The 46,135-nt window shown below is 64.3% G+C and carries 40 protein-coding genes; 26 read left to right on the plus strand and 14 right to left on the minus strand.

Going from position 1 to position 46,135, the window contains the following annotated elements:
* Positions 1 to 150: 150 nt before the first annotated feature.
* The gene (locus NKG99_RS28575) at positions 151 to 1,338 is read right to left on the minus strand and encodes a Gfo/Idh/MocA family protein (protein WP_352872458.1); all 1,188 of its coding nucleotides are present in this window, start codon (positions 1,336 to 1,338) and stop codon (positions 151 to 153) included.
* A gap of 107 nt (positions 1,339 to 1,445) precedes the next feature.
* Here NKG99_RS28575 and NKG99_RS28580 point away from each other — a divergent pair, with 107 nt between their 5' ends.
* From NKG99_RS28580 to NKG99_RS28610, 7 genes are all read left to right on the plus strand, one after another.
* Positions 1,446 to 2,333, plus strand: a complete 888-nt coding sequence (locus NKG99_RS28580) for a MurR/RpiR family transcriptional regulator (protein ID WP_352872460.1) — start codon at positions 1,446 to 1,448, stop codon at positions 2,331 to 2,333.
* 78 nt (positions 2,334 to 2,411) lie between these two features.
* On the plus strand, positions 2,412 to 3,194 hold the full coding sequence (locus NKG99_RS28585) for an SDR family oxidoreductase (RefSeq protein ID WP_352872461.1): 783 nt from the start codon (positions 2,412 to 2,414) through the stop codon (positions 3,192 to 3,194).
* A complete protein-coding gene (locus tag NKG99_RS28590) occupies positions 3,191 to 4,720 on the plus strand; it encodes a mannitol dehydrogenase family protein (RefSeq protein ID WP_352872462.1) in 1,530 nt (509 codons plus the stop codon). The genes NKG99_RS28585 and NKG99_RS28590 overlap by 4 nt, the downstream gene beginning before the upstream one ends.
* A 38-nt stretch (positions 4,721 to 4,758) precedes the next feature.
* On the plus strand, positions 4,759 to 5,673 hold the full coding sequence (locus tag NKG99_RS28595; RefSeq protein ID WP_352872464.1) for a sugar phosphate isomerase/epimerase family protein: 915 nt from the start codon (positions 4,759 to 4,761) through the stop codon (positions 5,671 to 5,673).
* A 130-nt stretch (positions 5,674 to 5,803) separates the two neighbouring features.
* The gene (locus NKG99_RS28600; protein WP_352872466.1) at positions 5,804 to 6,838 is read left to right on the plus strand and encodes an ABC transporter substrate-binding protein; all 1,035 of its coding nucleotides are present in this window, start codon (positions 5,804 to 5,806) and stop codon (positions 6,836 to 6,838) included.
* Positions 6,839 to 7,075: 237 nt separating this feature from the next.
* Positions 7,076 to 8,632, plus strand: a complete 1,557-nt coding sequence (locus NKG99_RS28605) for a sugar ABC transporter ATP-binding protein (RefSeq protein WP_352872468.1) — start codon at positions 7,076 to 7,078, stop codon at positions 8,630 to 8,632.
* Entirely contained in the window at positions 8,629 to 9,606 is a 978-nt protein-coding gene (locus NKG99_RS28610; RefSeq protein ID WP_352872469.1) for an ABC transporter permease, read from the plus strand. Before NKG99_RS28605 ends, NKG99_RS28610 begins: the two co-directional genes overlap by 4 nt.
* On the opposite strand, the gene NKG99_RS28615 is transcribed toward NKG99_RS28610, so the two are convergent.
* Complete coding sequence (locus NKG99_RS28615; RefSeq protein ID WP_352872470.1) at positions 9,581 to 9,838, minus strand: hypothetical protein; 258 nt, start codon at positions 9,836 to 9,838, stop codon at positions 9,581 to 9,583. The two genes, NKG99_RS28610 and NKG99_RS28615, sit on opposite strands and share 26 nt — an antisense overlap.
* Between NKG99_RS28615 and NKG99_RS28620 the strand changes: the two genes are divergently transcribed.
* Positions 9,720 to 10,589, plus strand: a complete 870-nt coding sequence (locus NKG99_RS28620) for an ABC transporter permease (RefSeq protein ID WP_352872517.1) — start codon at positions 9,720 to 9,722, stop codon at positions 10,587 to 10,589. The two genes, NKG99_RS28615 and NKG99_RS28620, sit on opposite strands and share 119 nt — an antisense overlap.
* A gap of 156 nt (positions 10,590 to 10,745) precedes the next feature.
* Here NKG99_RS28620 and NKG99_RS28625 read toward each other — a convergent pair whose 3' ends face one another.
* Positions 10,746 to 11,834 carry a transporter substrate-binding domain-containing protein gene (locus NKG99_RS28625; protein WP_352872472.1) on the minus strand — a complete coding sequence of 363 codons (1,089 nt, stop codon included), beginning with the start codon at positions 11,832 to 11,834 and terminating at the stop codon, positions 10,746 to 10,748.
* Here NKG99_RS28625 and NKG99_RS28630 point away from each other — a divergent pair.
* The 3 genes from NKG99_RS28630 (at position 11,833) to NKG99_RS28640 (ending at position 13,442) form a co-directional block, all read left to right on the plus strand.
* Entirely contained in the window at positions 11,833 to 12,294 is a 462-nt protein-coding gene (locus NKG99_RS28630; RefSeq protein WP_352872474.1) for a hypothetical protein, read from the plus strand. The genes NKG99_RS28625 and NKG99_RS28630 overlap by 2 nt on opposite strands.
* A 293-nt stretch (positions 12,295 to 12,587) precedes the next feature.
* Complete coding sequence (locus NKG99_RS28635; protein ID WP_352872476.1) at positions 12,588 to 12,977, plus strand: hypothetical protein; 390 nt, start codon at positions 12,588 to 12,590, stop codon at positions 12,975 to 12,977.
* A gap of 30 nt (positions 12,978 to 13,007) precedes the next feature.
* Positions 13,008 to 13,442 carry a hypothetical protein gene (locus NKG99_RS28640; protein WP_352872478.1) on the plus strand — a complete coding sequence of 145 codons (435 nt, stop codon included), beginning with the start codon at positions 13,008 to 13,010 and terminating at the stop codon, positions 13,440 to 13,442.
* Positions 13,443 to 13,569: 127 nt separating this feature from the next.
* Here the strand turns inward: NKG99_RS28640 and NKG99_RS28645 are convergent, their stop codons facing one another.
* Positions 13,570 to 15,075 carry a helicase HerA domain-containing protein gene (locus NKG99_RS28645; RefSeq protein WP_352872480.1) on the minus strand — a complete coding sequence of 502 codons (1,506 nt, stop codon included), beginning with the start codon at positions 15,073 to 15,075 and terminating at the stop codon, positions 13,570 to 13,572.
* 403 nt (positions 15,076 to 15,478) lie between these two features.
* Here NKG99_RS28645 and NKG99_RS28650 point away from each other — a divergent pair, with 403 nt between their 5' ends.
* Positions 15,479 to 15,784 carry a hypothetical protein gene (locus NKG99_RS28650; protein WP_023761099.1) on the plus strand — a complete coding sequence of 102 codons (306 nt, stop codon included), beginning with the start codon at positions 15,479 to 15,481 and terminating at the stop codon, positions 15,782 to 15,784.
* A 76-nt stretch (positions 15,785 to 15,860) separates the two neighbouring features.
* On the opposite strand, the gene NKG99_RS28655 is transcribed toward NKG99_RS28650, so the two are convergent.
* Positions 15,861 to 16,607, minus strand: coding sequence for a GntR family transcriptional regulator (locus NKG99_RS28655; RefSeq protein ID WP_352872481.1), 747 nt, complete (start codon positions 16,605 to 16,607; stop codon positions 15,861 to 15,863).
* A 101-nt stretch (positions 16,608 to 16,708) separates the two neighbouring features.
* On the opposite strand from NKG99_RS28655, the gene NKG99_RS28660 reads away from it, so the two are divergent.
* Entirely contained in the window at positions 16,709 to 17,287 is a 579-nt protein-coding gene (locus NKG99_RS28660) for an autotransporter (RefSeq protein WP_352872483.1), read from the plus strand.
* 62 nt (positions 17,288 to 17,349) lie between these two features.
* Here NKG99_RS28660 and NKG99_RS28665 read toward each other — a convergent pair whose 3' ends face one another.
* The 3 genes from NKG99_RS28665 to NKG99_RS28675 all read right to left on the minus strand — a co-directional run bounded on the left by NKG99_RS28665 (position 17,350) and on the right by NKG99_RS28675 (position 20,232).
* A complete protein-coding gene (locus NKG99_RS28665) occupies positions 17,350 to 18,198 on the minus strand; it encodes an aldo/keto reductase (protein WP_352872484.1) in 849 nt (282 codons plus the stop codon).
* A 144-nt stretch (positions 18,199 to 18,342) separates the two neighbouring features.
* The gene (locus tag NKG99_RS28670) at positions 18,343 to 18,975 is read right to left on the minus strand and encodes a Vgb family protein (protein ID WP_352872486.1); all 633 of its coding nucleotides are present in this window, start codon (positions 18,973 to 18,975) and stop codon (positions 18,343 to 18,345) included.
* Positions 18,976 to 19,011: 36 nt separating this feature from the next.
* Positions 19,012 to 20,232: a helix-turn-helix domain-containing protein gene (locus tag NKG99_RS28675; RefSeq protein ID WP_352872488.1), complete on the minus strand. Its 1,221-nt coding sequence runs from the start codon at positions 20,230 to 20,232 to the stop codon at positions 19,012 to 19,014.
* Between the two features lie 379 nt (positions 20,233 to 20,611).
* On the opposite strand from NKG99_RS28675, the gene NKG99_RS28680 reads away from it, so the two are divergent.
* The 3 genes from NKG99_RS28680 (at position 20,612) to NKG99_RS28690 (ending at position 22,360) form a co-directional block, all read left to right on the plus strand.
* A complete protein-coding gene (locus NKG99_RS28680; protein ID WP_352872490.1) occupies positions 20,612 to 21,361 on the plus strand; it encodes a DUF899 domain-containing protein in 750 nt (249 codons plus the stop codon).
* 227 nt (positions 21,362 to 21,588) lie between these two features.
* Positions 21,589 to 21,849 carry a hypothetical protein gene (locus NKG99_RS28685; RefSeq protein ID WP_352872492.1) on the plus strand — a complete coding sequence of 87 codons (261 nt, stop codon included), beginning with the start codon at positions 21,589 to 21,591 and terminating at the stop codon, positions 21,847 to 21,849.
* 238 nt (positions 21,850 to 22,087) lie between these two features.
* Positions 22,088 to 22,360, plus strand: coding sequence for a hypothetical protein (locus tag NKG99_RS28690; protein ID WP_352872494.1), 273 nt, complete (start codon positions 22,088 to 22,090; stop codon positions 22,358 to 22,360).
* A 99-nt stretch (positions 22,361 to 22,459) separates the two neighbouring features.
* Here the strand turns inward: NKG99_RS28690 and NKG99_RS28695 are convergent, their stop codons facing one another.
* Together NKG99_RS28695 and NKG99_RS28700 are read right to left on the minus strand one after the other, a co-directional pair.
* Positions 22,460 to 23,458: a bestrophin family protein gene (locus NKG99_RS28695; RefSeq protein WP_352872496.1), complete on the minus strand. Its 999-nt coding sequence runs from the start codon at positions 23,456 to 23,458 to the stop codon at positions 22,460 to 22,462.
* Positions 23,459 to 23,517: 59 nt separating this feature from the next.
* Positions 23,518 to 24,138 (minus strand): TetR/AcrR family transcriptional regulator, encoded by a 621-nt coding sequence (locus tag NKG99_RS28700; protein WP_352872498.1) that lies wholly within the window; start codon positions 24,136 to 24,138, stop codon positions 23,518 to 23,520.
* Between the two features lie 382 nt (positions 24,139 to 24,520).
* Here NKG99_RS28700 and NKG99_RS28705 point away from each other — a divergent pair, with 382 nt between their 5' ends.
* From NKG99_RS28705 to NKG99_RS28715, 3 genes are read left to right on the plus strand one after another with little or no spacing between them, the layout of a single operon-like run.
* Positions 24,521 to 25,000 carry a (2Fe-2S)-binding protein gene (locus NKG99_RS28705; RefSeq protein ID WP_023760152.1) on the plus strand — a complete coding sequence of 160 codons (480 nt, stop codon included), beginning with the start codon at positions 24,521 to 24,523 and terminating at the stop codon, positions 24,998 to 25,000.
* Positions 24,997 to 25,980 carry an FAD binding domain-containing protein gene (locus NKG99_RS28710; RefSeq protein ID WP_352872500.1) on the plus strand — a complete coding sequence of 328 codons (984 nt, stop codon included), beginning with the start codon at positions 24,997 to 24,999 and terminating at the stop codon, positions 25,978 to 25,980. Before NKG99_RS28705 ends, NKG99_RS28710 begins: the two co-directional genes overlap by 4 nt.
* Positions 25,977 to 28,274 carry a xanthine dehydrogenase family protein molybdopterin-binding subunit gene (locus tag NKG99_RS28715; RefSeq protein WP_352872502.1) on the plus strand — a complete coding sequence of 766 codons (2,298 nt, stop codon included), beginning with the start codon at positions 25,977 to 25,979 and terminating at the stop codon, positions 28,272 to 28,274. Before NKG99_RS28710 ends, NKG99_RS28715 begins: the two co-directional genes overlap by 4 nt.
* A gap of 55 nt (positions 28,275 to 28,329) precedes the next feature.
* Here NKG99_RS28715 and NKG99_RS28720 read toward each other — a convergent pair whose 3' ends face one another.
* On the minus strand, positions 28,330 to 29,340 hold the full coding sequence (locus NKG99_RS28720) for a zinc-dependent alcohol dehydrogenase family protein (RefSeq protein WP_352872504.1): 1,011 nt from the start codon (positions 29,338 to 29,340) through the stop codon (positions 28,330 to 28,332).
* Positions 29,341 to 29,437: 97 nt separating this feature from the next.
* Between NKG99_RS28720 and NKG99_RS28725 the strand changes: the two genes are divergently transcribed.
* Positions 29,438 to 30,367 (plus strand): LysR family transcriptional regulator, encoded by a 930-nt coding sequence (locus NKG99_RS28725; protein ID WP_352872506.1) that lies wholly within the window; start codon positions 29,438 to 29,440, stop codon positions 30,365 to 30,367.
* A 97-nt stretch (positions 30,368 to 30,464) separates the two neighbouring features.
* Here the strand turns inward: NKG99_RS28725 and NKG99_RS28730 are convergent, their stop codons facing one another.
* Positions 30,465 to 31,517 (minus strand): helix-turn-helix transcriptional regulator, encoded by a 1,053-nt coding sequence (locus tag NKG99_RS28730; RefSeq protein ID WP_352872507.1) that lies wholly within the window; start codon positions 31,515 to 31,517, stop codon positions 30,465 to 30,467.
* Positions 31,518 to 31,818: 301 nt separating this feature from the next.
* Between NKG99_RS28730 and NKG99_RS28735 the strand changes: the two genes are divergently transcribed.
* Together NKG99_RS28735 and NKG99_RS28740 are read left to right on the plus strand one after the other, a co-directional pair.
* The gene (locus tag NKG99_RS28735; RefSeq protein WP_352872508.1) at positions 31,819 to 32,766 is read left to right on the plus strand and encodes an AraC family transcriptional regulator; all 948 of its coding nucleotides are present in this window, start codon (positions 31,819 to 31,821) and stop codon (positions 32,764 to 32,766) included.
* A gap of 217 nt (positions 32,767 to 32,983) precedes the next feature.
* Positions 32,984 to 37,600 carry an autotransporter outer membrane beta-barrel domain-containing protein gene (locus NKG99_RS28740; protein ID WP_352872509.1) on the plus strand — a complete coding sequence of 1,539 codons (4,617 nt, stop codon included), beginning with the start codon at positions 32,984 to 32,986 and terminating at the stop codon, positions 37,598 to 37,600.
* A 100-nt stretch (positions 37,601 to 37,700) separates the two neighbouring features.
* Here the strand turns inward: NKG99_RS28740 and NKG99_RS28745 are convergent, their stop codons facing one another.
* Positions 37,701 to 38,582 carry an EamA family transporter gene (locus NKG99_RS28745; RefSeq protein WP_352872510.1) on the minus strand — a complete coding sequence of 294 codons (882 nt, stop codon included), beginning with the start codon at positions 38,580 to 38,582 and terminating at the stop codon, positions 37,701 to 37,703.
* Between the two features lie 568 nt (positions 38,583 to 39,150).
* On the opposite strand from NKG99_RS28745, the gene NKG99_RS28750 reads away from it, so the two are divergent.
* Genes NKG99_RS28750 through NKG99_RS28765 form a run of 4 tightly spaced genes read left to right on the plus strand, consistent with a single transcriptional unit; the run spans position 39,151 to position 44,255 of the window.
* Complete coding sequence (locus NKG99_RS28750) at positions 39,151 to 40,320, plus strand: acyltransferase family protein (protein WP_352872511.1); 1,170 nt, start codon at positions 39,151 to 39,153, stop codon at positions 40,318 to 40,320.
* On the plus strand, positions 40,317 to 41,423 hold the full coding sequence (locus NKG99_RS28755; RefSeq protein ID WP_352872513.1) for a glycosyltransferase family 2 protein: 1,107 nt from the start codon (positions 40,317 to 40,319) through the stop codon (positions 41,421 to 41,423). Before NKG99_RS28750 ends, NKG99_RS28755 begins: the two co-directional genes overlap by 4 nt.
* Before the next feature lie 3 nt (positions 41,424 to 41,426).
* The gene (locus tag NKG99_RS28760; protein WP_352872514.1) at positions 41,427 to 42,461 is read left to right on the plus strand and encodes a glycosyltransferase family 2 protein; all 1,035 of its coding nucleotides are present in this window, start codon (positions 41,427 to 41,429) and stop codon (positions 42,459 to 42,461) included.
* Positions 42,462 to 42,470: 9 nt separating this feature from the next.
* Positions 42,471 to 44,255: an ABC transporter ATP-binding protein gene (locus NKG99_RS28765; RefSeq protein ID WP_352872515.1), complete on the plus strand. Its 1,785-nt coding sequence runs from the start codon at positions 42,471 to 42,473 to the stop codon at positions 44,253 to 44,255.
* 116 nt (positions 44,256 to 44,371) lie between these two features.
* Here the strand turns inward: NKG99_RS28765 and NKG99_RS28770 are convergent, their stop codons facing one another.
* Positions 44,372 to 45,865, minus strand: coding sequence for a coiled-coil domain-containing protein (locus tag NKG99_RS28770; RefSeq protein WP_352872516.1), 1,494 nt, complete (start codon positions 45,863 to 45,865; stop codon positions 44,372 to 44,374).
* Positions 45,866 to 46,135: the final 270 nt, after the last annotated feature.

Below are 46,135 nucleotides of genomic sequence, written 5' to 3' on the forward strand. Positions count from 1 at the left end.
CAGCATCGAACTGCTCGTCAAACCCGATAGCCTGCCCCGGCTACAACCCATCCAACCCGTCGAATCCTCTGTGCACAGGTACTAGGGTAAGCTTGGCCATTCGGGTGGCGGCGCGGCCTCGTTTCGTCGAGCGCGATGCCGGTGACAAGGCTATCCCGCAAACCTTGCCGCCGTCCACGCGCCGGCCGCCGCGTTCGAATCCACCGCCGCCGCGACGAACTTCACGCCGCGGGCGCCGTCGACGACATCGGGCACCTGTGCCGCACGAGCTGCATCCACGACCGCGCCCGAGCGATGGGCGCGGATGATGTCGGCGGCGTCGCGGTAGAAATTGGCGAAGGCCTCGATATAGCCCTCCGGATGCGCTGCCGGCATGCGCGAGACACGCTGGCTTTCAGCGGTCGAGCCATGGCCGCCGCGCACCAGCGTGCGGGTTTCCTCGCCATAGCGGGAGAAGCGCAGTTCCTCCGGCCGCGCGCCCGACCATTCGAGCCCGGCTTTGTCGCCATAGACGCGCACCGAGAGATCATTGTAGTGGCCGGGTGATGTCTGGCTGGCGAGGATGGTGCCGCGCGCGCCGCCGGTCCAGCGCATCAGCACATGCGCGTTGTCGTCGAGCCGGCGTCCCGGCACGGCGGTGAAAAGATCGGCCGACACCGCCTCGGCCTCGCAGCCCGAGATGAAGCTCGCGAGGTTGAAGGCATGCACGCCGATATCGGCCAGCACAGCCGACTGCCCGGCGCGCGCCGGATCGGTGCGCCACTCCGCCTGTTTCTGGCCCTCGGCGTCAATCGCTTTGGTCAGCCAGTCCTGGATATACGAACCATGCACCGACACGATCCGCCCAAGCTCGCCCGCCGCCACCATTTCGCGCGCCTGCCGCACCATTGCGTAGCCGGTGTTGTTGAGGGTGACGACGAAGCGACGCTTTTTCGCCTTCGCGAGCGCCACCAGCGCTTCGGCGTCGGCCAGCGTCGTCGACAGCGGCTTGTCGCAGATCACGTCGATGCCTGCTTCGAGAAAAGCGGTCGCGATCGGCGCGTGCAAATGATTGGGCGTGACGATGACCACCGCCTCGATGCCATCCGGCCGCGCGGCTTCTGCCTTTGCCATGACGCGATAGTCGGCATAGCTGCGCTCCGGCGCGATGCCGATCTCGGCGGCCGAGGCGGCAGCGTTCTCCGGATCGGAGGACAGCGCGCCGGCCACCAGCGCGATCTGGTCGTCAAGGCGCATGGCCAGCCGATGCACGGCGCCGATGAAGGCACCACGGCCGCCACCCACCATGCCGACCCGCAAACGTTGGCGCGTCGATCCATCCGATGTTGCATAGACCATTTTCAAACTCCTCTCGGCAGGTGCAATCCCATGAAGCCGCTAGCACTTTCGAACACAATTTCCAATTTGCATATTGTAAAACGATCGTGCCGCGCTAGCCTGAAATCATGAGTGGGGCAGGCAAAAGATCCGGTCGATCCAGCGCCGACGAGGCGGCGACGCGCAAGCGCGGACGCTCGCTGGCCGCCCTCGGTTACATCCAGCCGCAGACCTATGAGGAACTGCGCGCGGTGCTGTCTTCAGGCACCGTGCATTTCCCCAAGCGGCTGCGCCAGGTCGCCATCTTCCTGTGGCAGCATCCGAGCGACGTCGCGCTCGGCACCATCGCGCAGGTGGCGGCGCAGGCTGGCGTCCAGCCGTCGACGCTGGTGCGGTTTGCCCAGATCTTCGGCTATGCCGGGTTTTCCGATTTCCAGGGTCTGTTCAAGGACCACGTCAAGGGATCGTGGCCGGAAGGGCGCGGCGAGCAACGGACCGAGGCCGAACCCAACCTGCATTTCCTGCACGGCATGGTCGGCGCCTCGCAGGCTTCGCTTGGCCGCATCGAGAGCGGCTTCGACGTCGAGAGTTTCGAGAAGATGGTGGCGCTGCTGGCGGCCGCCGACCTGATCTATGTCATCGGCTCCAAACGCGCCTTCCCCGTCACCACTTACCTGTCGCTGACGCTGTCGCAACAAGGCGTGCGCAACGTGCTGGTCGACAATGTCGGCTCCTCGGCACTCGACCAGCTCGGCTGCATCGGCAGGCAGGATGCCGTGTTGGCAGTCTCTTTCAGCCCCTACAATTCGATCACTCCCGACCTCGTCGCGGTGGCGCATGAGCGCAGGGCCCGCATCGTCACCATCACCGACAGCACCTTCAGCCCGCTGGTCCGGCTGTCGGACAGCTGGCTGGAAGTGGTGGAATCGGACTTCGGCGGCTTCCGCTCGCTGGCGGCGTCGCTAGCGGTCGGCATGGCGCTGGTCCATGGTGTCGTCGCGCGGCGCAGCAAATGAGATGCTGCTGGCACAATTGACTATCGGGAATTGACGTTCCATATTTCTAAAAATAGAAACTTTGTTCCGGGAGGAGGAATGGAGCTTCAACTCAACGGAAAGGTGGCGCTGGTCACCGGCTCGACGCAAGGCATCGGCCGCGCCATCGCCGAGACGCTGACGCGCTCCGGCGCGGCTGGCCTGCTGGTCACCGGGCGCGAGAAGACGCGTGGCGACGCCGTGGCGGCGGAGCTTTCGCAGCTCGGCACACCGACGATGTTCGTCGCCGCCGACCTCGCCGACCCCGCAACCCCTGCCCTTTTGGCGCAAGCCTGCGTCGACCGCTTCGGCCGCATCGACGCGCTGGTCAACGCCGCCGGCCTGACCGACCGCGCCTCCTTCCTCGATGCCGATCTCGACGACTGGGCCTCGCTGTTCGCGGTCAACGCACGCGCACCGTTCTTCCTCATGCAGGCGGCCATCGCCGATATGAAGAAGCGCGGCCAGGGCGGCGCGATCGTCAACATCCTGTCGATCAACGCCCATTGCGGCTCGCCGGAGCTTGCCGTCTATTCCGCCAGCAAGGGCGCGCTGGCGACGCTGACCAAGAACGCCGCCAATGCCCACCGTTTCGACCGCATCCGCGTCAACGGCATCAATGTCGGCTGGACCGACACGCCGGCAGAGCGCGTCATGCAGGCCGAGACGCTGGGCAATGGTCCCGGCTGGCTTGATGCCGCCAACGCCTCGCAGCCCTTCGGCCGTCTGTTTTCTACGAACGACATCGCCAACCTTGCCGGCTTCCTGCTTTCCGACGCAGCCGGGCCGATGACCGGAACGCTGATCGACCAGGAACAGTGGGTGATCGGGGCGAACAGGTGAACGCCCTCGAAACGCTCAGCCCGGCATTGCTGGAGAGGCTTCCCGCGGCTGTCCAGACACCGTCCTACGACCGTACAGTCCTCGCACCCGGCATGGCGCATCTCGGCGTCGGCGCCTTTCATCGCTGCCACCAGGCCGAGTACACCGACGACCTCTTGTCGATCCGGTTCGACCGCTGGGGCGTGGTCGGCATCAACATCCGCCCACCCGGCCTCGCCGACACGCTCGGCCGGCAAGGCGGCCTCTATACCAGGCTGATCCGCGACAACAGCCTCATCGAGGCACGTGTCATCGGCAGCATCGTTGGGGTGGTCGACAGCCAGGCCAGCGCCGCGCCGGCGCTACATGTGCTGTCCTCGCCCGACATCGATCTGGTAACGCTGACGGTGACCGAGAAAGGCTATTGCCACATCCCATCGAGCGGCGAACTCGATTCTCGCCATCCCGACATCGTCCATGACCTCGCCAACCCCGCAACGCCACGCAGCGTGCCCGGTCTATTGGCGCGGGCGCTGGAGCTGCGCAGGGCGACGCATGGGCGGCCGTTGACGCTGCTCTCCTGCGACAACATCCCGACCAACGGCATCATCCTGGCCAATGTGGTGCGGGCTTTTGCCGAGCAGCGCGGCAATGGCCTGGCCGAGTGGATCGAAGCCAACGCCGCTTTCCCCTCGGCCATGGTCGATCGCATCGCGCCGGCGGTGACGCAGGATGATGTCGACAGCGTCGAGCAGTGGTTCGGTTACCGCGATGCCGCCGTTGCCGTCGGCGAGCCGTTCCGGCAATGGGTGATCGAGCACAAATTCGCCGGCCGCGTGCCGCGCTGGGATCTCGTCGGGGCCAGCTTCGTCGACGACGTCACGCCGTTCGAGCATCTCAAGATGCGGGTGCTCAACGGCGCCCAGACGATGCTCGCCACGCTCGGCGTTCTGGCCGGCCTCGAACACACATCAGATGCCATCGCCGACCCCCTCCTGGCCGCCTTCGTGCGGCGCATGCTTGTCGAGGAAACGCTGCCGACGCTGCCGACGGTACCGGGCATCGAGCCGCTGGCCTATGTCGAGCAAAGCCTCGGCCGCTTGCGCAACACCGCGATCCGCCACCGCAACCACCAGATCGCCACGGACGGCTCGCAGAAGATCGTGCAGCGCCTGCTCAACCCGATCCGCGACCGCTTGAGCCAAGGCGAAAGCATCGGCCTGCTTTCGGTACCGGTCGCCGGCTGGATGGCCTACCTGATCCAGGCCTCGGCGCGGTTCGGCAGGCGTTGGCCGGTGTCGGACCCCTTTGCCGGCAAGGTCGCCGCGATCGCCGAGGCAACCGGCGACGATGCGCAGGCGCTGGCCTCCGGCATCCTTGCCATCGACACCATTTTCGACCCCGGCCTTGCCGCGAACGATATTTTCCGCAGGGCCGTCACATCAGCGCTTGGCGAACTGCTATCGGACGATCCGATGGCGGCCGTCAGGCACAGTCTTGAACAAGCTGACGCCTCACGGTTGAAGCGGCGCGCGCAATCGGCATAGTGGAAGTCGGTCGTGAATTCACAACCAGGGGAGGTAGCATGAAACTTGGAGTGCTCACCGCACCGTTCGCGGAGACGCCGCTTGGCGAGGTCGCCGGCTGGGCGAGCGCGGCCAGCTTCGAGGCGCTGGAAATCGCCTGCTGGCCGAAATCCTCCGGCGCCAGCCGCCGCTATGCCGGCACCAGCCATATCGACGCCGCCTCGACTTCCGCCGCACAGGCGAAAGAGATCGTCGCCTCGCTGGCGGAAAAGAATCTCGCCATCTCCGGCCTCGGCTACTACCCCAACCCGCTGCATCCCGATGCCGCCCACCGCAAAGCGGTCATCGCCCATCTGAAGAAGGTGATCGTGCTGGCAGCCAATATGGGCGTGCCTGTCGTCAACACCTTCTGCGGCGGCGATGCGTCGAAGACCGTCGACGTCAACTGGCAGGAGGCGCTAAAGGTCTGGCCTGAAATCGTCGCTTATGCGCGCGACCATGGCGTCAAGCTCGCCTTCGAGAACTGCCCGATGATCTTCAGCTATGACGAGTGGCCGGGCGGGCACAACATCGCCTATTCGCCGCAGGTCTGGCGCCGCATCCTCGAAACCTGGGGCGGCGATGTCGGCATGAATTTCGACCCGTCGCACCTGGTCTGGTTGATGATCGACCAGGCTCGTTTCATCAGGGAATTCGGCCCCTATATGCTGCATGTCCACGCCAAGGACCTGATGATTGATCATGATGGTTTGTACGAGCGCGGAATCCTGTCTTCCGGCATAGGCTGGCAGGTGCCGCGCATGCCGGGGCTGGGCGATGTCGACTGGAGCAGCTTCTTCTCCGGCCTCTACCGTGCCGGCTATGACGGCCCCATCATCATCGAGCACGAGGATCGGCGATTTGAAGGCAGCGACGATCAGGTCAAGCGGGGTTTCCTGCTCGCCCGCGACGTGCTGCGTCCCTTCGTCAAATGACGGCGGAAATACAGGTCGACAAAGACATGTAGAGAACAACGAGTTGAAGCGCAGCGCCTGAATTTCTGTCTAAGCGTTGCGCTTCAACGACTTGGAACTGAACTGAAAAACAATGTGGAGGAAGTCTGAAATGAAGAAAATACTGACCACGGTCCCACTGCTTGCGGGTGCTGCCTTGCTGGCCTCGGTGGGCGTCTCGTCCGCCGCTGGCAAATACACGATCGGCATCTCCAACACCGTGCAGGGCAATGGCTGGCGCGAGGAGATGGTCTGCGCCATGAAGGCACAGGCGCTGGCTTCCGGCGAGGTCGCCAAGCTCAACATCGCCCACCGCAACACGGATGCCGCCGGCCAGCTTGAAGACATCCGCAACCTGATCAGCGCCAAGGTCGACGCCATCGTCGTCAATCCCGCCGATCCGGCCGGCATCAAGGCGGGCCTCGAGGAAGCCACCAAGGCCGGCATCGTCGTCGTCGCGGTCGACCAGGCGGTCACCGAACCGTCGGCCTACATCATCTCCAATAATCAGGAACAGTACGCCTATCTCGGCGCCAAGTGGCTGTTCGGCCAGATGGGCGGCAAGGGCGACGTGTTCTACATGCGTGGCGCGGCCGGCGCTTCCGCCGACAGCGATCGTGACAAAGGCTTCAAGAAGGCGCTGGCCGAATTCCCCGACGTGAAGGTCGCGCAGGAAGTCTTCACCGGCTGGCAGCAGGATCAGGCCAAGCAGCAGATGCTGTCCTTCCTCGCCACCGGCACGCCGATCAACGGCGTGTGGACCTCCGGCATCGACAACGTCATCGTCGACGCGCTGGTCGAATCGCAGGCCCCGCTGGTGCCGGTGGTCGGCGCCGACAATGCCGGCTTCGTCGGCCAGCTGAGCTCGGTCAAGGACCTCGTCGGTGCGGCGGTGACCAATCCCGGCTCGATCGGCGGCGCCGGCGTGACGCTCGCCCTGCAGATCCTCGACGGCAAAAAGCCGGCACAGCAGACCGTGCTAGTCGAGCCGCAACTGTGGGAGAACGCCACCGAGGAAGGCAAGGCCAAGTTGAAGGCCGCCGCCGATCCATCGCTCAGCCCGGAATGGCCGGTCTCGATCTCGATCCCCGACTGGACGACGTATACCAAGGAACAGATCGTGGCGTGCAAGGGGCCGGGCGAGTAAGAACCGCGCTTCTGCCTTCTCCCCTTGTGGGAGAAGGTGGATCGGCGCGCAGCGCCGAGACGGATGTTCCAGCGGAGTGAGACGTCGGCATTCCCTGAAATACCCCTCATCCGACCTCGCTTCGCGAGGCCACCTTCTCCCACAAGGGGAGAAGGCAGAGCCTCTCAGCAGTACGCCGCGCGCAAGCCTGGCGTACTGCTGGATTAAACAGGCCACAGAAATCGAGACCCAAACCATTTGACCAGCAACTCCCTCCTCGACGCGTCAGGCGTCGCCAAGCATTACGGCGCCGTTGCAGCCCTTCGCAACGCGTCGCTCTCCGTGCTGCCGGGCGAAGTGCACGCGCTGATGGGCGCCAATGGCGCCGGCAAGTCGACGCTGGTGAAGATCCTGACCGGCGCCATATCAGCCAATGCCGGCCGCATCCTGATCCGTGGCGAGGCCCGCGACATACGCTCGCCCGCCGCCGCGCGCCGCGCCGGCCTTTTGCCCGTCTACCAGGAGCCGTCGCTGATCCCCGATCTCGACGTGCTGTCCAATCTGCGGCTGACCGGCACGCCGGTCGAACCGTTCCGCGCCTGGGTGCGCGAACTCGGCATTCCCGACCTCGATATCCGCGACACCGCGCGCGACATTCCGCTGGCCGTGCTGCGCGTGCTCGACCTGGCGCGCGCGCTGGCCGTCGAGCCCGATGTGCTGCTGCTCGACGAGATGACGGCCGCCCTGCCCGCCAACCTCGCCGAAAAGGTGCTGGAAGTGGTGCGCCGCCAGGGCGACAGCGGCCGCGCCGTGATCTTCATTTCCCACCGCTTCGTCGAGATCTCGGCACTCTGCGACCGCGCCACCGTGCTGCGTGACGGCGAGACCGTCGGCGTCGTCGATATCGTGCCCGGGGTCGAGGAAAAGATCGTCGAGCTGATGCTCGGCACCCGCATCGTCAAGACCCACGTCGCCGCCCGCAGCGCCGGCCAGAAAGCAGCCCCCGCCCCTGCCCGGCCGCGTCTGGCCGTGCGCAATCTGCGCGTCGGCACCAAGCTCAACGACGTCTCCTTCGATCTGGCCGACGGCGAGGTGGCCGGCGTCGTCGCGCTCGAAGGCCAGGGCCAGGACGAATTGTTCGCGGCGCTGGCCGGCTCGATCCGGCCATCGGGCGGCACGATAGAGGTCGATGGTAGCCCGGTGAAATTCTCGCACCCGATCGACGCCATCCGCGCCGGCATCGCCTATGTGCCGGGCGATCGTGCCGAGGCGCTCGCCATGCAGCGCTCGGTGCGCGAGAACATCGCGCTGCCCTTCAGCGCCGCGCCGCGCAACTGGGGGCCGATCAACATGCGCCGGGAGCGCGCGAAAGTGGTCAGCGCCATCGAGCGCCTGCAGATCGACACCCGCGCGCAAGGCGAGGTGCAGCGCCTGTCCGGCGGTAACCAGCAGAAAGTGACCATCGCCCGCTGGATCGCCGCGGACGCCCGCACCATCCTGTGCTTCGACCCGACGCGCGGCATCGATGTCGGCACCAAGCAGGAAATCTACAAATTGGTGCGTGAGCTTGCCGGCCACGGCAAGTCGGTGCTGTTCTACACATCCGAGCTGGAAGAGGTGCAGCGTGTCTGCGACCGCGTCATCGTCATCTTCGGTGGCCGCGTCGTCGACATTTTCCCTGTTGAGGAGGCCGACGAGCCGGCGCTGATGCGCGCCGCCTATGGCCTGCCACGTGGCGCCAAGGCCGATATCGGCATTCTGGCCGATCCCACGTCGAGCACTTCGGAGCCGACCGCGCCGGGGGCGGCGCCATGAGCCGCCACTTCTTGCGCCGCCGGGGCTGGGTCGCCGGCCTGTTCGCCCTCTTCGTCGCCCTGTTCATCATCACAAAGCTGATCCAGCCGGCCTATGGCAGTGGCGATTTCGGTTCGCTCGCACGGGCGGTTTTGCCTTACGCCTTTGCGGTGGCCGCACAGACCGTGGTCGTCATCGCCGGCGGCATCGACCTGTCGGTCGCCGCCATGATGGCGCTGACCAGCGTCACCGCCGCCTCGATGATGGCCGGCGCCTCGGAAGAATACGCGCTGTTCGTGGTGCCCTTCGTGCTCGCCATGGGCTTCGTGCTCGGCGCCGTCAACGGCATGCTGATCGTCGTCACCCGCGTGCCTGACATCGTCGTGACGCTCGCCACCCTGTTCGTGCTGCAGGGCGCTGCCCTACTGGTGCTCGACGCACCGGGCGGCGGTGCCGCCGAATGGCTGAAGGCGCTGATCTCGGGCACCGTGCCGATACCCGGCCTGCCCGACAGTATCGACGCCTGGCTGCCGAAGGCACTGCTGCTGCTGGTCGTCTGCCTCTGCATCATCTGGATCCCGATCAGGCGCTCACGCCTCGGCCTTTCCATCTACGCGATCGGCTCGAGCGAACTGGCGGCGTTCCGCAGTGGCGTGCCGGTCAAGCGCACCCGCATCATCGCCTATGCGCTGTCCGGCCTGTTCGCGGCCATGGGCGGGTTGGCACTGACCATGAGCACCGGCATCGGCGCGCCCATTCCCGGCCCCTATCTGCTGGCCAGCGTGGCGGCGGTGGTGCTGGGCGGCGTGGCGCTCGGCGGCGGCAAGGGCGGCCTGCTCGGCCCCATCGTCGCCGTCTTCGTGCTGCGGCTGGTGCGCACCGACCTGACGCTGCTTGCCATCGACCCCAACGTCACCGCCATCATCGAAGGCGCCATCATGGTCGCCGTGGTGATGTTCGGCGCGTTTATTACGATGCGGGAGCGGCAACAATGAGCACCACCGCGATCACTCCCCAATTCGTGCCACTGGGCCGCCGCGTAAAGCGCTTCATGGCCGACCGGCCGCTGATCCCGCTGATCATCCTGCTCGTCATCCTGGTGGTGATCCTGCAGATCCTGCGCCCCGGCATCGTCAACGAGCGCTGGATCGCCAACACGATCAAGTTCGCCATCCCCCTGGCGATCCTCGCCGGCTGCCAGACCATGACCATGCTGACCGGCGGCATCGACCTGTCGGTCGGCACGGTGGCGACGATGAGCGCCTTCATCATGGCGACGCAAGTGGTCAACCAGGACCCGGCGGTGGCCTTCCTGCTGGCGATGATGCCGGCGGTGCTGATCGGCCTCGTCAACGGCATCGGTGTCGGCGTCTTTCGCGTCCACCCGCTGATCATGACGCTGGGCACCAGCCTGATCGGCACCGGCTGCCTGCAGGTCTACCAGCGCACGGTGATCGCGTCGGGCGCCAAAATCCCCGACTTCCTCGCCTGGCTCGGCACCGGCCTGACATATGGCATCCCCAACGCGCTGCTGCTGTTCGTGCCGCTGGCGGCGCTGATCGTCTTCACGCTCGCCCGCACCGGCTTCGGCCGCCTGCTCTACGCCGTCGGCGACAATGAACGCGCAACGCGCCTGTCGGGCGTGCAATACTGGCAGGTGATCACCGCGCTCTACATCACCTCCAGCCTGCTCGCCGGCATCACCGGCCTGCTCTACATAGGCCTGATCAAGGCCCCATCGCTGTCGCTCGCCGAACCGCTGGTGCTGCCCTCGGTGGCGGCGGCCGTAATCGGCGGCACCTCGATCTTCGGCGGCCGCGGCGGCTACACCGGCACCATCATCGGCGCGCTGATCCTGACGGTGCTGACGACCCTGCTGACCATCCTGCAAATGCCGGAAGGGGCGAGGCGGATCCTGTTTGGGCTGATCGTGCTGTTCGTGACGGCGGCGTATTTGCGGATTGTGGAGGAGCGGTAGGCGCGGGCCTAGCGGCACCTACCGGCCAGTCGAGAATTGGAATTACGGTGACAGTGCACTTTTATGCACCCTGTCGCCCTATCGACTTGCCCGTTTCCCAGCCTTGTCAGAAGCGTCGGGGGCGGCCAAGCTTCACTGCCGATCGACACACCAGCATCATTTATCAGACCCAAAATACTTGGTCCGCAGATCATCGATCTCGCCCGTATCATGAGCGCCAAGCAATTCTATCGTTAGTGGGCGGGTCAGGAGGCTCTGTCGCGGAAGCGCGAAGCCGTACTTATCAGGCTCGAACAGTGGCCCGACCACCTTCACCGGTAGATCGGGATGGGTGTAGGCCTGGTATTCGAGAACGGGGGCATCGGCGATGATCGCAGCCACGTCGCCATTCACGAGACCTTCGACGGCACGATCGAGCCCAGCGTAGGTGAGGGTTTGAAGCCCCTGTTGCCGGGCAAAATCCTCCTCGACGGTGCCCGTCAGCACACCGACCGGCTTGTCGGTCAAATCGGCGAGGCCATTGATCTTGTTGGTGAGGGAAAGGGTGGTCATCACGCTCGTCACCGAAGAGGTGACATAGGCAAGGACAGCGATACCACAGACCAGCCATAGCCCCTGCCAGATACGGCCGGCCCAGCCGAACAGGTTCTTTCGCGAAGGCGACTTGCCGGATGTCGCGACCGACATCACCGTATAGAAGCTTTCGGCGAAGCCGTCGCGCCACCGCTTGGGAAAAGCCTCGTCAAACTGGCGATCGAAGAAGGTAAGCAGGACCGTGACAGTCAAAATGATCAAGGCGATCCAGGCATAGGCTGTCAGGAAGCCGGCATCGCCAAGACCCTCGATCAGGTTGCCGAAGCCCTTTCCCCGATCCGTGCTGGTCATGATCCGCATGCCGCCGTCGAACCATGGCTGGGTGAAGTCCAGTAGTTCGGCCCGGGATTGATTGATCGTCAAATTTGTGACCGCTACGTCGATCCTGCCGGAAGCAGCCGCCAGAACCAGATCGTGAATGGTGTCGAACTGGATGTAGCGATACTGGTGGCCGAGTTTAGCCGCGAGGCCTTCCCAGAGATCGACCGCCATGCCGGTGAACTGCCCCTTATCTTTCATGACGAAGGGAGGGTTGACGAAGAGGCCGACGTTCAAGGGCTCGGCAGGCTGTTGCGCCTGGGCTGCGACTTGCAGCCACAGCAACATCAGGAGCACAATGAGGGAGCCGGCTAGCCTGCACCAGGTCCGCATGGCGATCCTTTCCTTGTTGGCATCTCAACCCGGTCGAGGAAGGCAAGGGAGTATCGCCAGAAACCCGAAAGCCTGGCGCGTCCATGAGCGGCGACCGGCCCTCGCGCGGTGTTGCCAGGCAAGTGCAGGACGGTCCGATCGGCTGTTTTGCGGCATGCGGCGGCTCGGAAAATTACCTGTCGTGCCGGCGGCTTTTCTTTCGGATGCATGCAACGGCCTGGCCAGTAACGAAAACCGCCATTACAACACATCAGGACATTCTCTATCCAAAAATAAGTCATCAAGCGATACGCAATTTCAATTTGGCATGATTTTGAAACAACAATATGATATATTTGCAAAACGATATGGATTACGCAAAAAAAGTTATATTCATATATTGCAGGGCTTTTCCGTCAGTGTCATTTTAGTATCTGCTAAGACGCCGTCGCGAGCTCCAGACTATTTTCCATATTATTAAGCATTTGCAAAATTCAACCCGCGCTGTGGCGCTTTTTTCTTGCTACAGGCCGACTTCGGATGCAGCTTTTTTTGGCAACAGCATCCGCGTCCGCGGATTGCTGCATGCTTGGGCGGACGGGCGCTAAGCATAGAAAGGGAAATCGACATCCGCTGATGCGGCCTCCCGTGGGCTCGACCCTGCCCGCTCTTCTTTTGAGGCTGTGGACCATCTCCCATCCCAGGCTGCTCGTGGTCGTCGAGCTACGCGTTTGACGGACAATCCGCAGCGGCCAGCCAGTCGAGGAATGAACCATGAAATTCACAGTCTACGCGATCATCGCCACTGCCTTGGTGGCGGTCGCCGGATGCACCACCGACGACTACGATGGTTGTCGCGGAAACGGCTGCCTGGTCGATCGGCCTCAGCAAAAAAATCGGGAGATCGATGACCGGCCGCAATACGACAGGAACGGCAATCCGAACTTCGATACGCGTGGCCGCTACATCGGCTGCCATGGGCTGGGATGCGAGGTCGACGACCCTGATGACGGCGATCAAAGCATTGACGACAGGCCGCAGTACGATAAGCAAGGCAATCCGAATTTCGATACGCAGGGCAACTACCAGGGATGCCACGGCATCGGCTGCGAGGTCGATACGCCGGCCGATGACAGCTCATCGGACGATGACGATTCCAATTGATAGGCCACGCGGCCAACAAGGAGGCCGACTATGTCTGAATTCGACAGCCATCGACGTGCCAAGATCGTTGTGATCGGCCTCGCGGGGCTCGGAATGACGCTGACGTCCGCTTTCGCAGCGAATAGCGACTGCCACGGCGTAAAGGTCGATGTGACGAAGGCGCGCGAACAAGAGTTTGGCCCTCTCGTTGCATCGGCGATGACCAACAAGGTCAAGCCAGCCCAGGTGAAATTCCAAACGATTCTGGAAAGCGGGAAATGGAGCGCCGTTTATATTTCTACGCCCGTGGCCGATGACGGCATGATGTTCTTCCAGACAGTCAATGGAAAAAGGCAGTTTCGTGAAGTATGGGGCGGATATGCGGCTCCATCGGAAAAACCTGAATTGGTATCCTGGGCAAAGAAGCTCGGAGTGCCGCAAGATCTGGCAAAGTGTTTTGCCGAGACAGTTACGGAACGAAGGTGATGGTCGCCGGGTATTGCCGCGAATGATTTTCAGCACGTTCGTCGAACGGATACCGGTCAGCTGCCTGGAGCGGTGCATCGGTTCATGGAAATGCAGCTCCATCTTCTTGTTTTGATGGGCCGTCCCCTCACAGCGCCAGGCTCCCCTGCTCCACCTCCTCGGCATTCGGGTCGCCCGGCGCGGTTGCCCAGGCGAGTTCGACCAGCGTCACGATGCGCTTTCCGGTGCCGTCGAGCTGGCAGACGATGAGGCCTTGTTCCTCGATATAGGTCAACAGGCGCCGGGCGCGGCGCAGCGAGTGGGAGCCGTAGGCGCGGGCGATCGCGGAGTCGCTCGGGCACGGCCAGCCCTCCTTTGCCGCCCGCGCGATCATCATGAACACGCCCTGCATGTCGTCGGGCAGCAGCGAGGCGCGCACCGAGACGTCCTGCCAGGCCTCATCGCCTGCCGCCATGTCGGAGCCGAGACCGGCGCGGGCACGCGTCAGCATGCGGCGGAACTCCGGCAGGTCGGGCACGACCGAGGCGAGGCCTTCTATGCGGCAGCGGACCACGAACTCCTGATAGAGCACCCCGATCACGCGAAAACCCGCGTCGGGTTGCGCCAGGATGGCGCGCAGCACACGGTCCACGCGCTCCCGGCGCTCCGCCAGATCCTCGGCGCTGACTTGCGGCTCCACAGGCTCGGGGCGGATTTCCAGCGCAGCCGACTTCGCCGCCATCAACTGGTCGAGCAGGTCCGGCGACGCTGTGCGGCGCGGTGCGCGCGCCGTCTCCGGCGGCGGAGCGGCCAGGATGATGGCGCGTGCATCCTCGAGCGCCGCTTCCGGCATCGCCATCAGCCGCGGCGTGCCGTTGCGCGGGCTGGTGTCGGTCGGGCCGATGCGCAGCCCCAGCGGACGGCGCGACAGCGCCGGGCCGAGCGCCATGAACTGCCCGCGCTCCAGATCGCGAAAAGCCTCCGCCTGGCGCCGTTCCATGCCCAAGAGATCGGCGGCGCGGGCCATGTCGATATCGAGGAAGGTGCGGCCCATAAGGAAATTGGACGCCTCGGCGGCGACATTCTTGGCGAGCTTGGCGAGCCGCTGGGTGGCGATGATGCCGGCAAGACCGCGCTTGCGGCCACGGCACATCAAATTCGTCATGGCGCCGAGCGAGAGTTTGCGCGTTTCGTCCGACACCTCGCCGGCCACCGCCGGTGCGAACAGCTGCGCCTCGTCCACCACCACCAGCATCGGGTACCAGTGGTCACGGGCGACCTCGAACAGCCCGCCGAGGAAGGCGGCGGCGCGCCGCATCTGGTTCTCGGCATCGAGCCCTTCGAGATTGAGCACGGTGGAAACGCGATGGATGCGCGCCCGCTCGCCGGCCGCCTGCAGGCCGCGTTCGGTATGCTGCTCGGCATCGATCACCAGATGGCCGTAACGGTCGCCCAGCGAGACGAAGTCGCCTTCGGGGTCGATGATGGTCTGCTGCACCCAGGGCGCGCTCTGCTCCAGGAGCCGGCGCAAAAGATGCGATTTGCCGGAGCCGGAATTGCCTTGCACCAAAAGCCGGGTGGCCAGCAGTTCCTCGAGATCCAGGGTCGCCGGGGCGCCCGCGGTCGTGTGTCCCATCTCGATCGCAACGGTCATTTCGACTCAGGCGCTCCTTTCGCAGACGGGCTTACCAACTGGGTCACAGCCCGTCGAGCACGCAAGGCCGGCAGTTCCGCGTTGCGCACAGCTGTCCTGACTCGGGTCGGCCCCTGTGGATAGTAACCAGTCGTTCACCATGGGCCGGCGTTCCGATTGCAGACGCCCCGCATCCGCTTAGCCTGACCTTGCATCGCGTGCCCAACGTGGTGCGTCCCGACCCCAACGTGGCGACCGACGTCTTCAAGTTTTCTTTCGCGGTATATGTCGGTCGCCAATTTCGCCTGGTCCCATCCTGTTCTGACATCGTACGGACCCGCTCCATGGCGCAAACTTTGGGTTGACCCCTTCGGACCGCGAGGCGACACTCCACCCAACGCTACAGGTGCGAGGAGGAATTGCGATGGACGAGCCCGAACGGTGGCGCCACATGTCGACTGCGCCGAGGGATGGCAGCCGGATCCTGGTCACCGTGCGCCCATCCGAACAGGGGCCGGCCGAAGTCGATCTCGCCTATTGGTCGCGCGCCGACCAGTTCGCCTCGGAAGGCTGGCGCGCGTCGGACTCCTCGCCCGGGCGCGTCATCGAATACGCCGAACCGGAACTGAAATGCTGGATGCCGCTGCCGACCGCCAATCTCAGCCGCGCATCCATGCCGGCGCCCTGGGAAGGCGAAGACGCCCAGCAGCTGGACGGCTCGGGGATTTGAGCGGAGACGGCGGAAGGTAGCCAATCTCCGCCAAGTGGGACCAAGTGGGGAGATTGGCAGCTCGGCCTGCCGGCCTTCACGCAAAGTCTTGCAAATTGGTCTCCTGAAGCTTGGCTCCCGCGAGCAGGGCTTCGAGCACCTGCTTCTTGAGCGTGAGGCACTGCGAGCGGGCAAGTTTGACGATGCCGGTAACCTCGCGCGCCTCGCAGGCATGAACCAGGTCCTTTTGCTGGCCGATGATCAGCTGCGTGAGGTCGCGCGACCTGAAGCCGAGGTGGAGAACCCTCTCCGACTGGTCGAGTATCTGACCCAGCAGCTGCGCCAGGCGTGAATTTCCCGACAGCTCCGCCAAGGCCAGGCGAAAGGCCCGATCCGCCGCCAGGAATGCAACATGGCTGCGCAGCGTCTCCGGTTTCAGCACTTTCCTGGCAGCCTGCCTGACATCCTCGAGCCCCCGCTCGGTGAGGCCCGACGCGGCCACCCTGAACACTTCCGGCTCGATCAGACTGCGGACATCGAAGATCTCGGCGACATCGCGCAGCGTCAGCGGCGTGATGACATAGCCACGGCGCGGCTCGCTCCTGACCAGCCCTTCCTGCATCAGCCGGGTCAGAGCCGCGCGGATCGTCGCCTTCCGGATCTGGTACCGATCGCCAATCTGCTTTTCCGTCAGCGTTTCACCGGGGCGCAGCACGCAGGCGACGATGTCGCTCTTCACCTGCTCGTAGGCCTGCTCGCTACGCAACAGGTCTGCGGTCGACGGCGCCGCGCCCGCGGACAGGGCCGGTCTCGGCGATGCGGCTGTGAAATCGCGAGGCGTCATGCTTGTTCCGTTCTGGCGATTCGGTTGACGACGCCATCGACATTGATTAGCCTGAGCATCTCAGATCGATCACTTGATCATCTCAAAAGGGATAACTGGCAATGGCTATTCCCGTAGACTCGCCTCTCTACGCGGTTGTCGATGATATCGTCAACGCCGCCGGAAGTCCCGACCCCCTCGCACGAATAAGGGCGGCGTTGGGCGAGCACACGAACCGCCTTCACGCCTTGGGGGTGCTCGTCCATGAAGAAGAGGACGACGAGGTGCTGCTCCATGCAAGCCCGAATTTGACGATCTATCACATCACCCTGTCGCCCGGCCTGCGATACCCGCCGCACAACCACCTGATGGATGCGTTGATCGGCATCTACAAAGGTGGCGAAACCAACTTCATCTATCCCGATGCGACCAGCAAGCTCGATGCGCCGCAAAGGCAGGATTCCACCGCGCCCACCGTCGTGCACTTGTCCCCAAATACCGTGCATTCGGTCGCCAACACGGGCAACGTACGGTCGGGCGCGCTGCATGTCTATCTGGGCGATCTGCCGGCGACCCATCGACAGCTCTGGGACTTGCAAAGCAATCAAGCCGAACCCTTCGACAACGATCGCTATCTGGCCGGAGCCCAGTCCATCCAGCGGGATGGAGTGCCGGCTGGCGATTGGCGAAAGCCGGGATGAAGTCTGATCTCCTCCTTTGCGGGAGATTGGCAGCTCCACGGTCAGCGTCTCTAGCTTGCCCCTCAGAACAAAAAAGCGGCCGTGGCAGGGTTCGGCCCGGTGCGGCCGGTGGTTGAATCCATGCCCCGGATCGTCTGCAGATCCTGGGCATCCAGCTCGAAATCGAAGACATCGAAATTGGCGGCGATGCGATCCTGGCGGATCGATTTTGGAATGACGATCAGCCCCTCCTGAACATGCCAGCGGATGATCGTCTGGGCCACCGACTTGCCATGCTTCTTGGCGATGCCCGCGAGGGTCGGATCGCCGAGCAGCCGGCCGCTGCCCAGCGGGCTCCAGCTTTCGATGCGGATGTCGTGGGCGGCATGAAAATCCCTGAGGCCGCGCTGCTGGAACTGGGGATGCAGCTCGATCTGGTTGACGACAGGCGTCACGCCGGTTTCGCCGATGATCCGCTCCAGATGGTCCTGGTTGAAATTCGAAACGCCGATCGACTTGATGCGGCCGGCCTGCCTGAGCTCCACCAGCGTCTTCCAGGCCTCGACATACTTGTCCTGGCTGGGCACCGGCCAGTGGATCAGGAACAGGTCGATCTGATCGATGCCGAGCTTGTCCATCGTCTCGTCAAAGGCGCGCAGCGCCGCATCGCGCTGGTGCGCGCCGTTGCGCAGCTTGGACGTGATGAACAGCTCGCCGCGCGGCACGTCGGCGTCGCGGATCGCCTCTCCGACCCCCTCCTCGTTCCGGTAGCCTTCGGCGGTGTCGATCAGACGATAGCCGGCCTCGATCCCCCAACCCACCACTTGCGCCGTGATGTCCTGATCGACCTGCCACACGCCAAGGCCGAGTTGGGGAATGGCGGAGCCGTCGTTCAACGCAATCTTCTCAGGCATGGTGGGCTGTTCAGACATGGTGGGGATTCCTTGCAAGGATGGTCCAGGCGGTTCGCCCGGTGCACGCCTATCTAGGTTCGACAGGGGGCGACGGCCAGACGGCCGCAGATAAATTTGCCGCGAGCGATCCGCCGTCCTGATCCTTGGTCGGAAGATTCGGCCTCACCGCGGCCGGCGCACCGCCCGCACCACGCCGGCGGAGGTGCTGCCGCAGAAGAGGCGGTCGCCGCCATCGGATTCAAGCCCCGATACCCCTATGCCGGCCGGCATGTCGAGCTTTTCCAGAACCTTGCCTGACTGCGGGTCGACGCGGCGCAAATCGCTCTGGTCGGCTTCCCAGGTGGCGTGCCACAGCTCGCCGTCGACCCATGTCACCCCGGTGACGAAGCGGTTGGATTCGATGGTGCGCAGGATTGCTCCGGTCTCGGGGTCGATCTGGTGGATCTTGCGCTCGCGGTATTGCCCCACCCAAAGCGTCCCTTCGGCCCAGGTCAGCCCGGAGTCGCCGCCGCCGCCGGGTGCCGGAATGGTGGCCAGCACCTCCCCGGTATCCGGGTCGATCTTCTGTATCAGGTCGTTGGCAAGCTGGAAGAAATGCTGGCCGTCATAGGCGGTGCCGGCATGCGCGGCGACGTCGATCGAACGCAGCGCCCGCCCGCTTTCCGGATCGAAGGCATTCAGCTTCTCGCCCGAGGCAAACCAGACGTTGTTGCCGTCAAAGCTCACTCCATGCACCCTCTCCACCCCCGGAAAGGGTCCGTACTCGCGCAGGACTTCGGCCGCTGAATGTCTCATGTCTTGATCCTCACTGAGATGGTCCGATATGCCTTACTAACTACTCGGCAGCGGGGACGGGAGTAACAAGGTCGTCGTGAATCCGGCCACCGGCGGCGTCATCCAGCGGCGCGCCCGGCCGTGCCCGAAAAACTGCACCTTGCCGGCCTCGCCAAGCTGCTCCAGCGCCCGCTGCACGCTGCGCTGGCCGGTGCCAAGCGCCAGCGCCAGCGCCGAGCTCGCCCAGGATTCACCATCGGCGAGGAAGGCCAGCACCGCCGCGTGCCGCTCCTCGATCGGCCGCGCCAGCACCACCACCTCGCGCGCCTGGCTCGGCGCCAGCGCGAAGCCTTGACTGGTCGCGCCTATGTCCGCCAGCCCCCGCAACTCGGTGCGCAGCCGGCCAATCTCGACCCGCAGCCGCGCCCGATGCGATTCATCGGCGTGCCTGCCGCCGAAAGCTTCCGCGATCAGCCGCGCTCTCGATACATCACCAGGCCACGCTTCGGCGAGTGTGCGCGCCAGCGCAAACAGCACCGGGCGCGTTGCCAGCGAGACGGCTGCTTCCTGCTGGCGCACGACATGGCGGAAGCTATCGATCACCAGTGCCGGCGACGCCTGCAGCGCCTCGACGTCCTCGAGCAGCAAGGGGCGCTGCTCACCACCCGCGATCAGCCGCGCCGCCGGCGTGTCCAGAGCCAGGAATGCGTTTTCGACCTCCGCGATCAGGCCTGGAATGCCGGCCCGGCGGGCGGCATGGCGTGCCCACTCCAACGCCCTGCGCGCCGACCTCGTCTTGAGGCGCCGCATCGCGATGCCGGCGACGGCGAGCTCGTGCGCGGCCCTCGAGGCCGGCGGAAGCGGCATCGGATCGAGCCCGGCCAGCACGTCTTCGGCCTCGTCGAGACGGCCGATCAAAAGCAGGCGCCGCACCTTGAGGTGGCCGGCATGCGCGGCGTTCAGCCGGTCGCCATGCTTTTCCAGCGTCGCCCGCGCCGCATCCAAGGCCTTGGCGGGCCAGCCGAGGTCACGCGAGACCAGCGCGATCTCGGCCTCGGCGACGACGCATCTGGCGCGCGCCACCGCCTCTTTCGGGCCAAAGCCGCGCGCGGCCCGACGCAGCAGCGCCTTGGCGCGACCGAGATCGCCGAGTTGCGCCATCGAGATGCCACGCAGCGCCAGCGCCGGCGGATCTTCGCGCAAGGCGACACGATCCAGCGCGCCGAGCGGATCGCCCCCGGCCAGTGCCAGTGCCGCCGCGGTGATCAGCGAGTCCATTCAAATCCCGTCACATTTGTAACTCCCACCCCAGCGCTCAGCGCCCTAACTTAAGTCATGGCCGCCAACCAGCAAGCCGTATCGGCGCCGTGGCCGCCGTTGACGCCAATATCGGCATTCGCCAGCCTGAGAGCATCTCAGGTATCAATATTAAGCATCTCATAAGGGATAATTGACATGCCTGACTCCGACCACCACGCGACGAATGACACGGCCGGGCGCACCGAGCGGATGCGCCACCCCTGCTGCGGCGGGCCGCCCCTTTAAATCCCGTCACACTTGTAACTCCCACCCCCGCGCTTGACCGCCCTATTCTCGCTCACAGCAAACAATCACACGTCGCAACGGCGCGACAACAGACTGGCAAAGGAGACGACCAATGACCACGCACACCGCAATGAAGACCCCGCCGATCGTTTCAAGACAGGACTGGGAAGCCGCCCGCGAACAGATGCTGGTGAAGGAGAAGGCCACGCTGCGCGCCAAGGATGCATTGGCCGCCGAGCGCCGGCGGATGCCCTGGATGGAAGTCGACAAGGCCTATGTGTTCGAGGGGCCGAATGGCAAGGCCAGCCTGCTCGATCTGTTCGAAGGCCGCCGGCAGTTGATCGTCTACCGCGCCTTCTTCGAGCCCGGCGTGTTCGGCTGGCCCGAACATGCTTGCCGCGGTTGTTCGCTCGGCGCCGACCAGGTCGGCCACCTCGCCCATCTCAATGCCCGCAACACCACGCTTGCCTACGCCTCGCGCGCCCCGCAGGCCGACATTGCGCGGCTGAAGCAGCGGATGGGCTGGGAGATGCCCTGGTACACCATTACGGATAGCTTCGACAAAGACTTCGGTGTCGACGAATGGCACGGCCACAACGTCTTCATCCGCGACGGCGACCGCATCTTCCGCACCTACTTCATCAACAGCCGCGGTGACGAGGCGATGGGCACGGTATGGAGCTATCTCGACGCGACGCCGCTTGGCCGCCAGGAGATCTGGGAGGATTCGCCCGAAGGCTATCCGCAGACCCCGCTCTACTCATGGTGGAACTGGCACGACAACTACGATGCCGGGCCAGACAAGACATGGGAAGAAGTGTCGGCGGCCGGCGAAGCGGCGTTCCGCGACAAGGACCAGTAAGGCCTATCCAGCTTGGGTTCCTCGCCCCACGAAGTGGGGAGAGTTGGCTCGGCGAAGCCGGAGACGGAGAGGGGACTGCGCCCTACGAAAGCCCCCTCTCCGTCCGCTTCGCGGCCACCTCTCCCCCGCCTTGGCGGGAGGGCGAGGAACCCCAAGTCCTGGAAGGTCGCGCGCCCCCGCCACATGCGGCGCCCCGGCGCTGGCATGATAATTAAGGAAAACGGACCATGAGTGATATTCACACAGGTGCCAGGAGCACGATCCCTGAAGGCACCATGCACAGCATCGCCGACTGGCTGTGCCTCGCCGCGGCACCCATCTTCGCGCTGATGGCGCTGCTCTCCTGTCTTCAGGGTGCCGACGCGGCCATGCTGTGCATGGGCACGAGCGCCTCGCCGCTCACTGGAATGGCCGCGATGTATCTCCTGATGAGCGCCTTCCATCTGGCGCCCTGGTTGCGGGTGATTTCCGGCCGGCAGGTCCGATAGGCCCAGCGCGCCGCCCCGACGACGGGACGACAAGACAACCACTATCTATCAGCAGAAGCTAATTGACAGTCCAAGGGAAACGGCGCTCACTGGCTGGCACAGGTGGATCGCGGCATCAGGCGGGCGATATCGACCGCCGGCGTCATCTGAAGCAATTCCCGGGAAAGCGCGAAGCGGATTTCCCGGACAAGCGCATAGCGCTTTCCTGTGGGAATTGCGTAAAACCAGGGAGGACGCCATGCCAACCGTTATCGGCCATCACAACATCACGAAAGACAGCAAGCACTGGCTCAGTTCACCCAAGCGTAAGGAGCTTTTCGGCTCGCTTGGGATCACCAATATCCGCACGTTCGTCGATCCGCAGAACCCGAAACAAGTGGCCGTGATGATGGACGTTCCGGACCTGGATAAGATGGCCGCTTTGATGCAGAGCAAGGCGGCGGCCGACGCGATGGCCCATGATGGCGTGGTACCGGAGTCGCTGGTGATCCTGGTCGAAGCGAAGGGCTAGTCGTTCCAAAACCGACGCGCTTTTTGGGCGCCGGGTTTCAATGCAGGTGCCTGAGCTTGTCGGGGTTGCGCATCACATAGATTGCCGCAACGAAGCGCTTCAGGTCGCGATGTCATTGACCGGCAGCAAGGGCTTGGGAAGGTCGGCCTCCCCAAGCCCGCTGCGCAGTTCGATCTCGATGTCGCGGCATATCTGCGAGATCGGAACGTCGTTGGCATTGCCCTCGAAGGGATTGGCGCTGCTTTCGCCGACCTGGTCGAGCGACATATAGGCCCAGCCCAGGAGCGTGCTGAACGGGATCGTCAGCCAGATCGCGATCGGGCCGAGCATGCCTCCCAGTTTGCCCATGTCGGCAAAGACCGGAACCACCCCGAACGGCAACAGGGTGCAAAAGATCATGACGAACATGGAGCTGACGATGGCGTATTGCCTTGGATAGGGATTGTTCTTGATACGATCGCAGCGCGCCTGCTGATCATGGAAATCGCGGATCAGCTTGATAAGCTCGACATAGACCTGCGGAGGGATTTTTGCGTCCTTGAACAACGCATTGACCTGGACCGACTGCATTTCGAGCAGGGCTATCGCCGGCTGAGGCGACTTGAGCACGTCCTCGGCCTGTTCGGCCAGCAGCGGACGCAGTTCCTCGGCGACCGAACTCGCATCCTCATGGATGCGATAGCGCCGCCGGTATTCGACATTGGCGGCCCGCGCCATGGATTCCCACGGCATCGGCCGCCGCAGGGCGAACCTCAATGCCGTCATCCAGGCGATATGGCGGTAGATGAGTTGCCTTGCCGTCGGCGCATCGATGAAGTCCCTGCAGAAATTGGACCACAACCGGCTGCTCGCCGTGATTTGCGTAAAGGCCTGCAGCGCGTCACTGCTGCGGGTGAACACTTGTGAATTCTTGAACCCGGCAACGAGCGACACGGTGGTGCCGAGCACGAGCACCACCGACCATGGCACCGAGAAGCCGGCCATCCCCGGTAGACGGTAAGCAGCAACAGCCAGCCCGCTCACCACCGCCATGTAGATGACGCTGCGCCGCGACCAGAGCGCGAAATCGATCACCTTGTAGGAACGGCCTACATACATCGGATGCCCCCTCAAATCATGGACAGGTCTGGTTGTCGGCGGCCGTAAGCCGGCCGCCCTCACCGTGCCTTTACAGCCCCGAACCGCAACCCGTCCATCAAGAGCTTGACCAGCCGGCGCGAACGGTCGCGCCATTCCGGTGTGTCCGGCGCCGAGTAGATCCCCGATAGTGCGTGCAGCACATCGGACGCGTCGACGTCGCCGCGGATGGTTCCGTCGGCCACCGCGGCTTCGACCAGCTGCCGCAGGGCCTGCGACACCCGGCCGGACGTGTCGGAGAACAGCGTCGAATTGGTGTTGAGCAGGATGCGAAGGCTGGTCGCCAGGCCGCGCTTGGTGGCGATGTAATCGACGAAGCGCTGCATCCACTGTTCCAGCGCGACATCGGACGGGTGTTTTTCGGCGAGCTCACCGGCGGCCGCGCACAGCGCCTCCACCTCGCGCCGGTAAACCACTTCGACCAGATGCTCGCGTGTCGGAAAATGCCGGTAGAGCGTGCCGATGCCGACCCCGGCCTGACGCGCGATCTCTTCCAGCGAGGCATCGATACCGCGCTCCGCAAAGACGGATGCCGCCACCTCGATCAGCCGGTCGCGGTTGCGCTGCGCATCGACGCGCAGCGGCTTTGCCTCTGCGGCCTGGGCCTTCTGTTCAGCAATGGCGGACGGCTCGGTGACCAATTTTTTCTCCACAGCATGTCAGGGGCCTTGAACCCGGTCGGGTCAACCCCCACGTAATAAACGGAGGCGCCTCCGATTTAGTGGAGTACCTTTATCATATAATCAGGGGAACGGATATGTCACGTCTTTCGAAGCTGCAAGGTCACTGGAGACTGGCGAAGGCCGCGAAGAGCGTTATCTCCCCCCTCGAGGGGGAGATAACGCCGAAGGCGACAGAGGGGGTCGCCTCACATAGAGCGCTAACCTTCATTCGCCGCAGGAGGTTGCACCCGGTCGAACCGACCCCCGCTGCCCTGCCGGGCATCTCCCCCTCAAGGGGGGAGATTAGCCATCGCCTGCCCATTCCTTCCCATCCGCGTCAAGCAACTGGAGCCAGACGCCCATGACCAAGACAACAATTCCCGTCCACCTCGATATCAATGGCCATCATCACGAGTTGCAACTCGAGCCGCGCGTCACGCTGCTCGATGCCTTGCGCGACCGGCTCGGCCTGACCGGCACCAAGAAGGGCTGCGACCACGGCCAGTGCGGCGCCTGCACCGTGCATGTCGACGGCGAGCGCGTGCTTGCCTGCCTGACGCTGGCCGCGCAAGTCGAAGGCCGCACCGTCACCACCATAGAGGGGCTTGCACGCGAGGGCGAACCGCATCCCGTGCAGGCTGCCTTCCTCGAACAGGACGCCTTCCAGTGCGGCTATTGCACGCCGGGCCAGATCATGTCGGCGGTGGCCTGCATCCGCGAGGGCCATGCCGGCTCGGATGACGAGATCCGCGAATACATGGCCGGCAATCTCTGCCGCTGCGGCGCTTATCCGCACATCGTCGCCGCCGTTCGCCAGGCTGCGTTGGAGGTCGCATCATGAGGGATTTTTCCTATCTGCGCGCCGGCTCGGCCGATGCGGCAAGACAGGCAGCCGCCCTGCCCGGCGCCATGCTGTTCGCCGGCGGCACCACGCTCATCGACCTCGCCAAATGCGGCGTCGCCGAGCCCGAGACGCTGGTCGACATCAGCCATCTCGAGGGGCTGAACGGCATTGAACTGAACGAGCGTGGCGCCACCATCGGCGCGCTTGCCAAGATGAGCCACGTCGCCGACCATGCCGGCATCAAGAGCCGCTTCCCCGCCGTCTCGGAAGCGCTGTGGCAGGCGGCTTCCGCACAGATCCGCAACATGGCGACCATCGGCGGCAATCTGATGCAGCGCACGCGCTGTCCTTATTTCCGCGATCCGGCGAATTTCCCCGCCTGCAACAAGCGGGAACCCGGCAGCGGCTGTTCGGCCATCGGCGGTGTCACACGGGGCCATGCGGTGCTCGGCACCAGCGAAGCCTGCATCGCCATGTATCCGGGTGACCTCGCAGTGGCGCTGGTCGCCTTCGATGCGATCGTGCATCTCGGCGATCGCCTGGTCCCGGTGGACGATTTTTTCCTGCTGCCCGGCACAACGCCAGACAGGGAACACGCGATCGAACCGGGCGAGATGATCACTGCCATCGAGATCCCAGGCTCGGCCGCGGCTCGGCGCTCGACCTATCTCAAGATCCGCGATCGGCAATCCTATGAATTCGCCGCGGCCAGTGCTGCCGTCGGCATCGAGTTCGAGGCCGATGGGCGCACCATCCGTGACCTGCGCGTGGCGCTTGGCGGCGTCGCGACCAAACCGTGGCGGGCGCGAGCCGTGGAGGACGCGCTGAAGGGCAAGGTGCTGGAACCAGATGCTGTCCGCGCCGCCAGCCTGCTCGCGATCGAAGGCGCCGTCGACCATGGTGCCAACCACTACAAGATTGAACTGGCGCCGCGCGTTGTCGCGCGCGCCATCCTCAAAATGGGAGAGACGGCATGACCGTTCACAACATCAGACGTGGTGATGCATCCGACGGCGCGCTGGCGCAAGTCGTCGGCGGCCGGCTGTCGCGCGTCGACGGCCCGGCCAAGATCACCGGCGCAGCCAAATACGCCGTCGAGCAGCAGCTTGAAGGCCTCGCCTACGCCGTGCTGGTCGAAAGCACGATTGCGTCGGGCAAGGTGCGCGCGATCGACACCGAGGAGGCGCAAGCAGCACCCGGCGTGCTGCAAGTGCTGACGCCGGACACCATCATCAGCCTGAAACCCGCATCGGACTGGTTCGGCACGCCGCCGCCCGACAAGCCCTATTGCCCGCTGGTGCGCGACATCACTTTCTCCGGACAGCATGTCGCCGCTGTCGTCGCCGAAACCTTCGAGCAGGCGCTCGCCGCGGCAGCCCTCCTCAAGGTCAGCTATGACGAGACGCCCGCCATCGTCGACCTCAGCGACGCCAAGGCCGGCGACGGCATCCCGATCGACGCCATGACCAAGGAATGGGGCGACGCGCAGGCCGCTTTCGCCTCGGCCCCGGTGCGCATCTGCGCTGCCTATAACACGCCGCGCGAATACCAGGCGCCGATGGAGCCGCATGGCCTGATCGCCCGCTGGGAAGGCGATCACCTCACCGTATGGGAGCCGAGCCAGTGGCTGGACGGCATGGCGCGCACCTATGCCGAATGGTTCGGCGTGCCGTTCGAAAATGTGCGCCTGGTCTCGCCCTATATTGGCGGCGGCTTCGGCTCCAAGGCGCTGGCGCTTAGCCATGGCGCGGTGGCGGCGTCTGCCGCCAAAATGCTCGGCCGGCCGGTGCGGCTGGTGATGACGCGGCCGCAGACCTTCACCGGCTATGGCGGCCGCGCCGCGACGCGACAGACGGTGACGATCGGTGCCGACCGGCAAGGAAAGATCCAGTCGATCGTGCATCGCGGCGTCAATGAAACATCCGTCGACGGCATGTGGGTCGAGCCGCTCGGATCGGTCACTTCGATCATGTACGCGACGCCGAATTTCTCGTCCAGGCAGAATGTCGTGCGGGTGAATTCGGTGGTGCCTGGCGCCATGCGCGCGCCGGGCGAAAACCCCTCTGCCTTCGGCATCGAAAGCGCCATCGACGAGCTTGCTTACGAAGTCGGCATCGATCCGCTGGAGATCCGGCTCAGGAACTATGCCGAGCAGGATCCGGAAGCGAAAAAAGCCTGGTCGACCAGGCAGTTGCGCGAGGCTTTTGCCACCGGCGCGGAACGCTTCGGCTGGTCCAGGCGTACGCCCGAACCGCGCTCCATGCGCGACGGCAATCAGCTGATCGGCTGGGGAGTAGCGGCGGGCACCTATCCCGTGCGGCGCGCCTATGGCGAGGCGATCGTGCGCATCCTGGCCGACGGCTCGGTCGAGGTCGAAAGCTCCTCGATCGACATGGGCCAGGGCACCTACACCATCCTGGTGCAGACCGCAGCCGAGACGGTCGGCGTGCCGGCCGACAATGTCGTGGTGAAGCTCGGCGACTCGCGCTTCCCCCGCGCCGGCGTCGCCGGCGGCTCGCGGCTGGCCGGCGTGATGACCGGTGCTGTCTACAAGGCGGCGACCTCGGCGCTCGACCAGCTGATCGGGCTGGCGATCAGCGATCCACGCTCACCCTTCCACGCCCTGCAGGCCAACACTTTGGTTGTCGCCAATGGCCGTATTTCATCGCCACGCGGCGACGGCCCTGATGTCTCGATCTCCGAGTTGCTCAAAAGCGTCGGCCGCGACCACATCGAGGCCACCGGCGACACCATGCCGGCCAATTCGACGCCAGAGGATCGCTACAAGAACTACACCACCATCGCCATGGCGCTGCCGCACACCGAGGGCGACTATTCCCGCCACTCCTGGTGCGCGCATTTCATCGAGGTGCGCGTCGATGAGGATTTCGGCACGGTGCGGGTATCGCGCGTGGTGTCGGCGCTGGATTCCGGCCGGCTCTACAACCCGAAGCTCGCCGAAAGTCAGTGGAAGGGCGGCATCATCATGGGCATCGGCCAGGCGCTGCTCGAAGAAGGCATCGTCGACCGCCGCCATGGCCGCATCGTCAACAACAACCTCGCCGATTATCTGGTGCCGACCAATGCCGACATCCCGGATATCGAGGTGATCTCGGTCGGCATCCCCGACCTGCATTCCTCGGTGCTCGGCGGCAAAGGCGTCGGGGAACTGGCGATTGTCGGCGTTGCCCCCGCGATCGCCAACGCGGTGTTTCATGCGACGGGCAAGCGGGTTCGGGATTTGCCGATCACGCTGGAGAAGCTGATCTGAGGATGAAGCGAGTAATCTCCCCCTCGAGGGGGGAGATCACGCTCTCATCGGTCCCCTACCACTCCAACCCGAACACCAGCTTGCCGAAGTGCAGGCCGCCGGCGGCCATGTGTGTGTAGGCTTCGACCGCTTCGTTCTGCGAAAACACCTTGTCGACGACCGGCTCGATCCTGGCCGCGCCGATGGCGCGGGCGGCGTCGCGAAGGTCGGACACCGATCCGGTGTTGTTGCCGAACACCTTCAGAGCCTTGATGATGATCGGCAGCAGGTTGATCGTGGCCTCGGCGCCGGTAACGAAACCGATGGTGAACAGCGTGCCGCCGGGCGCGGTGGCGTTGATGGCGCGGGCAAAGGTGGCGGTGCCGCCGGTCTCGACGACGAGGTCGGCGCCGAGGCCGCCCGTCAGCTCCAGCACCTTTCCGTCCCAGTCGGGCGTCGCGCGGTAGTTGATGAGATGATCGGCGCCCAGTGCCTTCGCCCGCTCCAGTTTCTCGTCCGACGACGAGGTGATGATGACGGTGGCGCCGGCGGCTTTCGCAAGCTGCAGGGTGAAGATCGAGACACCGCCGGTGCCGAGCAGCACGACGACCGAGCCCGGCCCGACATCGGCGGCACGGATGGCGTTCCAGGCGGTGGTGCCGGCGATCGGCAGCGTCGACGCCGCCTCGAAGGAGAGATGCGCCGGCACCGGCACGACCGAATTGGCCGGCAGCGCGACATATTCGGCCAACGACCCCGGCAGCGAGATGCCGCGCATCTGCGTCATCTCGTAAGGCCGCGGCCGGCCACCGATCCAGCGCGGCTTGGCATGGGCGACGACGCGATCGCCGACGGCGAATCCCGTAACCCCCTCGCCCAGCGCGACGATCTCGCCGGCGCCGTCGGCGACGGGGATGAGCGGAAAGCTCGGTCCAGGATAATTGCCGCTCGCCACCGCGACATCGACGAAATTGAGGCTCGCCGCACGCTGGCGGATCAGCACCTCGCCGCGCTGCGGTTCGGGGGTGGCAATGGTGGCGGCGCGGAAGGCGTCCAGCCTGGGTTGGCTCAGTTCGATGGCTTTCATGGTTTCACTCCGGTGGGACGATTGATGGGTTGAGTGAAGCTATCTGCTGCGATATGTTTGGATAATCCTTGCCTTTTACATTTCAGTAATGTGACTTATGCAGCAATCTCACGAGCCGATGACCCTTGCCGAAATGGCGGCCTTCGCGGCCATCGCCGAGGCGCGCTCCTTCACCAGGGCGGCGGCGCGTGTCGGGCGCGACGCGACCATCCTGTCGCGGCGGCTGCAATCGCTGGAGGAGCGGCTGGGCGTCAGGCTGCTCCATCGCACGACGCGCAGCGTGTCGCTGACCGAAGCAGGTGCCGAATTCATGGTGCGGGTGCGCGCCATCCTCGCCTCCGTGGACGAGGCCGAGGCTGCCGCGTCTGCACATGCCGGCGGCGGCCCGCGCGGCCTGCTCAGACTGGCGCTGCCCGGCACGTTCGGGCGCATGTGGATCGGGCCGCTGCTGCCGCAATTCCTTGCCGAATTTCCCGATGTCCGCATCGAGGCCGAATTCTCCAACCGCTTCGCCGATCTGGTCGCCGAGAATTTCGACGTCGCCGTGCGGCTCGGCGCGCTGGAGGATTCGCGCCTGGTGGCGCGCAAGGTGGCGACGCGGCGGCGGCTGCTCTGCGCCGCCCCCTCCTATCTCGCCCGAAGGGGCAGGCCGGAGACACCGCGGGCGCTGCTCGAACATTCCTGCCTGGGCTTCAGCGGCTTCCAGACCTTTCCGGCCTGGGAGATGACCGACCGCGAGGGCCGAAGCGTGCGCGTCGAGGTATCCGGGCCGTTGGTCACCGATGATGCCGAGGTGCTTGTCGAGGCCGCCGTGCAAGGCGTCGGCCTGATGATGAGCACCGACTGGCTGGTCGGCCGCGAGCTCGCCGACGGACGGCTGGTGCCAATCCTGGAGGACTGGACGCTGGCCGACGAAGGCGCGATCTATGTCGTCACGCCCTCAGCCAAGGGACAAGCCGCCAAGACCCGCGCCTTCGCCGACTGGATCGGCAAGCGCTTCGCGCCGGAACCGCCCTGGCGGCGGTGAGGGTTGCCACAGTGATTGGCCGGCACGCAAAGGGGGTGCGCGTTGCGCCGAATTATCGTCAACCTGCAGCCATTGCGCAACGTCGAGTTGGGCGCCATCACTGAGGTGCAAGCGGCGTGCCTATGTCCGAAACGAGCTTGACGAGATCGGCTTGGCGTCTCGTGCTGGTTTTGGCGAAGATTCGGTTGAGGTGGGTCTTCAAGGTGTTTTCGCCGATGCCGAGCGCCAGCGCGCTCTTCGACGCGGACAATCCGCTGCCGATGCGCAGCAGGACCCGCGCCTCCGCGGGCGTCAGGTCGAACAGCGCGGTGAGGACAGCTTCAGGAAGTGGAGAAGAAGACGTCGTCGTCGACACGAAGACAGCGGCATATGCCGGCCGGAAAGCCGCGCGCGCGGTTCCCTCGGTCAGGGGCAATACATAGGCGACGGCGGGCGGCTGACCCGGGGCCGAAATGGGCAGGCCTATGCCGCGGGAGCCGAGCGAAGCGTCCTCGCTCGCGGCACCGGCGATTGCCTCCAGCAGGGCGCGGGCCGTCACCGGATTCTGCGCCTGAAGCAGGCCCTTCCTGGAAAGAACGGGACCTTGCGCCGAAAACATTCGATCGGCCGCCCGATTGGCATGGAGGATTGCTCCGTTGGCGCCGGTAAGAACGACAGGCACGGCGAGACGGTCGAGCGCTTGGCGATAAAGGTCGGCGGTAACGCGGGCCTGATCGAGCAGATCTCCAATCAGGGAAGCACGGCGCAGATGCGGCGAGAGCAATGCCAGGAAACGCTGTTCTTCGACTGAGATGATCTCCCTGCTGGCCCGCGTGGTGCAACCCATGAGCCCGATCCGGTCCGGCGTATGAACGAATTTGGTGATGCAGGCCTCGCGCAATCCCTGCGGTCTGGCCCAATTCTGGAAAAATGGCGTCTGCTGGAGTTCGGCTTCGCTCATAAGAGACAACGTCGCAACGGGCGTGTCGATGTCGCCGACGATCGCGGCCTTCAGTCCGGGAATTGCGTCAAAATCATAATCCTCCTGGAGCATGCGCATTTGCACGGGATCCCAGGGCGATTGAGCCGCGAAGCGGCCGTGATTGCCGGCAGTGCTGGCAAGCGCGATGGTGGTGTAGGCGGCGTCGACCGCCTCTGTGATCCGGGTCATTACCCCGGCCCAGCCGTCCGGATTCAAAACGCAATCGTAGATATCGCCGACAATCGAGGAAAGTACTTCGCCGCTAAGCCTCTGCACCAAGCCTCCTGCACGCCCCGATCTCGCTTCGGAGGATTTCGCGAAGTCATACTTTTGGGTGACGCCACGCGTGGTTCAACCCGATTAAGGATGTAAATTCGATCAGATGACACTAGGCGGCTATTGTCTCTGGTTATTCTTGAAATGGAAAGCATCGCGCTCGCTATATTAGAGAACGCGAATGTATATGGGTACACCATTGCCACGAAAAACGGTGTTTTCATCGGCTCAACTGCCCTCGCATCTCAGTGATCGCGATCGATTTTCCCTCTGGCAAGACATCCACGTCGCGGAGATATGGTCGGTCGAATACGGCATATCGGAAAAGCTGCCTTTCGAAGCTGCGATCGAAGCCACGGCTGTCGGATCGCTGGTTCTTGGCCAGATGTCCGGAACAATCAAGCATGCAACGAGGAAGGCAAGCAATATCGCTGATGACGGCAACGATGGTTATCTCCTGCTGATAAACAAATCCGACACGCCGTTGACCGGCGCGCAGGTCGGCCGCGACTATAGTGTCGGGCAGGAAGAAGCGGTGCTGGTCACGGCATCGGAAGCGCTGAAAATGGCCGGCGCCGACAGCAATGTGTGGACAAACGTGGTGGTCCCCCGTGCTGTCCTCGCACAGGCCTTCCCGCGGATCGATGACAGGCTGGCGTTGAAGATCGGCGCCGAGAACGAAGCTCTCGATTTTCTCAAGCGTTATTGTCAACTTCTTGAAACCGGCCGCCCTCTCGTCTCGCCCGATCTGATAGCGCACGCGACGGAAACGATCGTCGATTTGATCGGCCTGGTGACAGGCGCCAAAGGCGAGCCTGCCGAACTGGCCGGCTTACGCGGGTTGCCAGCGGCCAGGCTGCAGGCGGTGCTGGCGAAGATCGCCGATAATTTCGCCAACCCCGGCATCTCGGCGCAAGGCGTCGCGCAGGAACTCGGCCTGTCGGCGCGCTATGTTCACGATCTCCTGCAGGAGACGGGCATCAGCTTTTCCGAGCGCGTTCTCGAACTGCGCCTGCAGACGGCCCACAGGATGCTCTCGCAGAGACAGAATGGCGAGATGCGCGTCAGCGAAATTGCCATGATCAGTGGCTTCAGCGATGTGTCGTATTTCAACCGCTGCTTTCGCCGCCGATTCGGCTACACGCCAACGGGCGCCAGATAGTAATCCGGATACCCGGAAGCTGGACACTTGATTTCCGATTCCCTCTCGTCGAAAGCCGAGATCCGCGGCGATCGATGGCGCCAAACTGCCACAGTGCACGGAAAAAGTACGGCACCTCACTCCAGTCCAATTCCAGTGCGGTCCTGCCCAAGACAACAGCTGGGCTCCAATGACATGTCAGCCTCAGGGTGAAACGACTGTCATGTCAGGGGATTGAATGCTGCGGAACACATTTGGAAGCCGCAAGGCGAAGGCGTTGAAGTATCTGGCGCTGACGTCAACGGCGCTGGTCGGTCTTGGCCAGCCAATCGCCGCCAAAGCGGCCGAGACCTGGACCGGCACTGTTTCCACGAACTGGTTTACCGCCGGAAACTGGAGCCCTGTGTCGGTGCCGACAGCGGCCGATAATGTCACTATCAACACAACCACCACAAACCCGACCGTCATCAACGCCGGAAATGCTTTTGCCGCGGGTCTCACCATAGCAGATGGCTTTTCTTCAACCGGTGATCTCACCATTTCGAATGCCGGCACTCTCACCAGTCAAGACGGTACATTGGCATATTCAGCAACCGCCAATGCATCGGCAACGGTTACGGGCGCCGGCTCCTCGTGGAGCACTTTCGCCAACCTTGCAATTGGATATGGGGGCACTGGGACGCTGACGGTCTCGAACGCCGGCACGGTCAGCAACACCGGTGGCTACCTCGGTTATGCGTCGGGTTCCAATGGTATGGTCAACGTCACCGGTGCCGGCTCCTGGAACAACAGCTCGAATCTCTATGTAGGCAATTCTGGCGCCGGCACGATGATCATCACCGCGGGCGGCAAAGTAACAAGCGCCGACGCATATTTGGGCTACAACGGAGGCTCGACCGGCACGGCGACGGTCGATGGCGCGGGCTCGACCTGGACCAACAGCGGGGGATTGACTGTCGGCGACAACGGCACCGGCACTCTGGCGATCACCAAAGGCGGCGCGGTCAGCAATGTCGCGGGTTATGTTGGCAAATCGGCGGGCTCGACCGGCACGGTGACGGTCGACGGCGCGAGCTCGACCTGGACCAACAGCGGGCCACTGATTGTCGGCGGCTACGGTACCGGATCTCTGGCGATCACCAATGGCGGCGCAGTCGGCAATAGCTGGGCCCATGTTGGCAGTTCGGCCGGCTCGACCGGCAACGTGTTCGTGGACGGCGCCGGCTCGACCTGGACAAACAGTTCCAACCTCTTTGTCGGCGATCAGGGCACGGGCACGCTTACGATCTCGAACGGCGGCACGGTCAAAAATGCCTCGGGCCTTGTCGGCACATTCTCGGGCTCGATCGGCACGGTGACGGTCGATAATTCGGCTTGGACCAACAGCTCTGACCTGTTCGTCGGCGGTTTCGGCACGGGCACTCTGACGGTCTCGAACGGCGGCAAGGTCAAAAATAGCTGGGGCTACGTTGGCTACGAAGCCGGCTCGACCGGCAAGGTGTTCGTCGACGGCACAGGCTCGACCTGGACAAACAGCGGCAATCTCACCGTCGGCGACAACGGCACCGGCACTCTAAGGATCACCAAAGGCGGCGCCGTCAGCAATGTCACGGGTTATGTTGGCAAATCTGCGGGCTCGACCGGCAAGGTGTTCGTCGATGGCGGCTCGACCTGGACCAACAGCTCCAACCTGCTTGTCGGCGATTTCGGCACCGGCACCCTGGCGATCACCCACGGCGGCACTGTCAGCAATAGCTGGGCGGCTATTGGCGCGAAGGCGGGCTCGACCGGCATGGTGTCAGTCGACGGTGCCGGCTCGACCTGGACCAACAGCTCCAACCTGGCTATCGGCGATTTGGGCACGGGCACCCTTGCGATCACCAACGACGGCGCAGTCAGCAATGCCTCGGGCTATGTTGGCCACTCGGCGGGCTCGACCGGCATGGTGGCGGTCGACGGTGCGGTATCGAAGTGGACGAACAGCGGGAATCTCTATGTCGGCAACTCCGGCACGGGCACGCTGACGATCTCGAACGGCGGCGCGGTCAGCAATGCCGACGGTCATGTGGCCTATGGTGCTGGCTCCACCAGCAAGGTAGTCGTCGATAGTAGCTCGACCTGGACCAACAGCGGCGATCTCACAGTCGGCAACAATGGCAACGGCAATCTGACGATCTCGAACGGCGGCACGGTCAGCAATGTCGAGGGTTACATGGCCTACGCTGCTGGTTCCACCAGCACGGTGTTCGTCGACGGTGCCGGCTCGACCTGGACCAACAGCTCCAACCTCTTCGTAGGTTATAAAGGCACGGGCACGCTAGCGATCACCAACGGCGGCGCGGTCAGCAATAATATCGGCTATATCGGCGCGGTCTCGGGCTCAATCGGCGAGGCCATAGTCGACAATTCGGCCTGGACCAACAGCGCGGAGCTGCTCGTCGGCGTTCAGGGCACGGGCACCCTGTCGATCACCAACGGCGGCGCGGTCAGGAGTGACGACCTGTTCGTCGGCTACCAGGGCACCGGTGCACTGAACATCCTGAACGGCGGCAAGCTCACCAACCAAGCCGCGAGCCTCGGCGAAGTCGATACCGCAACGGCGACCGCGACGGTGGACGGGCCGGGATCCTCCTGGAGCACCGATGACGTTCTTGCCGTGGGCGCCGGCGGTCACGCGACACTTTCCATCACCAACGGCGGTTCAGCAGATGCCGATGCGGTCGTTGTCGGCGGGGCAACGACAGCCATTGGTGCGGTTACCGTCGACGGCGCGGGTTCGAAATGGACCAACAAGAACGGCCTGTACCTTGGCGATCAAGGAAGCGGCACTCTTACCGTCACCAATGGCGGCGTAGCCTCCGGCGGCTTTGCCTACATGGCGATCGGTGCGGATGCCACCGGCCAGGCAACGGTCGACGGCACGGATTCGCTGTGGGAGATGCATGGCGACCTGCTGATCGGTTTTGATGGTACGGCTTCGGTGACGCTCTCCAACGGCGGCACCGCTATTGTGGACGGCCTTACCGTGATCGCCAGTCAGGCAGGCTCGACCGGCAACCTCAACATCGGCGGCGCGGCAGGCTCCGCGGCGACGGGCGCCGGCATCTTCGATCCCGCCGCGTTGCAGTTCGGCGCCGGCACCGGCGCGCTCAATTTCAATCATACCGGCGCAAACTACGCCTTCGGCGCCATCATCGGCGGACTGGGCACGATCAACCAGATCGCCGGCAATACCAACCTGACCGCCGATTCGAGCGGCTTCACCGGCGCCACCAACGTGAGCGGCGGACGGCTGGCCGTGAACGGCTCGCTGGCCAATTCGCTAGTGACGGTCTCGGGCGGCACGCTGGGCGGCAACGGCACGGTGGGCGGCATCGTGGCGCAAGCGGGCGGCATCATCGCGCCGGGCAATTCGATCGGCACGCTCAACGTCGCCGGCGACATCGACCATGCAGCGGGCTCGATCTACCAGATCGAACTCACCTCGACCGGTACCTCCGATTTCCTGCATGCGACGGGTGCAGCAACGATCGACAGCGGCGCGCTGATCGACGTGGTCAAACTCGACGGCGCGCCTTATGTGGCGGGCACGCACTATACCGTGTTGCAAGCCGATAGCGGCGTCACCGGGACCTACACGGTTACCGGCGACACTGGGGCGGCTTTCCTCGGCCTGGTCGACAGCTACGACGCCAATCACGTCTATCTCGATGTCGTCCAAAAGACCTTCGCCTCGGTCGGGCTGACGCCCAACCAGATCGCCACAGGCGGCGGCGCTGAAGGCCTGGGCAGCGGCAATGCGCTCTATGACGCCATCATGCAACTGCCCACGGAGGCGGCTGCTCAGGACGCCTTCGACCAGCTCTCGGGCGAAATCCATGCCTCGGCCAAGGGCATGCTGGTCGAGGACAGTCGCTTCGTCCGCGACGCCGCCAGCAACCGCATCAGCGCCGCCTTCGGCGATGCTGGCGCGGCCGCATTGCCGGTCATGGCCTATGGCGAAGGTGGACCAGAAATGGTCGCCGCCGACACCGATCGTTTCGCCATCTGGGGCCAGGCTTTTGGTTCCTGGGGCAATACGGACTCCGACGGCAACGCCGCCGCCTTCGACCGCTCGACCGGCGGCCTGTTGGCCGGCGCCGATACGTTGGTCGGCGGCTGGCGCGTCGGTCTGCTCGGCGGCTACAGCCATTCGAGTTTTGACGCCGATGATCGCAATTCATCGGGCAAGAGCGACAGCTACCATCTCGGTCTCTACGGCGGCACCAATTGGGGCGCGATCGCCTTCCGCACCGGTGCCGCCTACAGCTGGAGCAGCCTCTCGACAAAACGCGCCGTCGCTTTCAACGGTTTCACGGACGCGCTGTCGGCCGACTACGACGCCGGCACCGCGCAGGTCTTTGGCGAACTCGCCTACAAGGCCGATGCCGGGCGCTTCAAGCTCGAGCCATTCGCCAATCTCGCCTATGTCAGCGTGCACACCGATGGCTTCACCGAAACGGGCGGCGCGGCGGCGCTGACCAGTGCCGGCTCGACCACCGACGCCACCTTCACCACGCTGGGCTTGCGCGGCTCCACCGATCTTGCGCTTGGCGGCATGAACGCCACCGCACGCGGCATGCTCGGCTGGCGTCACGCCTTTGGTGATGTCACGCCAAGCTCGACCTTTGCCTTCGTCGCTGGCGATCTCTTCACCATCGCCGGCGTGCCGATCGCCAAGGATGCCGCCCTTGTGGAGGCCGGTGTCGACCTGCGTCTCGCTCCCAACGCCACGCTCGGCCTGTCCTATTCCGGGCAATTCGGTGGCGGCGCGGTCGACCAGGGTGCGAAGGTCGATCTTAGCTTGAGGTTCTGACGCCAACAACAGCGAAGAGCGCTGACCGGATAGAGGCAACGCTCGAATGCTGATCAGGAAGGGCGGCGGAATCGGCTTGCGGCATGATCCCGCGTCCGCCCTACTCCGGCGACGGCACCGGCGGCCGCGATGTCAGCGCTGCGCCGAAGGCGGCGGCAATGACCGCGGCGATCCCGGCGCATTGCGTGGTGGTCAGGCTCTCGTGCAGGAACAGGAAGCCGGCCAGCGCGCCCAGCCCCGGCTCCAGGCAGGTCAGCGTGCCGTAGATGCGGGCCGGCATCCGGGTCAGCGCCACCATCTCCAGCCAGAACGGCAGCGCGCTCGAAAACAGGCCGACGAGCAAGGCACTGACCAGGATCGACGGCGCCAGCAGCGCGGTCCCTGCTTGCGCCACGCCGAAAGGCAGCACCAGAACGGCAGCGATGGCCATCCCATACGCGGTGGTGCGCGAACCCAGTTCCGCGCCGGCCTTCTGGGCCAGCACGATGTAGAGCGCCCAGAAGCCGCCGGCCGCCAGCGCCAGCATCACCCCGGTCGGATCGAGCGGCTGGAGCGAACGGACGAAAGGCGACAACAGCACGATGCCGGCCACCGCCAGCGCGATCCAGGCAAAGTCGCTGGCGCGCCGCGAGGTCAAGGTCGCCACCAGAAGCGGACCGGAAAACTCCAGCGCCACCGCGATGCCGAGCGGAATGGTGGCAAGTGCGGCGTAGAACAGGAGGTTGAGCGCGCACAGCGTCACCCCATAGGCGACCAGCCACGGCATGGTGGCGCGCGACGGTCGCACCTGCCAGGGCCGCAGCACCGCGATCAGCATCAGCGCGCCGACGACGAGCCGCAGCGTCGTCGTGCCTTGCGCGCCGATCAGCGGGAACAGACCCTTGGCGAAGGTGGCGCCGATCTGGATCGACACCATGGCGCCCATCAGCGCCGCGACAGGCAAGGGCGCCGCTTCGCGACGAGCAATTGACGTCGATGTCATTTGGTTCGTCCTCCCTGCCGCCCGGCGCAAACTCGCCTAGCGGAACAGGAAATACGGGGAACCGGCCCGCCTGTCGTGAGGCAGCGCCGGCGTCCTGATGGGGCAGGACAGCGGATCGTTCGGCCCGGCCCGTTATGCCCCGTCCGTCATTACACGGGCAGGCGAGCCATCGTCGCTGAAATCCGGCGGTCGGGCCGTACAGGCACCGATGAAAACGGCAACTATGCTGCAGCGCGCAAACAAGGCTGAATTCCGCAGAAAGCCGCCAAAAGGCGGAAATCTGGCCGTTTTGTCGATAATTTAGTGCCCTGCTCACCGGAGTATTTCAGATGGGTAAATTTTTTGTGTTGCGCTGCACAATGCCATAGCCGATCCATTTCCCGGGGGACTTTTCGCGACTGGACATAGGCCGTGGAGGAACCGCCAGCTTGGCCAACTTGAGTTGTCTGTACGTCGAGCCCGGCCGGGCCGGACTTGCAAAGCCCGGGATTGGCGACGCCGGCACGCTGCCGCTCAAGCCGACCAGCAGACAGCTTCATCGCGGACATCGCGCCGGCGGAAGCCGCTGATGGGAAACGCCCGCGACATCCAACTGGATGCACTGAGGGCCGTCGCCGTGACGATGGTGATGTACTCCCATTTCTTCGCGGCGGGGGGATCTTCCTTCTGGGGTCATATCGGCGTGCGGCTGTTCTTCGTGCTGAGCGGCTTCCTGATCACGCGCCTGCTCCTGGAAGCGCGTTCGGCCGCCGAGTTCGAGACCGGCCCTGCGCTGCGATCCTTCTACATCAGGCGGGCGCTGCGGATATTCCCGCCCTATTTTGCCGTCCTGGGTTTCGTCTGGCTGGTCGACCTGGACCAGTCCAGGGGGTCGCTGGTCTGGCATGCGCTTTATCTGTCGAATTTCTGGTATGCGCTGCACAATGACTGGAACCCTTGGGTGCTGGGCCATTCCTGGAGCCTGAGCATCGAGGAGCAGTTCTATCTTGCCTGGCCGCTGGTCGTCCTTTTGGCCCCACGCCGCCGCTTCGAAGCGATCTGCATCGGCGTCATCGCGCTGTCGCTGGCCTATCGCTTCTATTGGCCGGTCACCGCCACCCCGGCGCTGGCGCGCGACCTGCTGCCGCCGGCATCCATGGATGCGCTGGCGTCGGGTGCACTGCTTGCCTGCTGGCGGTCCAGGGGCGCGGCCCTGCCGCAATGGGTGCGGCTGGGCTGGCCTGCCTTCGCGGCCGCATTCCTGATGATCGAGTGGTTTGTCCCGGCGCCCGCCGATCCGATGCTGGAATGGGCCCGCTGGCTGCTGCGGGAAGTCCTGCCCCTGGTGCCGCTGATGGCCATCGTTGCCGCTTGTTCGAGCGGCCTTGGCGGCGCAATCGGCAAGCTTCTTGACCTGCCGCCGCTGCTTGCGCTTGGCCGCATCAGCTACGGCGTTTATCTCTATCATCCGATATTGCTGTCGCTCGCCGTCAAGTCGCAGCCCTGGATTCCGCTCGATGTCTCGGAGCAAGGGCCAGGGCGGTTCCTGGTTGCAAGCGCCGCCACGATCGTCGTGGCCTCGATTTCCTGGGTGGTCTTCGAAAGGCCGCTCAACAGCCTGAAGCGCCACTTCCCCTATGTCGCGCGGGCCCGTGCCGCGCAGGCCGGCCATGGCGGTTGGCTGGCGAGGGCGCCCAGCGGATCGCCCGATGGCCGCACGCCATCGCTCGACCTCCAGCGAACGGATGTGACACGATGACCGCGGCGCCGCTCGTCTCCGTTCTGCTGCCGGTCTACAATGCGGGGCCCTATCTCGCTGCCGCACTGGGAAGCATCCTGCGGCAGGATTATGGCCGCTTGGAAATCATCGCGATCGATGACGGGTCGACCGACAATTCGCTCGAGATCCTCGAGCGATACCGGGAGGCCGACAGCCGCATCTCGATCATCTCGCGCGAAAACCGTGGCCTCGTCGCGACGCTCAACGAAGGGCTGGCGGTCGCCCGGGGCGAGTTGGTCGCGCGGATGGACGCCGACGACGTCGCCTATCCCTGGCGCTTGTCGCGCCAGGTGGCGCTGTTTGAGCGGCGGCCCGAACTCGGCTTCTGCGGCGCCGGCGTCGATATGTTGATCCGCGGCCGCATCGCCACGGGCAAGCCCGATCCGGTGTTCCGGTTCGGCCGCATCCCTATATTGGCGATGTTCTTCACGATCTTCATGCACCCGACGGTGGTCTACAACAGGAAGATCGTCAACGACGGCGTTCTCCACTACGACCAGACCTACAGGCACGCCGAGGATTTCGATCTTTTCAGGCGGCTGGCCGGCCGTTACCCGGCGGCCATGATGCCCGAGAACCTGCTCATCTACCGCGTCCATCAGGAAAGCGTGACCAGCCGGCACATCAACGAGATGCGCAGGACGCATTTGCGGATCGTGGCCGAGAACCTCGAGCGCCAGGGCCTGGCGGAAGCCACGCGGGACCTGCGCGACATTGGCGATGCCGTCACCCGCGACACGGTGACCCGTGCGGCCAACTTCATCGTCCAGCTGGAGGAGGAGATTTGCTCCCTGCCCGCCGCGACGCGGCCAAGCTTCGAGGCTGGCGCGCTCAACCTGTTCTATTTTCTCTACCAGCTCGTAGCCGATGAAAGGCAGCCGCCGCTGACGCATGAATTGCTGACGCGGACCGCGAAGTGGAACGTCATCCGGCGCCGCGAGCAATATGCGCTGCGGCCCGGCGCCTGGGCGCCATGGCTCAGCCTCGCCTCGCTGTCGGCCAGCAGGCAAGCGGACGCCATGGCATACTTCTTCAAATCCGCACCCGCCGCGGCGGTTCTGGCACCTTATCAGGCGGGCTGAGGGATGATCGTCAAAGCCCACGAACCCCTGCAGCGCGATCGTTCGACGGCGCTTGGCCTTGCTCCGGCGGGGCCCCGCCCGGAACGCTCGGCGCCGGAAGTCAGCTTCATCATCTGTACGCGCAACCGTGTCGCCGTGCTGGAGGCCTGCATCAAGTCGGTGCAGGCCGCGTGCCGTGAACATGCCGGCTTCGCGGCCGAACTCGTGGTCGTCGACAACGGATCCAGCGACCGCACGGCCGAACGCCTGGCCAGCATCGCCGAACTGTCGGACATTCCATTCACGGCCATTTGCGAGCCGCGCCCGGGATTGGCGGCTGCCCGCAACGCCGGGCTGAGGCGCGCGCGCGGCCATGTGCTGGTCTTCGTCGATGATGATTGCACGGTCCATCGCGACTATTTGCGCGATCTGGAGCGACATTATGCGTCCGGGGAACGATGGCTCATCCGGGGAGGCCGTGTCGAGCTTGGCGATCCCAGGGATTTGCCGTTCACCATCAAGCGGTCGCGGGTGCGCGAGCGGCTGACACCAGATGTTCATCCCGGCGGCTTTGTGGTGGGCTGCAACATGACGATGCACCGCGATGTCGCGGCCCGCATCGGTTATTTCGACGAACGCTTCGGCGCCGGCGGACCATTGCGCTCGGCCGAGGACACCGATTACCTCGTGCGGGCGGTGTTGCTTGGCTTCGCGGTCGAGTATGTCCCGGACATGACGGTGCTCCATCATCACGGCCGACGGGATCGCGGATCCATCGAAAAGCTTCACCGCGACTACAGCCTGGGCAATGGCGGGCTCTGCCTGAAACATGTTCGCCATGCGCCCTGGCTGCTTCGCCATTTCTACTGGGCCGTAAGAGGGGCTTTCCGGGAATTGGCGGGTGGGCCTGCGTTCGATCATGAACTCAACCTGCCGCACTGGCCGATCGTCGTCATGAATTTGCTCGGGGCGGCCAAATTCGCGATTCTCCTGCTGGCGAGAAGGCCGCGGGCCGAGCCGCTGCGGCAAGATCAGCAAGCCAACGCCCAGGCGAGGTGAAACGCTATAATGCCATTGCTACCGCCAAGCCTGCCGATGCTGTTCCGGGCGTTCGGAAAGCGGCAACTGCGCCTGCTTCCGGCCGTGGTGGCTCTCGGTCTGGTCAGCGCCGTCCTCGAAGGGTTCGGCATCGGCCTGATCATCCCGTTGCTGGGCATCATCATGGGACACGGGGATGCGGCGGGAATGGCCGGTTTCTCCGCTGTCCTCCAGCACGTCGGATCGGGCTTGAGCGAGCGCGACCGGCTTGTCGCCATTTCGATAGCCATCCTCGGCTCGATCGTCCTGAAGAACGTTTTCGCCTTCGCCAACACGCTGCTGACGACCTTCATCTCAGGCAAGGCAAGTCATTCGATCCGCGGCGCCTTGTCGGAGCAGCTCTTGCGGGTCGGCTACCCGTTCTTCCTGCGGCAGAGTCCCGGACGGCTGCTCAACATCATCTCCAACGAATCCTGGCGGGCGTCCGATGCGATCCAGATCATGCTGTCGGCCATCGTCAGCGCATCGGCCGCCATCATCCTGCTGGCTTTCCTGCTGCTGCTTTCCTGGCGCATGACGCTTTTGGTCACGCTCGGACTGGCGCTCGTCCAGATCGCGCACGCCATCCTCTCGGCCAATCTCAAAGAGCCCAGCCGCAGCGTCGCTTCGCGCAACAGCCACCTCGCCTCGCAGATGCTCCATCTGGTTCATGCCGGACGCCTGATCCGCATCTTCGGACAGGAGAGCCGGGAGAAGGCGATATTCGATACGGCGTCCGATGCGGTTCGCCGCGCCTCTTTCGCCCTGCTTGTGCGCCAGGGAGCGTTGCCGCCGCTGACGGAGGTTCTCCACGCCATGCTGTTCCTGGCGGTGGTGATCGGCGCCTGGCTGGCGCAAGTGAGTTTTCCGCTGATCATCGCGTTCGTCATACTGCTCTACAGGCTGCAGCCGCATATGCGGGCCCTGCAAGGGTCGTGGAGCCAGTTGCAAGGCCTGAGCGGATCGCTCGAAGAGGTGACATGGATGCTGGATCCCACAGGCAAGCCGCAACCGCCGCGAGGCGACGGGCCGTTCCACGGTCTGCGCCAGGGCATCAAGTTCGATGATGTGACGTTCACCTATTCCGGCACGGACCGGCGTGAAGTGGTGCTGCATTCGGCGACGTTCGAAATCGGCAGCGGCCGCTCGACGGCGCTGATCGGCCGCTCGGGCGCCGGCAAGACGACGATCGTCAATCTGTTGTGCCGCTTCGTGGAACCGGACACCGGCAGGATCCTAATCGATGGATCACCCCTCGACCGGATCGATGCCAGCCAGTGGCGCCGGCACATCGCACTGGCCAGCCAGGAGCTGGAACTGGTCGATGGCACCATTTTTGAAAACATAACCTACGGGCAGGATGCGGCCACGGCCAGCGACGCCGAGGGCGCCGCGAGACTGGCCGAAGCGCATGAATTCATCGAACGGCTGCCTCAGGGTTACGAGACACTGGTTGGCTACAGGGGTGTCAATTTGTCGGCGGGACAGAGGCAGCGGATCGCATTGGCCAGGGCCCTGGTGCGCGATCCCGATCTCCTCATCCTGGACGAAGCCACCAATGCGGTGGACGGACTGTCGGAAGCGGCCATCGTCGAGACCCTGAAGTCGAGAGCCGGCCGCCGCACGACCATCGTCATCAGCCACCATCACAGCACCATCTCGTTCTGCGACGACGTGGTTATCCTCAGCGGCGGCCGGGTGAAGAAGCAGGCGCCTTTCGGCGCCCTGGCATCGCTCACAATGGACGAGCTTTACCAGCACGAGCCGCTCGACTGACAAGGGTCCGGGCCGCGATTGCCCGGCGCCCCATTGGTTTACTCTCCGGGTGAGGTGCCGGCCCGGCGGAGCGGGAGCGAAGCGACGTCGCGGAGACGCTGGAATGACGAATTGAGCTATGTCGTGGCGCGGAGGTTCCTGCGGATGCGCCGCCTGCCCGTTGTACGTGCTTTCTCCGCCATCACTCCGGCGATCTCGACCACGCCGCCGCCCTCGCGCTGTCTACCGCTGGTGGCCTTGTGGAGCCGCTCGTAGGGCAGCAACTCCTTGATCCGGGCATTGAGTGACACGATTTCGGCTTTGAGGTCCTCGCACTCCTGCCTCTGGACGTCGAACTGTATCTGTTCCGATGCCTGTTGCAGCGCAAGCTGCGAAAGATTGGCGTTCACTTTCGAAAGATTCATCCTGTCGTTTTCGTTCTCATGGCTGAGAGCGGACAATCTTTCGTCGGCGATTTTCTTTTCGGCAAGGGTGTCGTTCAATTCACTCTTGAGCCTGGCGATCTCGCTGGCGGCCTCGCTGTTCTCGCTCGAGGCTTGCTCTAGTCGCGACTGCAAATTCTGGATCTCCGAACCCAACCCGCGTATTTCCGCCTGACCGCGAGCCAGCTCGGCTTCCCTGTCGCCTTCCATCATGCGGGCCGCTTCGGTTGTTTCCGACAGCTTCGCCTGTGCGGCCTCAAGCGCCTTCTGGAGCCGCATTTCCTCCTTCTCGCTCTTGCCGAGCGCGGCCAGCAGTTCCGCAAGCCGCGCTGCTTCGCTGGCATGGATCGTCGAGAGCTCGTCGAGCCTGTGGCGCGCCTGGGATTCCCGCTTCAGCGCCTTGTCGAGCTCGATCGACAGGTTGACATGCTTTTCCCGCAGCATCTTGCTCTCGCGCAAGCGCCTGTTGGCCTCGACCGTTCTGCCGGTCAGCCGCTTGGCGATGTCGCCGAACTCCGCCTCGCGTTTTGCGTTCGCATTGGCTGTCTCCACAAGTTCCAGCCTTGTCGCGGCAAGCGCCGCGCGAAGCGCCTCCCTGTCTTGAACCAGGCTTGTCTCGCGCTGTTGCAGCACTTCGAAAGCGCCTTCACGCTCGCGCAGCTTTCTCACCGCGTCGTGCAGCTTTTCCGCCAGCGTTTTTTGTTCAGCGGCCAGGCCGGCATTTGTAAGCTCCAGCTCGTTGGCGCGAAGAATGTCGTTGTGGAGGATGTTGAGGAATTCGCGCGTCAGATGGTGTGAGGTCCCGATCTCCGACAGTCTGTCGTTGATCTCCTCCAGATAATCCCTGGCGTCATGGAAGAGCCCTTCAAAGGCACTCAATGCGGCCAGTCGGGTCTGGGTATGGGGCGTCAGTCGTGGCGCGCTTTCGGAACTGTCCGTATCCGCACTGTCCGCGTTCTTCGCACTATCCCCATTGGCCGCATTGGCCTCGGGTGGCGGGTCGTCGGTACCCGCGGCGGGATCGGGGACATCATCGCTCTTTGGCGAAGCCAGGTCTTCGGCGTCCAGACTTGCATCCAGCGCGTCCGCCAATTCGATCTGCAGGTCCTGATCGGCCAATTCGACCTGCAGGTCCTGAACTGCTTTATCTACCTCTTCAGCACGCTTGATCAGGCCTCTGAAGTTCATGACCGAACTCCCCTTACGCACACCTCGACTGGAAACTTAACGAATTGCTAATATATCCTTACATCCGCCGATTGCGTAGGGGAAGCCCCCCGTTGGCACGAAGTTAATTTGGGACATTTGGGGTGGGGATGCTGCCAGGAGCCCTGCCGCGGCCGCGGAAAAGCCTGCAGCGCCGCGCTAACCCCCACCCCGCTGCTTCGCAGCGACCCTCCCCCCAAGGGGGAGTGTGAAGACGCGCCCTGCTCGCCGGCGGATAGCGCTCTCTTATGG

This window comes from Mesorhizobium sp. M1409, from assembly GCF_040317535.1.
Classification (GTDB): domain Bacteria; phylum Pseudomonadota; class Alphaproteobacteria; order Rhizobiales; family Rhizobiaceae; genus Mesorhizobium.

Coding starts and splice junctions, on each gene's coding strand:
- NKG99_RS28575 (WP_352872458.1), bottom strand. CDS start 1,338: ATGGTCTATGCAACATCGGATGGATCGACGCGCCAACGTTTGCGGGTC.
- NKG99_RS28580 (WP_352872460.1), top strand. CDS start 1,446: ATGAGTGGGGCAGGCAAAAGATCCGGTCGATCCAGCGCCGACGAGGCG.
- NKG99_RS28585 (WP_352872461.1), top strand. CDS start 2,412: ATGGAGCTTCAACTCAACGGAAAGGTGGCGCTGGTCACCGGCTCGACG.
- NKG99_RS28595 (WP_352872464.1), top strand. CDS start 4,759: ATGAAACTTGGAGTGCTCACCGCACCGTTCGCGGAGACGCCGCTTGGC.
- NKG99_RS28600 (WP_352872466.1), top strand. CDS start 5,804: ATGAAGAAAATACTGACCACGGTCCCACTGCTTGCGGGTGCTGCCTTG.
- NKG99_RS28610 (WP_352872469.1), top strand. CDS start 8,629: ATGAGCCGCCACTTCTTGCGCCGCCGGGGCTGGGTCGCCGGCCTGTTC.
- NKG99_RS28615 (WP_352872470.1), bottom strand. CDS start 9,838: ATGCCGCCGGTCAGCATGGTCATGGTCTGGCAGCCGGCGAGGATCGCC.
- NKG99_RS28630 (WP_352872474.1), top strand. CDS start 11,833: ATGGCGATCCTTTCCTTGTTGGCATCTCAACCCGGTCGAGGAAGGCAA.
- NKG99_RS28625 (WP_352872472.1), bottom strand. CDS start 11,834: ATGCGGACCTGGTGCAGGCTAGCCGGCTCCCTCATTGTGCTCCTGATG.
- NKG99_RS28635 (WP_352872476.1), top strand. CDS start 12,588: ATGAAATTCACAGTCTACGCGATCATCGCCACTGCCTTGGTGGCGGTC.
- NKG99_RS28640 (WP_352872478.1), top strand. CDS start 13,008: ATGTCTGAATTCGACAGCCATCGACGTGCCAAGATCGTTGTGATCGGC.
- NKG99_RS28645 (WP_352872480.1), bottom strand. CDS start 15,075: ATGACCGTTGCGATCGAGATGGGACACACGACCGCGGGCGCCCCGGCG.
- NKG99_RS28650 (WP_023761099.1), top strand. CDS start 15,479: ATGGACGAGCCCGAACGGTGGCGCCACATGTCGACTGCGCCGAGGGAT.
- NKG99_RS28655 (WP_352872481.1), bottom strand. CDS start 16,607: ATGACGCCTCGCGATTTCACAGCCGCATCGCCGAGACCGGCCCTGTCC.
- NKG99_RS28660 (WP_352872483.1), top strand. CDS start 16,709: ATGGCTATTCCCGTAGACTCGCCTCTCTACGCGGTTGTCGATGATATC.
- NKG99_RS28665 (WP_352872484.1), bottom strand. CDS start 18,198: ATGTCTGAACAGCCCACCATGCCTGAGAAGATTGCGTTGAACGACGGC.
- NKG99_RS28670 (WP_352872486.1), bottom strand. CDS start 18,975: ATGAGACATTCAGCGGCCGAAGTCCTGCGCGAGTACGGACCCTTTCCG.
- NKG99_RS28675 (WP_352872488.1), bottom strand. CDS start 20,232: ATGGACTCGCTGATCACCGCGGCGGCACTGGCACTGGCCGGGGGCGAT.
- NKG99_RS28680 (WP_352872490.1), top strand. CDS start 20,612: ATGACCACGCACACCGCAATGAAGACCCCGCCGATCGTTTCAAGACAG.
- NKG99_RS28685 (WP_352872492.1), top strand. CDS start 21,589: ATGAGTGATATTCACACAGGTGCCAGGAGCACGATCCCTGAAGGCACC.
- NKG99_RS28690 (WP_352872494.1), top strand. CDS start 22,088: ATGCCAACCGTTATCGGCCATCACAACATCACGAAAGACAGCAAGCAC.
- NKG99_RS28695 (WP_352872496.1), bottom strand. CDS start 23,458: ATGTATGTAGGCCGTTCCTACAAGGTGATCGATTTCGCGCTCTGGTCG.
- NKG99_RS28705 (WP_023760152.1), top strand. CDS start 24,521: ATGACCAAGACAACAATTCCCGTCCACCTCGATATCAATGGCCATCAT.
- NKG99_RS28710 (WP_352872500.1), top strand. CDS start 24,997: ATGAGGGATTTTTCCTATCTGCGCGCCGGCTCGGCCGATGCGGCAAGA.
- NKG99_RS28715 (WP_352872502.1), top strand. CDS start 25,977: ATGACCGTTCACAACATCAGACGTGGTGATGCATCCGACGGCGCGCTG.
- NKG99_RS28720 (WP_352872504.1), bottom strand. CDS start 29,340: ATGAAAGCCATCGAACTGAGCCAACCCAGGCTGGACGCCTTCCGCGCC.
- NKG99_RS28725 (WP_352872506.1), top strand. CDS start 29,438: ATGCAGCAATCTCACGAGCCGATGACCCTTGCCGAAATGGCGGCCTTC.
- NKG99_RS28730 (WP_352872507.1), bottom strand. CDS start 31,517: ATGACCCGGATCACAGAGGCGGTCGACGCCGCCTACACCACCATCGCG.
- NKG99_RS28740 (WP_352872509.1), top strand. CDS start 32,984: ATGCTGCGGAACACATTTGGAAGCCGCAAGGCGAAGGCGTTGAAGTAT.
- NKG99_RS28745 (WP_352872510.1), bottom strand. CDS start 38,582: ATGACATCGACGTCAATTGCTCGTCGCGAAGCGGCGCCCTTGCCTGTC.
- NKG99_RS28750 (WP_352872511.1), top strand. CDS start 39,151: ATGGGAAACGCCCGCGACATCCAACTGGATGCACTGAGGGCCGTCGCC.
- NKG99_RS28755 (WP_352872513.1), top strand. CDS start 40,317: ATGACCGCGGCGCCGCTCGTCTCCGTTCTGCTGCCGGTCTACAATGCG.
- NKG99_RS28760 (WP_352872514.1), top strand. CDS start 41,427: ATGATCGTCAAAGCCCACGAACCCCTGCAGCGCGATCGTTCGACGGCG.
- NKG99_RS28765 (WP_352872515.1), top strand. CDS start 42,471: ATGCCATTGCTACCGCCAAGCCTGCCGATGCTGTTCCGGGCGTTCGGA.
- NKG99_RS28770 (WP_352872516.1), bottom strand. CDS start 45,865: ATGAACTTCAGAGGCCTGATCAAGCGTGCTGAAGAGGTAGATAAAGCA.